The sequence below is a fragment of the Mesorhizobium sp. M0571 genome (assembly GCF_040320985.1).
GTDB lineage: Bacteria > Pseudomonadota > Alphaproteobacteria > Rhizobiales > Rhizobiaceae > Mesorhizobium.
The window spans coordinates 227567-283700 of record NZ_JAMYQT010000005.1 but is presented as its reverse complement, the minus strand read 5'-3'; the positions used below and the strand labels follow the sequence as shown (position 1 = coordinate 283700).

At 63.8% G+C, this 56134-nt stretch carries 56 protein-coding genes, 1 tRNA gene and 1 riboswitch; of the genes, 25 read left to right on the top strand and 32 right to left on the bottom strand.

Translation table 11 applies throughout. From position 1 onward, the window contains the following. Positions 1-167 precede the first annotated feature (167 nt). The gene (lipB, locus tag NKI85_RS09370; RefSeq protein ID WP_352524473.1) at positions 168-911 is read left to right on the top strand and encodes a lipoyl(octanoyl) transferase LipB; all 744 of its coding nucleotides are present in this window, start codon (positions 168-170) and stop codon (positions 909-911) included. 387 nt (positions 912-1298) lie between these two features. Here the strand turns inward: lipB and NKI85_RS09365 are convergent, their stop codons facing one another. The 22 genes from NKI85_RS09365 to NKI85_RS09260 form a co-directional block, all read right to left on the bottom strand. After that, positions 1299-1982: an ABC transporter ATP-binding protein gene (locus tag NKI85_RS09365; protein WP_254818120.1), complete on the bottom strand. Its 684-nt coding sequence runs from the start codon at positions 1980-1982 to the stop codon at positions 1299-1301. Then, entirely contained in the window at positions 1979-3265 is a 1287-nt protein-coding gene (locus NKI85_RS09360; RefSeq protein ID WP_352776653.1) for a lipoprotein-releasing ABC transporter permease subunit, read from the bottom strand. Before NKI85_RS09360 ends, NKI85_RS09365 begins: the two co-directional genes overlap by 4 nt. Beyond that, positions 3262-4590 carry a proline--tRNA ligase gene (gene proS / locus NKI85_RS09355; RefSeq protein ID WP_352776652.1) on the bottom strand — a complete coding sequence of 443 codons (1329 nt, stop codon included), beginning with the start codon at positions 4588-4590 and terminating at the stop codon, positions 3262-3264. The genes NKI85_RS09360 and proS overlap by 4 nt, the downstream gene beginning before the upstream one ends. 561 nt (positions 4591-5151) lie before the next feature. Further along, positions 5152-5436: a DUF1467 family protein gene (locus NKI85_RS09350; protein ID WP_292663027.1), complete on the bottom strand. Its 285-nt coding sequence runs from the start codon at positions 5434-5436 to the stop codon at positions 5152-5154. After that, positions 5433-5837 carry a methylmalonyl-CoA epimerase gene (mce, locus tag NKI85_RS09345; protein WP_352524469.1) on the bottom strand — a complete coding sequence of 135 codons (405 nt, stop codon included), beginning with the start codon at positions 5835-5837 and terminating at the stop codon, positions 5433-5435. Before mce ends, NKI85_RS09350 begins: the two co-directional genes overlap by 4 nt. A gap of 108 nt (positions 5838-5945) precedes the next feature. Next, entirely contained in the window at positions 5946-7616 is a 1671-nt protein-coding gene (locus NKI85_RS09340; RefSeq protein WP_352776651.1) for a ribonuclease J, read from the bottom strand. 66 nt (positions 7617-7682) lie between these two features. Then, entirely contained in the window at positions 7683-8504 is an 822-nt protein-coding gene (locus tag NKI85_RS09335) for a biotin--[acetyl-CoA-carboxylase] ligase (RefSeq protein WP_352524466.1), read from the bottom strand. A 4-nt stretch (positions 8505-8508) separates the two neighbouring features. Beyond that, positions 8509-9945 carry an NADH-quinone oxidoreductase subunit NuoN gene (gene nuoN / locus NKI85_RS09330; protein WP_352524465.1) on the bottom strand — a complete coding sequence of 479 codons (1437 nt, stop codon included), beginning with the start codon at positions 9943-9945 and terminating at the stop codon, positions 8509-8511. Positions 9946-9963: 18 nt separating this feature from the next. After that, entirely contained in the window at positions 9964-11469 is a 1506-nt protein-coding gene (locus NKI85_RS09325) for an NADH-quinone oxidoreductase subunit M (protein WP_352776650.1), read from the bottom strand. After that, the gene (gene nuoL / locus NKI85_RS09320; protein WP_352524463.1) at positions 11469-13442 is read right to left on the bottom strand and encodes an NADH-quinone oxidoreductase subunit L; all 1974 of its coding nucleotides are present in this window, start codon (positions 13440-13442) and stop codon (positions 11469-11471) included. Before nuoL ends, NKI85_RS09325 begins: the two co-directional genes overlap by 1 nt. A 10-nt stretch (positions 13443-13452) precedes the next feature. After that, a complete protein-coding gene (gene nuoK, locus NKI85_RS09315) occupies positions 13453-13761 on the bottom strand; it encodes an NADH-quinone oxidoreductase subunit NuoK (protein ID WP_023676620.1) in 309 nt (102 codons plus the stop codon). A gap of 1 nt (position 13762) precedes the next feature. Beyond that, a complete protein-coding gene (locus NKI85_RS09310) occupies positions 13763-14383 on the bottom strand; it encodes an NADH-quinone oxidoreductase subunit J (protein ID WP_352776649.1) in 621 nt (206 codons plus the stop codon). A gap of 118 nt (positions 14384-14501) precedes the next feature. Next, positions 14502-14993: an NADH-quinone oxidoreductase subunit NuoI gene (gene nuoI, locus NKI85_RS09305; RefSeq protein WP_023676622.1), complete on the bottom strand. Its 492-nt coding sequence runs from the start codon at positions 14991-14993 to the stop codon at positions 14502-14504. Continuing rightward, on the bottom strand, positions 14993-16036 hold the full coding sequence (gene nuoH / locus NKI85_RS09300) for an NADH-quinone oxidoreductase subunit NuoH (protein ID WP_352524461.1): 1044 nt from the start codon (positions 16034-16036) through the stop codon (positions 14993-14995). Before nuoH ends, nuoI begins: the two co-directional genes overlap by 1 nt. Positions 16037-16038: 2 nt before the next feature. Beyond that, complete coding sequence (gene nuoG, locus NKI85_RS09295) at positions 16039-18120, bottom strand: NADH-quinone oxidoreductase subunit NuoG (protein ID WP_352776648.1); 2082 nt, start codon at positions 18118-18120, stop codon at positions 16039-16041. A 74-nt stretch (positions 18121-18194) separates the two neighbouring features. Beyond that, entirely contained in the window at positions 18195-18890 is a 696-nt protein-coding gene (locus NKI85_RS09290) for a helix-hairpin-helix domain-containing protein (protein ID WP_352524459.1), read from the bottom strand. A 77-nt stretch (positions 18891-18967) separates the two neighbouring features. After that, the gene (gene nuoF, locus NKI85_RS09285) at positions 18968-20272 is read right to left on the bottom strand and encodes an NADH-quinone oxidoreductase subunit NuoF (protein WP_352524458.1); all 1305 of its coding nucleotides are present in this window, start codon (positions 20270-20272) and stop codon (positions 18968-18970) included. A 10-nt stretch (positions 20273-20282) separates the two neighbouring features. Continuing rightward, positions 20283-21350, bottom strand: a complete 1068-nt coding sequence (nuoE, locus tag NKI85_RS09280) for an NADH-quinone oxidoreductase subunit NuoE (protein WP_352776647.1) — start codon at positions 21348-21350, stop codon at positions 20283-20285. Positions 21351-21785: 435 nt separating this feature from the next. Then, complete coding sequence (locus tag NKI85_RS09275) at positions 21786-22976, bottom strand: NADH-quinone oxidoreductase subunit D (protein WP_352776646.1); 1191 nt, start codon at positions 22974-22976, stop codon at positions 21786-21788. 9 nt (positions 22977-22985) lie between these two features. Further along, positions 22986-23591, bottom strand: coding sequence for an NADH-quinone oxidoreductase subunit C (locus NKI85_RS09270; RefSeq protein WP_352776645.1), 606 nt, complete (start codon positions 23589-23591; stop codon positions 22986-22988). A gap of 5 nt (positions 23592-23596) precedes the next feature. Then, on the bottom strand, positions 23597-24178 hold the full coding sequence (locus NKI85_RS09265) for a NuoB/complex I 20 kDa subunit family protein (protein WP_023670824.1): 582 nt from the start codon (positions 24176-24178) through the stop codon (positions 23597-23599). Further along, positions 24169-24534 carry an NADH-quinone oxidoreductase subunit A gene (locus NKI85_RS09260; protein WP_023798850.1) on the bottom strand — a complete coding sequence of 122 codons (366 nt, stop codon included), beginning with the start codon at positions 24532-24534 and terminating at the stop codon, positions 24169-24171. Before NKI85_RS09260 ends, NKI85_RS09265 begins: the two co-directional genes overlap by 10 nt. Before the next feature lie 335 nt (positions 24535-24869). Between NKI85_RS09260 and NKI85_RS09255 the strand changes: the two genes are divergently transcribed. The 8 genes from NKI85_RS09255 (at position 24870) to NKI85_RS09220 (ending at position 35012) form a co-directional block, all read left to right on the top strand. Next, on the top strand, positions 24870-26078 hold the full coding sequence (locus NKI85_RS09255; RefSeq protein ID WP_352776663.1) for a winged helix-turn-helix domain-containing protein: 1209 nt from the start codon (positions 24870-24872) through the stop codon (positions 26076-26078). 18 nt (positions 26079-26096) lie between these two features. Further along, positions 26097-26302: riboswitch (cobalamin riboswitch) on the top strand. Positions 26303-26340: 38 nt separating this feature from the next. Further along, a complete protein-coding gene (locus NKI85_RS09250) occupies positions 26341-26775 on the top strand; it encodes a DUF1636 family protein (protein WP_352776644.1) in 435 nt (144 codons plus the stop codon). Next, positions 26772-27809 carry a cobalamin biosynthesis protein CobW gene (gene cobW / locus NKI85_RS09245; RefSeq protein ID WP_352776643.1) on the top strand — a complete coding sequence of 346 codons (1038 nt, stop codon included), beginning with the start codon at positions 26772-26774 and terminating at the stop codon, positions 27807-27809. Before NKI85_RS09250 ends, cobW begins: the two co-directional genes overlap by 4 nt. A gap of 16 nt (positions 27810-27825) precedes the next feature. Continuing rightward, positions 27826-31347 (top strand): cobaltochelatase subunit CobN, encoded by a 3522-nt coding sequence (gene cobN / locus NKI85_RS09240; protein WP_352776642.1) that lies wholly within the window; start codon positions 27826-27828, stop codon positions 31345-31347. Then, a complete protein-coding gene (cobG, locus tag NKI85_RS09235) occupies positions 31344-32843 on the top strand; it encodes a precorrin-3B synthase (RefSeq protein ID WP_352776641.1) in 1500 nt (499 codons plus the stop codon). The genes cobN and cobG overlap by 4 nt, the downstream gene beginning before the upstream one ends. Further along, the gene (locus NKI85_RS09230) at positions 32840-33493 is read left to right on the top strand and encodes a precorrin-8X methylmutase (protein WP_352524447.1); all 654 of its coding nucleotides are present in this window, start codon (positions 32840-32842) and stop codon (positions 33491-33493) included. The genes cobG and NKI85_RS09230 overlap by 4 nt, the downstream gene beginning before the upstream one ends. Beyond that, complete coding sequence (locus NKI85_RS09225) at positions 33490-34251, top strand: precorrin-2 C(20)-methyltransferase (RefSeq protein WP_352776640.1); 762 nt, start codon at positions 33490-33492, stop codon at positions 34249-34251. The genes NKI85_RS09230 and NKI85_RS09225 overlap by 4 nt, the downstream gene beginning before the upstream one ends. Further along, positions 34248-35012: a precorrin-3B C(17)-methyltransferase gene (locus NKI85_RS09220; protein ID WP_352776639.1), complete on the top strand. Its 765-nt coding sequence runs from the start codon at positions 34248-34250 to the stop codon at positions 35010-35012. Before NKI85_RS09225 ends, NKI85_RS09220 begins: the two co-directional genes overlap by 4 nt. Here NKI85_RS09220 and NKI85_RS09215 read toward each other — a convergent pair. Beyond that, positions 34976-35743, bottom strand: coding sequence for a cobalt-precorrin-6A reductase (locus NKI85_RS09215; protein WP_352524482.1), 768 nt, complete (start codon positions 35741-35743; stop codon positions 34976-34978). The genes NKI85_RS09220 and NKI85_RS09215 overlap by 37 nt on opposite strands. A 1-nt stretch (position 35744) precedes the next feature. Between NKI85_RS09215 and cbiE the strand changes: the two genes are divergently transcribed. From cbiE to NKI85_RS09175, 8 genes are read left to right on the top strand one after another with little or no spacing between them, the layout of a single operon-like run. After that, positions 35745-36989, top strand: coding sequence for a precorrin-6y C5,15-methyltransferase (decarboxylating) subunit CbiE (gene cbiE / locus NKI85_RS09210; RefSeq protein WP_352776638.1), 1245 nt, complete (start codon positions 35745-35747; stop codon positions 36987-36989). Next, positions 36986-37372, top strand: a complete 387-nt coding sequence (locus NKI85_RS09205; RefSeq protein ID WP_352524442.1) for a cobalamin biosynthesis protein — start codon at positions 36986-36988, stop codon at positions 37370-37372. The genes cbiE and NKI85_RS09205 overlap by 4 nt, the downstream gene beginning before the upstream one ends. Then, positions 37369-38133: a precorrin-4 C(11)-methyltransferase gene (cobM, locus tag NKI85_RS09200; protein WP_352776637.1), complete on the top strand. Its 765-nt coding sequence runs from the start codon at positions 37369-37371 to the stop codon at positions 38131-38133. The genes NKI85_RS09205 and cobM overlap by 4 nt, the downstream gene beginning before the upstream one ends. Next, a complete protein-coding gene (gene cobA / locus NKI85_RS09195) occupies positions 38130-38945 on the top strand; it encodes a uroporphyrinogen-III C-methyltransferase (RefSeq protein ID WP_352776636.1) in 816 nt (271 codons plus the stop codon). The genes cobM and cobA overlap by 4 nt, the downstream gene beginning before the upstream one ends. Next, positions 38942-40291, top strand: a complete 1350-nt coding sequence (locus tag NKI85_RS09190; protein WP_352776635.1) for a cobyrinic acid a,c-diamide synthase CobB — start codon at positions 38942-38944, stop codon at positions 40289-40291. The genes cobA and NKI85_RS09190 overlap by 4 nt, the downstream gene beginning before the upstream one ends. Positions 40292-40294: 3 nt before the next feature. Continuing rightward, positions 40295-41065, top strand: a complete 771-nt coding sequence (gene cobS / locus NKI85_RS09185; RefSeq protein ID WP_352776634.1) for an adenosylcobinamide-GDP ribazoletransferase — start codon at positions 40295-40297, stop codon at positions 41063-41065. Positions 41066-41089: 24 nt separating this feature from the next. Next, positions 41090-42100: a nicotinate-nucleotide--dimethylbenzimidazole phosphoribosyltransferase gene (gene cobT, locus NKI85_RS09180; RefSeq protein ID WP_352776633.1), complete on the top strand. Its 1011-nt coding sequence runs from the start codon at positions 41090-41092 to the stop codon at positions 42098-42100. A gap of 26 nt (positions 42101-42126) precedes the next feature. Continuing rightward, complete coding sequence (locus tag NKI85_RS09175) at positions 42127-42867, top strand: hypothetical protein (RefSeq protein WP_352776632.1); 741 nt, start codon at positions 42127-42129, stop codon at positions 42865-42867. A 78-nt stretch (positions 42868-42945) separates the two neighbouring features. Here the strand turns inward: NKI85_RS09175 and NKI85_RS09170 are convergent. Both NKI85_RS09170 and NKI85_RS09165 read right to left on the bottom strand, forming a co-directional pair. After that, positions 42946-43021: transfer RNA gene (locus NKI85_RS09170), tRNA-Lys, on the bottom strand. 345 nt (positions 43022-43366) lie between these two features. Beyond that, a complete protein-coding gene (locus NKI85_RS09165; protein WP_352776631.1) occupies positions 43367-44287 on the bottom strand; it encodes a PhzF family phenazine biosynthesis protein in 921 nt (306 codons plus the stop codon). A 111-nt stretch (positions 44288-44398) separates the two neighbouring features. Here NKI85_RS09165 and NKI85_RS09160 point away from each other — a divergent pair, with 111 nt between their 5' ends. The 4 genes from NKI85_RS09160 to NKI85_RS09145 all read left to right on the top strand — a co-directional run bounded on the left by NKI85_RS09160 (position 44399) and on the right by NKI85_RS09145 (position 47968). Then, positions 44399-45691, top strand: coding sequence for an efflux RND transporter periplasmic adaptor subunit (locus tag NKI85_RS09160; RefSeq protein ID WP_352776630.1), 1293 nt, complete (start codon positions 44399-44401; stop codon positions 45689-45691). Between the two features lie 2 nt (positions 45692-45693). Then, positions 45694-46404, top strand: a complete 711-nt coding sequence (locus NKI85_RS09155) for an ABC transporter ATP-binding protein (protein ID WP_352776629.1) — start codon at positions 45694-45696, stop codon at positions 46402-46404. A gap of 2 nt (positions 46405-46406) precedes the next feature. Continuing rightward, positions 46407-47624 carry an ABC transporter permease gene (locus NKI85_RS09150; RefSeq protein WP_352776628.1) on the top strand — a complete coding sequence of 406 codons (1218 nt, stop codon included), beginning with the start codon at positions 46407-46409 and terminating at the stop codon, positions 47622-47624. Between the two features lie 101 nt (positions 47625-47725). Continuing rightward, positions 47726-47968, top strand: a complete 243-nt coding sequence (locus tag NKI85_RS09145; RefSeq protein WP_352524430.1) for a hypothetical protein — start codon at positions 47726-47728, stop codon at positions 47966-47968. Between the two features lie 11 nt (positions 47969-47979). Here the strand turns inward: NKI85_RS09145 and NKI85_RS09140 are convergent, their stop codons facing one another. Further along, positions 47980-48696, bottom strand: a complete 717-nt coding sequence (locus NKI85_RS09140) for a hypothetical protein (protein WP_352776627.1) — start codon at positions 48694-48696, stop codon at positions 47980-47982. A 7-nt stretch (positions 48697-48703) separates the two neighbouring features. After that, positions 48704-49816 carry an endonuclease/exonuclease/phosphatase family protein gene (locus tag NKI85_RS09135; protein ID WP_352776626.1) on the bottom strand — a complete coding sequence of 371 codons (1113 nt, stop codon included), beginning with the start codon at positions 49814-49816 and terminating at the stop codon, positions 48704-48706. Here NKI85_RS09135 and NKI85_RS09130 point away from each other — a divergent pair. From NKI85_RS09130 to NKI85_RS09120, 3 genes are all read left to right on the top strand, one after another. Continuing rightward, positions 49815-49952: a hypothetical protein gene (locus NKI85_RS09130; RefSeq protein ID WP_352776625.1), complete on the top strand. Its 138-nt coding sequence runs from the start codon at positions 49815-49817 to the stop codon at positions 49950-49952. The genes NKI85_RS09135 and NKI85_RS09130 overlap by 2 nt on opposite strands. Before the next feature lie 50 nt (positions 49953-50002). Continuing rightward, entirely contained in the window at positions 50003-50587 is a 585-nt protein-coding gene (locus tag NKI85_RS09125; RefSeq protein ID WP_352776624.1) for a BA14K family protein, read from the top strand. A gap of 188 nt (positions 50588-50775) precedes the next feature. Continuing rightward, on the top strand, positions 50776-51060 hold the full coding sequence (locus NKI85_RS09120) for a PilZ domain-containing protein (protein ID WP_352524423.1): 285 nt from the start codon (positions 50776-50778) through the stop codon (positions 51058-51060). Positions 51061-51071: 11 nt separating this feature from the next. Here NKI85_RS09120 and NKI85_RS09115 read toward each other — a convergent pair whose 3' ends face one another. The 5 genes from NKI85_RS09115 to NKI85_RS09095 form a co-directional block, all read right to left on the bottom strand. Further along, positions 51072-51695 carry a hypothetical protein gene (locus NKI85_RS09115; RefSeq protein WP_352776623.1) on the bottom strand — a complete coding sequence of 208 codons (624 nt, stop codon included), beginning with the start codon at positions 51693-51695 and terminating at the stop codon, positions 51072-51074. Next, positions 51688-52209, bottom strand: coding sequence for a hypothetical protein (locus NKI85_RS09110; protein WP_352776622.1), 522 nt, complete (start codon positions 52207-52209; stop codon positions 51688-51690). Before NKI85_RS09110 ends, NKI85_RS09115 begins: the two co-directional genes overlap by 8 nt. 503 nt (positions 52210-52712) lie before the next feature. Next, on the bottom strand, positions 52713-53687 hold the full coding sequence (locus NKI85_RS09105; RefSeq protein WP_352776621.1) for a DUF3592 domain-containing protein: 975 nt from the start codon (positions 53685-53687) through the stop codon (positions 52713-52715). A 155-nt stretch (positions 53688-53842) separates the two neighbouring features. Further along, positions 53843-54862: a ketol-acid reductoisomerase gene (gene ilvC, locus NKI85_RS09100; protein ID WP_352776620.1), complete on the bottom strand. Its 1020-nt coding sequence runs from the start codon at positions 54860-54862 to the stop codon at positions 53843-53845. 22 nt (positions 54863-54884) lie between these two features. After that, positions 54885-55538: a TetR/AcrR family transcriptional regulator gene (locus NKI85_RS09095; RefSeq protein ID WP_352524417.1), complete on the bottom strand. Its 654-nt coding sequence runs from the start codon at positions 55536-55538 to the stop codon at positions 54885-54887. 157 nt (positions 55539-55695) lie between these two features. Here NKI85_RS09095 and NKI85_RS09090 point away from each other — a divergent pair, with 157 nt between their 5' ends. Beyond that, positions 55696-56124 carry an anthrone oxygenase family protein gene (locus NKI85_RS09090; protein WP_352776619.1) on the top strand — a complete coding sequence of 143 codons (429 nt, stop codon included), beginning with the start codon at positions 55696-55698 and terminating at the stop codon, positions 56122-56124. The last annotated feature ends 10 nt before the right edge of the window (positions 56125-56134 follow it).

Genomic DNA, 56134 nt, shown 5'->3' with positions numbered 1-56134 from the left:
AGCCGGAACGAACCGGCCCGCGGCGTGTAGCAAATCGTTTCCGGTGAAACAAGTGCGCGGCCAGCAATAATCGGCCGGACATCGGCATAAGTCTTCAAAGGGCCGAACGCGCCCGGAACTGGACGTTTGTACCGATTGCCGCCATATGAGTGGCGAGACGAGATATCATGACAGAACGCAGCCAGATCGCCACGTCGTTCCTGCCCTCGCCCGGCTCGGCGCCGGTCGAATGGTGCATCGAGCCCGGGCTCACCGCCTATCCCGATGCGCTCGCAGTGATGGAGGCGCGCGCCGAGGCAATCCGCAGCGGCGCCGCCGGCGAGATGGTCTGGCTGGTCGAGCATCCGCCGCTCTACACCGCCGGCACCAGCGCCAGCATCGCGGACCTGATCGAGCCGGACCGCTTCCCGGTCTTTGCCGCCGGGCGCGGCGGCGAATACACCTATCACGGGCCGGGCCAGCGCGTCGCCTATGTGATGCTCGACCTGAAGCGGCGGCGCGAGGATGTCCGCGCCTTCGTCGCGGCACTCGAACAATGGATCATCGGCACGCTCGCCGTCTTCAACGTGCGCGGCGAACGCCGCGAGGACCGCGTCGGCGTCTGGGTGGTGCGGCCGGATCGCCCCACACTGCCCGACGGCTCAGCGGCCGAGGACAAGATCGCCGCCATCGGCATCAGGCTGAGGCGCTGGGTGAGCTTCCACGGCATCGCCATCAATGTCGAGCCGGACCTTAGCCATTTCAGCGGCATCGTGCCGTGCGGCGTCCAGGATCACGGCGTCACCAGCCTTGTCGATCTCGGCCTTCCGGTGACCATGGCCGACCTCGACTTGGCGCTGAAATCCGCTTTCGAGGACGTGTTCGGCCCCGCCGTGGTGTCGCCCGTCGAAGCCGCCCGCAGGGCCGGCTGAAACACTCGTCCAACAGCTGCGCCAAGGTTCGAAGGTGTCCCTCGATCATCAGCGTCGAGCCACATCTTTCAGCGATCCTCACATCGCGCCGATCCAGATCGCCATGGAAATGAGGAACGTGCTCATGCACACCAGCGAGACAACATCCTGAACAAGATCGGTCATAACTCTCTCCTGTTGTTAGTATGTTCGTATTTTGTTCTAATTTTGTTCAATGTCAACGGCCGGAATCCGCGGATGACCGGAATTGCGCGCGGTCAATTCGGCAGGGTTAAGAAAGGGTTGAGAGGGAGATTGCCGATCCGTTCGCGCCGAGAGAGCGCACGGAAAACGGCGGGACAGCTTGCGCCAGTTCACAAGCTGGCATCACCTGAATATCGATATACCCTAAAGCGGCACGACCTTGCCGTCGGCCAGCGTCACGCGGCGGTCCATGCGCGAGGCAAGCTCGTGATTGTGGGTGGCGATCAGCGCCGCCAGGCCCGATTGCCGGACCAGCGCTGCCAGCGCCTCGAACACATAGGAAGCAGTCACCGGGTCGAGATTGCCGGTCGGCTCGTCGGCCAAAAGCACCAGCGGCGCATTGGCGACCGCACGGGCTATGGCGACGCGCTGCTGCTCGCCACCGGAGAGCTCGGAAGGGCGATGCTGCGCCCGCTTGCCGATCTGCATATAGTCGAGCAATTGCGCCGCCCGCTCGGCCGCCTCCTTGCGCGGCAACCCTTTTATCAGCTGCGGCATCATGATGTTTTCCAGCGCCGAGAATTCAGGCAGCAGATGATGGAACTGATAGACGAAGCCGACGTCGTTGCGGCGGATCGCCGTACGCTCGTCGTCGGAAAGCCGGCCGCAGGCACGGCCCGCCAGGATCACGTCGCCGGCGTCCGGCCGTTCCAGTAGCCCGGCGGTGTGCAGCAGCGTCGACTTGCCGGTGCCTGACGGCGCCACCAGTGCCACCATCTCGCCGCGCTTCAGCGAAAAATCGGCGCCGTTCAGAATGGTCAGCTTGCGTGGCCCCTGGACATAGTGCCGCTCGACGCTCTTCAGCTCGATAATGGCCTCGGCCATCATTCATACCTCAGTGCTTCGACCGGATCGAGCCTGGCCGCGCGCCACGCCGGAAACAGCGTCGCCAGGAACGACAGCGCCAGCGCCATGAGAACGACGGAGATCGTTTCGCTGGCATCCATGCGGGCCGGCAGCTGGCTAAGGAAATAAAGCTCGGGATTGAACAACCGCTCGTTGGCCAGCCAGGAGAAGAACTGGCGGATGCGCTCGACATTGAGGCAGATCAAGATGCCGAGCAGCACGCCGGCGATGGTGCCCACAACGCCGATCGCAGCCCCTGTCATCAGGAAGATGCGCAGGATCGCGCTACGCGTGGCGCCCATGGTACGCAGGATGGCGATGTCGTGGCCCTTGTCCTTCACCAGCATGATCAGGCCCGAGATGATGTTGAGCGCCGCCACCAGCACGATCAGCGTCAGGATCATGAACATGACGTTGCGCTCGACCTGCAGCGCGTCGAAGAACGTCTTGTTGCGTTGCCGCCAATCGACAAGGCTGATCGGCCGCTGCGCCGCCTCTTCGACCTTCGGCTTCAGCGCGTCGATATCGTCGGGATTGTCGGCGTAGATCTCGATCGTCTGCGCCCGGCCGTCCATGTTGAAATAAAGCTGCGCTTCCGAAAACGGCATGTAGACGATGGAGCTGTCATATTCCGACATGCCGACCTCGAAGATCGCCGTAACCGGATAGCCTTTCATGCGCGGTGTCGTGCCAAGCGGCGTGATGTCGCCCTCGGGCGAGATCAGCGTGATCGTATCGCCGAGCACAAGGCCGAGATTCTCGGCCATGCGGCTGCCGATGGCGACGCCCTCGCCGGTATCGAAGCCGACAATCGAGCCTTCCTTGATGTTGTTGGCGACGATCGTGATCTTGCCGAGATCCTCGCCGCGTATGCCGCGCACCAGCGCGCCTGACCCGCCGCCGACATTGCCTTGCGCCAGCACCTGTCCATCGATCAGCGGAATGGCGTATTTGACGCCGGGCAGGCCGTTGATGCGGCCGGCGACCTGGGCGTAGTCCTCCAGCGGCATGTCGAGCGGCTGCACGATCAGATGGCCGTTGACGCCGAGAATGCGCGTCAGCAGCTCGGCGCGAAAGCCGTTCATGACGGCCATGACGACGATCAGCGTGGCGACGCCCAGCATGATGCCGAGGAAGGAGATCGAGGCGATGACCGAGATCACCGTCTCCTTGCGGCGCGAGCGCAGATAGCGCCACGCCACCATGCGCTCGAAGCCGGAAAAAGGTCCCGCGGCCGAAGGTTTGGCTGCTGCCGCTTCGCTCATACGGTGGCACCGAAACGCTTTTTCACATCGCCGATCGGCAGCGTCTCGCGCTCGCCGGTCCTGCGGTTCTTAATCTCGATCTCGCCGGCTGCCACACCCCGCGGCCCGACGATCACCTGCCAGGGAAGACCGATCAGGTCGGCGGTGGCGAACTTGCCGCCCGGCCGCTGGTCGGTGTCGTCGTAGAGCACCTCCTTGCCGGCGGCGGCAAAGGCGGCATGCAGCTCGCCGCAGACGCGGTCGCATTCGGCATCGCCCGCCTTCATGTTGATCAGGCCGATATCGAACGGCGCAACCGCTTGCGGCCAGATGATGCCGTTATCGTCATGGCTGGCTTCGATGATCGCCGCGACCAGCCGCGACGGGCCGATGCCGTAGGAACCTCCAGAGACAAAATGATCCTTGCCGTCCGGACCGGTCACCTTGGCGCCCATCGGCTTGGAATATTTGTCGCCGAAATGGAAGATATGGCCGACCTCGATGCCGCGCGCCGAGACCCGGTCGCTCGCGGGCACCTTCTCCCACGCCGCCTCGTCATGCATCTCGTCGGTGGCGGCATAGGGCGTCGTCCACTGCTCGACGATGCCGCCGATCTCGGCGTCGTTCGAAAAATCGGTGTTCGCGCCGGGCACTGCCAGCGAAAGATAATCGCGGTGGCAAAACACCTCGCTCTCGCCGGTGTCGGCCAGGATGATGAACTCATGGCTGAGGTCGCCGCCGATCGGCCCAGTGTCGGCGCGCATCGGGATCGCCTGCAGCCCCATGCGCGTAAACGTCCTGAGATAGGACACGAACATGCGGTTATAGGCGGCCTTGGCGCCTTCATAATCGAGGTCGAAGGAATAGGCGTCCTTCATCAGGAACTCGCGCGAACGCATGACGCCGAAGCGCGGGCGCACCTCGTCGCGAAACTTCCACTGGATGTGATAGAGGTTGAGCGGCAGATCCTTGTAGGACTTGACGTAGGAACGGAAGATCTCGGTGACCATCTCCTCGTTGGTCGGCCCATAGAGCATATCGCGGTCTTGCCGGTCCTTGATGCGTAGCATCTCCTTGCCATAATCTTCATAGCGGCCGCTTTCGCGCCACAGCTCGGCCGATTGGATGGTCGGCATCAGGATTTCGAGCGCGCCGGCGCGGTTCTGCTCTTCGCGAATGATCCGGCAGACCTTGTCCAGCACCCGCTTGCCGAGCGGCAGCCAAGAAAAGCTGCCCTGCCCCTGCTGGCGGATCATGCCGGCGCGCAGCATCAGCCGATGCGAGACAATCTCGGCCTCGCGCGGATTTTCTTTGAGGATGGGCAGGAAATAGCGCGACAAACGCATGGACTGATCCGTGAGAGAGGATGGCGGCGCCGGAATCGGCGCGGCGCAGGCTTGCTTGCCCCGGCTTCATAGCCATTTCATGGCGGAATGGAAACCCGGCCCAGGCGCTGCACAGGCGCCGCAATTGCCGCACACGGCTTGCTGGACGTTTCGCAAGCAACGCCTGCCGTACTATTGTGCAGTGCAGCACGAGATTGCCTGTTTCCGGGCAAAATTCTTCGTGACATTTTCACCCGCCTTAGGCTAGTGTGCCCCGATAACCGAGAGGGCGGAGAAAAATCTGCCCTCCTACGCGGTCAAAGTCTTGGGAGGATGCGATCTAGGCGCGGTAACTCGCTGCCGCCGGACACCGGAAACAGATCGGACGCGTTTAAATTGCAAGGCCTCGCGCCTTGCATTTTTTTTGTGCAATCATTTGGTTAGCGCGACAGATTGCCAAACTACATGACGTTGCGTCAGCCCAAACCCGGCCTCCGGCCTTTACTTGGGTTGACCTTGATGGCTCAGCTTGATTTCAGGGCGTCGGCGTAGGCCTTGGACAGCCGGACATCGGGTAGCCGGCTAATGTGCGGGGCTCTGGTTGAAATCCGGCACGATGTGCGGGATGTCGTCGATGCCGAGACCGAGCCCTCTCGTGATGCCGTAGAAGATGCCCATGAGGACCAGCGTGGCGATCGTCGTGCGCAGCGCGGCGCGCAGCATATGCGGTCCGCGCGGTGCACTCGGAACCGTGCCAAGCGTCACGTCCTGGTCCTCGTCCTGCGTCCTCATGCTGAACGGCAGGACTGCGAACAGCACCACCCACCATGTGGCGAAGAACAGGGCGACAAACGAAACCCAGCTCATGCTTGCTCCAGTTCGACCAGCGTGCCGAAGAAATCCTTGGGGTGCAAAAACAGCACCGGCTTGCCATGCGCTCCGGTCTTCGGATTGCCGTCGCCTAGCACCCGCGCGCCGCTGGCTTTGAGACGGTCGCGCGCCGCAAGAATATCATCCACCTCATAGCAGACATGGTGCATGCCGCCGGACGGATTCTTCTCAAGGAATGCCGCGATCGGCGAACCTTCGCCGAGCGGCTCGAGCAACTCGATCTTGGTGTTGCCGACATCGACGAACACCACCGTCACGCCATGGTCCGGCAGCGCCTGCGGCGCGGTCACCCGGGCGCCAAGCGTATCGCGATAGGCCGCCGTCGCCGCGGTCAGATCCGGCACGGCAAGCGCGACATGATTGAGGCGTCCGAGCATAAGGGCTCCAGGTCTGGGGTAGTGAGTAGTGAATGGTGAATGGAATATTGCGCATTGCAAAACCGCTAACCCACAACAGCCTGCTCACTACTTGCTATTCACTATTCACTACCTCGTCACAAACACCGTCACCAGCGGCTTCTTGCCCCAGGCCTCGTTGGCCGCGCCGCGCACTGCGCGCCGCACCGCCTCCTGGACCAGGTCGAGGTCTTTTCGGCGCTGGCGGGGTATGGAGTCCACAGCGCCGATTGCCGCATCGATCATCAGGTCTTCCAGGCTCTCGCCGCCGGCATCGGCCTCGGCCACGCCGATGGCGACGAGATCGGGATCGCCGGCGAGTTCGTATTTGTCGTCGAGCACGACATTGACGGCGACATGGCCGGCAAAGGACAGCTTGCGACGGTCGCGAATGCCCATCGCCTGGTCGGTGCCGATCAGCCGGCCGTCCTTGTAGATGCGGCCGAACGGCACCTGGTCGATAATCGCGGCAGCACCTGGATAGAGCCTGAGCATGTCGCCGTCGCGCACCTGCGCCACCTGGCCGATGCCGGATGTCGACATCAGCGAGCCCTGCGCCACCAGATGCGCCGCCTCGCCATGCACGGGAACGCCGATCTGCGGGCGCACCCATTCATACATCTTGCGCAATTCGCTGCGGCGCGGATGGCCGGAGACATGCACCAGCGCATCGCCGTCCTCGATGATCTTGACGCCGAGATCGATCAGGCGGTTCTTGATCTCGAGGATCGCCTTCTCGTTGCCGGGAATGGTGCGCGAGGAAAACACCACCGTGTCGCCGGCCGTCAGCGCCACCGACTTCATCTCGTCGCGCGACAGCTTGGCAAGTGCGGCAAGCGGCTCGCCCTGGCTGCCGGTGCAGATGATGACGAGGTTTTCGCGCGGAATGAAGCCGTAATCCTCCTCGGCGATGAATTCCGGCAACCCGTCCATATAACCGAGTTCATCAGCCACATCGATGACGCGCTTCATGGAGCGGCCAAGTACCAGGCACTGGCGGCCGGCATCCCGCGCTGCCTTGGCGATGGAGACGATGCGCCCGACATTGGAGGAGAAGCTGGTGATGGCGACACGGCCCTTGGCATTCTGGATGACACCCTTGAGGCCCTCGCCCACCGCCACTTCCGACGGTGAGTCCCCCTCCCGCAGCGCGTTGGTGGAATCGCAGATCAGCGCCAGCACGCCCTTGTCGCCATAGGCGCGGAAGCGTGCCTCGTCGGTCATCGGCCCCACCGTCGGCGCCGGATCGATCTTCCAGTCGCCGGTATGGATGACGACGCCGACCGGCGTGGTGACCGCCAGCGACATCGGTTCGGGAATGGAGTGCGCGACGGGGATGGCTTCGATCTCGAACGGGCCGACGGTGAATTTCTCGCCGGCCCGGTAGATCGTCACCGGGATCTTCGGTGCCCCTTGCTCGCCCTGCCGCTTGGCTTCCAGCAGGCCGGCGCTGAACGGCGTCATCCAGACCGGCGCCTTGAGCTTCGGCCAGATGTCGTGCAGCGCGCCGTAATGGTCCTCATGCGCATGGGTAATGACGATGCCGCGCAGATTGGCGAGGTTCTCCTCGATGAAACGCGTGTCGGGCAGCACCAGGTCGACGCCGGGCAGGGTGGCATCGGGAAAGGTAACGCCGACATCGACGACGATCCATTCGCGCTCATTGGCCGGCCCATAGCCGTAGAGGGCGAAGTTCATGCCGATCTCGCCGACGCCGCCGAGCGGCACGAAGACAAGTTCGGCGTTTTCCGCTTTCGCCATGATCTTTCCTTCCTTGCCGGTCAAAATCTTGGGCCGTCAAATTCAAGCTGGTCAAATATTGGCCAGTCAAACGCCGGCCGATGCAACCGCGCCGAAATGCACGTCGCCGGCGGCAATCGTCAGAACCGAACCTTGATCGTCGCGGATCACGAAACGGCAGTCCTCGTCAATGGTCTCGAAGGTGCCGCGCACCACATTACCGTCAATTCTGACAGCAACCTGCCCGCCAAGCCCCGCCGCACGCGCCAGCCAGCGCCGCCTGACGGCGGCAAGCCCACGTCCTTCGTTCCACAGCCGGGCATTCTCGCTCCATGCATCCGACAGCGCCAGAAACAGCGTCTCGGCATCGCAAGCAGACCCCAGCGCGTTGAGCGACGTCGCTGGATAGGGCAAATCCTTGGGATAAGCCACCACATTGACGCCGATACCGACGGCCACCGCGGACTTGCTGCCATCGAGCATCGCCGATTCCAGCAGGATGCCGGCAAGCTTGGCGCCGGAAGCGAGCACGTCGTTCGGCCATTTTAGCTCGAAGCGGTTCTTGCCTTGGCTCGCGCCGTCGAGGCCGATTGCGATCCTGTCCTTAGGCACGACGGCGTCGAGCGCGTCGGCCAGCGCCAGTCCGGCAACGAAGCCGAGCGTAGCGGCGAGACGAAGCTCGGCATCGGTGATCACCAGCAGTGTCGCCGCCAGATTGCCCTCGGGCGTCGCCCAGGCGCGCCCACGGCGTCCACGCCCGCTTTCCTGTTTTTTCGATACGACCCAGAGTTTCCCCGGGTCACCGGCCCGCGCGTGCTCCAGCGCCAGCGCATTGGTGGAGCCGACCGTGTCGTGCGCCTCGAGCCGGAACCCTTCCGACGCCGCGGTTGGAGCCAGCCTGAACGTCATTCCGTCAGAAGAAGGTCTTGGCTGCGGCAGCGGCATACGTGCCGATCGGGCCGCCGATCAGCACGTAGAACAGCACGAAGGCGCCACAGAGGCCGAGCACGACCCGCAACTCGGTTGCCATCGGCACGAAGCCGCCGACCGGTTCGTCGAACCACATGATCTTGATGATGCGCAGATAATAATAGGCGCCCACCACCGAGGCCAGCACGCCGATAATCGCCAACGCGTAGAGATTGGCATTGATGGCGGCAAGGAATACGTACCACTTCCCCCAGAAGCCGGCGAGCGGCGGGATGCCGGCCAGCGAGAACATCAGGATGGTGAGGATGGTCGCCATGATCGGATTGGTCGCCGACAGGCCGGCGAGATCGCTGATCTGCTCGACATTGCCTTCCTTGCGCCGCATGGCGAGGATGAAGGCGAAGGTACCGAGCGTCATCACCAGGTAGATCAACATGTAGATGGCGACGCCGCGCACGCCGTCCTGGCTGTTGGCGGCAAGACCGACCAGCGCATAACCCATATGGCCGATGGAGGAATAGGCCATCAGCCGCTTGATGTTGGTCTGGCCGATCGCCGCGAAGGCGCCGAGGGCCATCGAGGCGATCGAGATGAAGACGATGATCTGCTGCCAGTCGGAGGCGATCGGCTTGAACGCCCCCATAGTGACGCGCACCATCAGCGCCATCGCCGCCATTTTGGGTGCCGCCGCCAGAAAAGCCGTCACCGGCGTCGGCGCGCCCTCATAGACGTCGGGCGTCCACATATGGAACGGCACCGCCGAGATCTTGAAGGCAAGGCCGGCCAGCACAAAGACCAGGCCGAAGACGAGGCCAAGCTGGCGCTCGCCGCCGCCCAGCGCCGTGGCGATCTCATGGAAGCCGGTGTTGCCGGTGTAGCCGTAGACCAGCGAGATGCCATAAAGCAGCATGCCCGACGACAGCGCGCCAAGCACAAAATACTTCAGGCCGGCCTCGGTCGAGCGCAGATTGTCGCGGTTGATCGCCGCCAGCACGTAGATCGCCAGCGATTGCAACTCGAGGCCGAGATAGAGCCCGATCATGCCGTTGGCCGAGATCATCAGCATCATGCCGAGCGTGCAAAGCAGGACCAGCACCGGATATTCGAACTTGTCGAAATGCTCCGCCTGGGCGAAGCGGACGGACATGACCAGCGTCACCGCCGAGCCGATCAGCGCCAGCATCTTCATGAAGCGGGAGAACGGATCCTGGACGAAGGCCTCGCCATAGGCATTGCCTTGCCCCGGGGAAAAGATCAGCCAGGCGCCGGCGATCACCAGCACGGCTACGGCAAGGCCGCTCACCGTGACGGTGGTGTTGGCGCGCGAATAGGCGCCGAGCATCAACAGCGCCAGCGCGCCGGCAGCGAGGATCAGCTCCGGCGTCGAGAGCGAAAGGCTGGAGAAAAGGTCCGCCGTCATGGTTCGCTAAATCCTCAGTCAGTTCGCCGCCGCGGTCTGCGCGGAGTCGATGGATGCGGTGACATTGGTGACGAGCGCCTTGACCGATTCGGCCGTCGCGTCAAACACCGGCGCCGGGTAGACGCCGAAGAAGATGACCAGCGCGACGAGTGGGTAGATGATCACCTTCTCGCGCGTCGAAAGATCGAGCAGACCCTTCAGGCTTTCCTTGGTCAGCGCGCCGAAGATCACCCGGCGATAGAGCCACAGCGCATAGGCTGCCGATAGGATGACGCCGGTCGCCGCGAAGAACGCCACCCAGGTATTGACCCGGAACACGCCGAGCATGGTCAAAAACTCGCCGACGAAGCCGCTGGTGCCGGGCAGGCCGACATTGGCCATGGTGAAGATCATCAGCACGGTGGCGTATTTCGGCATGTTGTTGACCAGCCCGCCATAGGCATCGATGTCGCGCGTATGCATGCGGTCGTAGATGACGCCGACGCAGAGGAACAGCGCGCCGGAGACGAGGCCGTGCGACAGCATCTGGAAGATCGCCCCCTGCACGCCTTCCTGGTTCATCGCGAAGATGCCCATGGTGACGAAGCCCATATGCGCGACCGACGAATAGGCGATCAGCTTCTTCATGTCCTCCTGCATCAGCGCCACCAGCGAGGTGTAGATGATGGCGACGACCGACAGCGAGAAGATCAGCGGCGCAAACATCTCCGAGGCGATCGGGAACATCGGCAGCGAAAAGCGCAGGAAGCCGTATCCGCCCATTTTCAGCAGGATGGCGGCCAGGATCACCGAGCCGGCCGTCGGCGCCTCGACATGGGCATCAGGCAACCAGGTATGCACCGGCCACATCGGCATCTTCACGGCGAAGGAAGCGAAGAAGGCAAGCCACAGCCAGGTCTGCATGCTGATTGGGAAATTGTGCGTCAAGAGCGTCGGGATGTCGGTGGTGCCGGACTGGAAGAACATCGCCATGATGGCGAGCAGCATCAGCACCGAGCCGGCCAGCGTATAGAGGAAGAACTTGAACGAGGCATAGACGCGTCGCTTGCCGCCCCACACGCCGATAATGATGAACATCGGGATCAGGCCAGCCTCGAAGAAGACGTAGAACAAGACGATGTCAAGCGCGCAGAAGACGCCGATCATCAGCGTCTCGAGCAGCAGGAAGGCGATCATATAGGCCTTGACACGCTTCTCGATCGATTCCCACGAGGCGAGAATGCAGAGCGGCATCAGGAAGGTGGTCAGGATGACGAACAGCATGGAAATGCCGTCGACGCCCATATGGTAGGAGATGCCGGAATCCAGCCAGGCGAACTTCTCGACGAATTGGAAGCCGGGCTGCGAATTGTCGAAGCCGGTCCAGATGAACAGCGAAACCACGAAGGTGAAAATCGTCGTGAACAGCGCGATGGCGCGGATGTTGCGGCGCGCGTTCTCGCTGTCGTCACGCACGAAAAGGATGAGCAGCACACCAACCAGCGGCAGGAAGGTGACCAGCGATAGGATCGGCCAGGCGGTCATCAGAGCATCATCCAGGTGACGAGTGCGGCAACGCCGATCAGCATGGCGAAGGCATAGTGGTAGAGATAGCCGGTCTGTAGCTTGACAACCCGGTTGGTGACGTCGACGACGCGCGCCGAAATGCCGTCCGGCCCAAGCCCGTCGATGACGGTGCCGTCGCCGGTCTTCCACAGGAAGCTGCCGAGGCGCTTAGCCGGCCGCACGAACAGCAAATCGTAGAGCTCGTCGAAATACCATTTGTTGAGCAGGAAGGCGTAGAGGCCGCGATGATGGGCAGCGAGGTTCCTCGGCATTTCCGGCGCGCGGATATAGAACTGCCAGGCAATCGCAAAGCCGATCAGCATGGCGATGAACGGCGACAACTCGACCCACAACGGCACTTCGTGGATTTCGTGCAGGATGTGATTTACCGGCAGCGTGAACAGCGACGCCTTCCAGAATTCGGCATAGCCCTCGCCGATGAAGGCGCCATGGAAGATCACGCCGGCGAACAGTGCGCCCGCCGCCAGGATGAACAGCGGCACCAGCATGACCGGCGGCGATTCATGGACATGGTGCATGACCTCGTGGCTGGCCCGCGGCTCGCCATGGAAGGTCATGAAGATCAGCCGCCAAGAGTAGAAGGAGGTGAAGCAGGCGGCAACGACCAGCAATATGAAGGCAAGCCCGGCGACCGCATTGTGGCCGGCAAACGCAGCTTCGATAATGGCGTCCTTGGAGAAGAAGCCGGCCGTGCCGATGATCGTCACCGGGATGCCGACGCCGGTCAGCGCCAGCGTGCCGATCACCATCATCCAGTAGGTCGTCGGAATGAGCGTCCTGAGGCCGCCCATTTTGCGCATGTCCTGCTCGTCGGAGACGGCGTGGATGACCGAGCCGGAGCCGAGGAACAGCAGCGCCTTGAAGAAGGCGTGGGTGAACAAATGGAAGATCGCCGCGCCATAGGCGCCGACGCCGAGCGCCACGAACATGTAGCCGAGCTGCGAGCAGGTCGAATAGGCAATGACGCGCTTGATGTCGTTCTGGACGAGGCCGACTGTCGCCGCGAAAAACGCGGTGAAGGCGCCGATGAAAGTGACCACGGTCAATGCCGAATGCGACAGCTCGAACAGCGGCGACAGCCGCGCCAGCATGAACACGCCGGCCGTCACCATGGTCGCGGCATGGATCAGCGCCGAGACCGGCGTCGGGCCTTCCATGGCGTCCGGCAGCCAGGTGTGCAGCGGCACCTGCGCCGACTTGCCCATGGCGCCCATGAACAGGAGCAGGCAAACGACAGTCATCGCCGCCTGCTTGTCTAACGCATAGCCGAGGAACGTCAGTACGGCCGGACCCTGCTGCGCGCCTTCGGCCGGAATGAACGTCGCCGCATTAGCGAAGATGGTGCCGAGGTTGACCGAGCCGAACAGCACGAACACGCCGAAGATGCCGAGCGCGAAGCCGAAATCGCCGACGCGGTTGACGACGAAGGCCTTGATCGCCGCGGCATTGGCCGACGGCTTCTTGTACCAGAAGCCGATCAGCAGATAGGAGGCAAGGCCGACGCCTTCCCAGCCGAAGAACATCTGCACGAGGTTGTCGGCCGTCACCAGCATCAGCATGGCGAAGGTGAACAGCGACAGATAGGCGAAGAAGCGTGGCCGGTCCGGATCGTGGTGCATGTAGCCGATCGAGTAGATATGGACCAGCGACGACACCGTGTTGACGACGACCAGCATCACCACCGTCAGCGTGTCGATCCTGAGCGCCCATGCCGCCTCGATGCCGCCCGACTGGATCCAGCGCATCACCGGCACGGTGAACACCTCGCCGCCGCCGAAGCCGACCGAGAAGAAGGCGACCCACGACAGCACAGCCGCGATCACCAGGAAGCCGGAGGTGATGTATTCGGAGGCCTTGGCGCCGAGCGAGGTGCCGAACAGGCCGACGATCAGAAAGCCGAGCAGCGGAAGGAAGACGATGGCCTGATACATTTTGGTTCCGTCAACCCTTCATCATGTTCACGTCTTCGACCGCGATCGAGCCGCGGTTGCGGAAGAAGACGACGAGAATGGCAAGGCCGATAGCTGCTTCGGCCGCCGCGACCGTCAGCACGAACAATGCGAACACCTGGCCGACCAGATCGCCGAGCGCCGCCGAGAAGGCGACGAAATTGATGTTGACCGCAAGCAGGATCAGCTCGATCGACATCAGGATGACGATGACGTTCCTGCGGTTCAAAAAGATGCCGAACACGCCGAGCGTGAACAGGATCGCCGAAACGGTCAGATAGTGCGCGATGCCGACGACCATCTCAGACTCCTTCGCCCGTCTTGACCTTGCGGATTTCCATTCCGGTTGCCGGCGTGCGGCCGACCTGGGCGGCGATCGACTGCCGCTTGACGCCCGGCTTGTGGCGCAGTGTCAGCACGATGGCGCCGATCATGGCGACCAGCAGCACCAAGCCCGCAATCTGGAAGTAGTAGAGGTAATCCGTATAGAGGATGTCGCCGAGCGCTGCCGTGTTGGAGCGCGTGGCCAGGTCCGGGATGGGCTTCGCGACCGTCGCCGCCAGTTTCGGCGCGAATGTGTAGCCGCCGAGCACGACGATCAGCTCCGCCGCCAGAATCAGCCCGACCAGCGCCCCGATCGGCGCATATTGCAGGGCGCCTTCCTTCATCTCGGCGAAGTCGACGTCGAGCATCATGACGACGAACAGGAACAGCACCAGGACGGCGCCGACATAGACGACGAGCAGGATCATCGCCAGGAACTCGGCGCCGGTCAGCATGAACAGGCCGGCGGCGTTGAAGAAGGTCAGGATCAGGAACAGCACCGAATGCACGGGATTGCGCGACGAAATGACCATGAACGCCGATGCCACCGCGACAAAGGCGAAGAGGTAGAAAAAGGCCGCCGCTAGTCCACTCAGCATGGGTTCCCCCGGGTTTCCTGTCAGAACAGGACGTTCGTCCTGTTTTTTGCCACCGCCTCCGGTCGGCAAGTTGCGTGTTCCTTAAACGAGGCCCTTTGCCCCGTCCATGCGTCAAATATCAGCGGTAAGGCGCATCCAGCGAGATGTTGCGCGCCAGTTCGCGCTCCCAGCGGTCGCCATTGGCCAAAAGCCTGTCCTTGTCGTAATAGAGTTCCTCGCGCGTCTCCGTCGCGAACTCGAAATTCGGCCCCTCGACGATGGCGTCGACCGGGCAGGCTTCCTGGCAGAAGCCGCAATAGATGCATTTCACCATATCGATATCGTAGCGCACGGTGCGCCGCGTGCCGTCATTGCGGCGCGGGCCGGCTTCGATGGTGATGGCCTGCGCCGGGCAGATCGCCTCGCACAATTTGCAGGCGATGCAGCGCTCCTCGCCGTTCGGATAGCGGCGTAGCGCATGCTCGCCACGGAAGCGCGGGCTGACCGGCCCCTTCTCATGCGGATAATTGATCGTCTCCTTCGGCGCGAAGAACTGACGCATCGACAGGAAGAAAGCGCTGACGAAATCCTGCAAAAGCAGTGACTTGGCGGCCTGGGACAATGCTGACATCACGCAAACCCCGTGATCTTGAGGAAGGCGGCGGTGGCGACCACCATGAACAGCGAGATCGGCAGGAAGACCTTCCAGCCGAGCCGCATCAGCTGGTCGTAGCGATAGCGCGGCACGAACGCCTTCACCATGGAGAACATGAAGAACACCAGGCAGACCTTGAGCACAAACCAGATCAGCCCCGGCACCCAGGTGAACGGCGCGAAGTTGAAGGGCGGCAGCCAGCCGCCAAGGAACAGGATGGTCGCCAGCGCGCACATCAGGACGACGGCGACATATTCGCCGAGGAAGAACAACAGGAACGGCGTCGAGGAATATTCGACCATATGGCCGGCGACGAGTTCCGATTCGGCTTCCACGAGGTCGAAGGGCGGCCGGTTGGTCTCGGCCAGCGCCGAGATAAAGAAGACGATGAACATCGGGAACAGCGACAACCAGTGCCAGTCGAGGAAGGTATTCGGCAGGCCGATCCGCGTGCCCAACCCGTCCTGCTGCGACAAAACGATGTCGGACAGGTTGAGCGAGCCGACGCAAAGCAGCACGGTGACGATGACGAAGCCGATCGAGACTTCGTAGGATACCATCTGCGCCGCCGAGCGCAGCGCGCCGAGGAACGGGTATTTCGAATTGGACGCCCAGCCGCCCATGATCACGCCATAGACCTCGAGCGAGGAGATGGCGAAGACATAGAGGATGCCGACATTGACGTTGGCGATCGCCCAGCCCTCATTGACCGGGATGACCGCCCAGGCCGAGATCGCCAGCACCGCCGACACCAAGGGCGCCAGCAGGAAAACGCCCTTGTTGGCGCCGGACGGAATCACCGGTTCCTTGAAGACGAATTTCAGCAGGTCGGCGAAAGCCTGCAGCGTGCCCCATGGGCCGACGACGTTCGGTCCGCGGCGCAATTGCACCGCCGCCCAGATCTTGCGGTCGGCATAAAGCACATAGGCGACGAAGATCAACAGAACGACGATCAGCACGACCGACTTCAGCAGGATCAGCAGCGCCGGCAGCACGTAGAAGGAGAAGAAGGTGTCCATGTCTACTCCGCCGCCTGCCTGAAGCCGTTTTTCGCCAGCGCCGAACATTCCGCCATCACCGCGGAGGCCCGCGCAATCGGGTTGGTCAGGTAGAAATCCTTGACCGGCGAGGTGAAGGTGCCCTTGTTCAGCCGCCCGCCGAGCTTCGCCACCCTGGCGATATCGTCGGCGTTGCCTGCCTCGACCTTGTCGATGCGGGCAAGATGCGGATACTCACCGTAGAGTTTTGCGCGCAGCTGCGGCAGCGAATCGAACGGCAGTTTCTTGCCGAGCACATCCGACAGTGCCCTGAGAATAGCCCAGTCCTCGCGCGCTTCGCCTGGCGCGAAGCCGGCACGATTAGTCTGCTGCACGCGGCCTTCGGTGTTGACGAAGGTGCCCGACTTTTCGGTATAGGCGGCTCCCGGCAGGATGACGTTGGCGCGGTGCGCGCCCTTGTCGCCGTGCGTGCCGATATAGACGACGAAAGCGCCGCCGGTTTTGGCCATGTCGATTTCGTCGGCGCCGAGCAGGAACAGCACGTCCATCTCGCCCAGCATACCGGCGACGTTCTTGCCGCCCTCGCCCGGCACGAAGCCGACATCGAGGCCGCCGACCCGTGCCGCCGCAGTGTGCAGCACGGCAAAGCCGTTCCAGTCGGCCCTTGCGGCGTTGACGGCGACGGCGAGCTTCGCCGCCTGGCCGAGCACGGCCGCACCGTCCGGACGCGCCAGCGCGCCCTGGCCGACGATGATCAGCGGATGCGTCGCCTTCTTCAGCAGCTGGAAGAATTTGCCGTTGCCCTCTGGGAGATCCTTCAGCGATTCCGGTCCGGCGCCGAGCTGCTCGTAATCGTAGCGCGTATCGCCGACATCGCCGATGACGGCGACCGGCAGATTGCCGGCCCGCCAGCGCTTGCGGATGCGGGCATTGAGCAAGGACGCCTCGAAGCGCGGATTGGCGCCGATGATCAGCACCGCATCGGCCTGTTCGATGCCTTCGATGGTCGGGTTGAACACATAGCTCGCCCGGCCGAGCGACGGATCGAGTGCGGCACCGTCCTGGCGGCAGTCGGTGTTCTTCGAGCCGAGCGAAGCCATCAGCAGCTTCAGCGCGTAGATTTCCTCGACGGCCGCGAGATCGCCGGCAATGGCGCCGATCTTATCGGAAGCGGCGTTCGAAACGGCCTCCCTGATGGCGGAAAAGGCCTCGGCCCAGCTTGCCGGCACCAGCCGGCCATCCTTGCGCACATAGGCACGGTCGAGGCGCTGCGTGCGCAAGCCGTCCCAGATGAAGCGGGTCTTGTCGGAAATCCACTCCTCGTTCACCGCCTCGTTGGTACGCGGCAGGATGCGCATCACCTCGCGGCCCCGGCTATCGACGCGGATCGCCGAGCCGACGGCGTCCATGACGTCGATGGATTCGGTCTTGGTCAGTTCCCACGGCCGTGCCTGGAAGGCGTAGGGTTTGGAGGTCAGCGCACCGACCGGGCAAAGGTCTATGACATTGCCTTGCAGTTCCGAAGTCATGGCGCTTTCGAGATAGGTGGTGATCTCGGCATCCTCGCCGCGGCCGATCAGCCCAAGCTCCGATATGCCGGCAATCTCGGTGGTGAAGCGGACGCAGCGCGTGCAATGGATGCAGCGGTTCATGATCGTCTTGACCAGCGGCCCGATATACTTGTCTTCGACCGCCCGCTTGTTCTCATGGTAGCGCGAGGAATCGACGCCGAACGCCATCGCCTGGTCCTGCAGGTCGCACTCGCCGCCCTGGTCGCAGATCGGGCAATCCAGCGGATGGTTGATCAGCAGGAATTCCATCACGCCTTCGCGCGCCTTCTTGACCATCGGCGTGTTTGTGAAGATTTCCGGCGGCTCGCCATTCGGGCCGGGGCGCAGGTCGCGCACGCCCATGGCGCAGGACGCCTGCGGCTTGGGCGGCCCGCCCTTCACCTCGATCAGGCACATGCGGCAATTGCCGGCGATTGACAGCCGCTCATGGAAGCAGAAGCGCGGCACTTCCGCGCCGGCGTCCTCAGCCGCCTGCAGCAGCGTGTAATGGTCGGGTACAGTGATCTCTTTCCCGTCGACCTTGAGCTTTGCCATTTCGCCTCAAACCCCTGCGGACGTTCCGCAATCTTTCCTTCCGGGCGCAGCCGAGGCCGCGCACGATATTGAATTCACTTTTTGGCCCCGGCCAACGCGGCCGCCTGACCGATCCAGCCGTCACGGCCGATACGGCCCTTCAACGACAGGTAATCTTCGACCCAGGCGATCTCTTGCGGCGTCCACGCGGCAATCTGGGCGTATGTCCAGATGCCAAGGCCGTTCAGCACCTTTTCCAGTTTCGGTCCGATGCCCGATATTGCCTTGAGGTCGACGGGCACGGCTGGCCGGTCCATCGGCTTGGGCTGCTTGAAATCTTCCGGCATCAGCCCGGCCGATGCGTCCGCTGCAACGGTGCTCGCATTCGCCACGCTCCGCGCCGCAGTGCTTGTCGCAATGTCGGTCACGTCATTGGCGAAGGACTGCGCCTCGGCAATCAGGGTTTTGGTGGCTGCGCGCGCCTTTGTCGACGAGCTTTTGCCGGTCGCAGACACGCGTTCGGTCCGGGCCTCGAAATCCTCGGTGACCGGCTGCCAAAGGCGCTGCGAGGTCTCGGCCGCGCCTGAAAGCACGCCCATCCAGATGCCAAAGGCGTGGTTGGCAAGGCCGATGCCGAGTGCCGTCATCGCCGCCGCGCCGGCGACAGGATGCGCCAGGAGATTGACGGCGCTGGCCATCTCCTTCGGCATCATCCTGGTCAGGTCCTGGTTCATCTTCAAGAACGGGTCCATATCGGGCGTCAAATCGTCGGGTATCGAAAACAGCGACATAGGTGGTCTCCTGGTCGTTTCCGTCTGCCCCGCGCTCGTTTCCTCGTTTCGGACATTCGCCCGCATTTCGAATTCTTCTATTCCGCCGCCGCCAACACCGGTTCGGCGCGGTGCGCGTTGCGCGAAAACTCGTCGATGCGCCGCTCCACCTCGCCGCGGAAATGCCGCATCAGGCCCTGGATCGGCCACGCCGCCGCATCGCCCAGCGCGCAGATCGTGTGTCCCTCGACCTGCTTGGTCACGTCGAGCAGCATGTCGATCTCGCGCTTCTGCGCCTCGCCGCGCACCAGCCGTTCCATCACCCGCCACATCCAGCCGGTGCCTTCACGGCAGGGCGTGCACTGGCCGCAACTCTCATGCTTGTAGAAGTAGGAAAGCCGGGCGATCGCTTTCACGACATCGGTGGATTTGTCCATGACGATGACAGCCGCGGTGCCTAGGCCCGATTTCAGGTCGCGCAGCGCATCGAAATCCATCGGCGCGTCGATGATCTGCTCGGCCGGCACCAACGGCACCGAGGCGCCGCCCGGAATAACCGCCAGCAGATTGTCCCAGCCGCCGCGGATGCCGCCGCAATGCGTCTCGATCAGTTCGCGGAACGGGATCGACATCGCCTCTTCGACGGTGCACGGATTGTTGACGTGGCCGGAGATGCAGAACAGCTTGGTGCCGACATTGTTGGGCCGGCCGAAGGACGAGAACCAGGCCGCACCGCGGCGCAGAATGGTTGGCGCCACGGCGATGGACTCGACATTGTTGACCGTCGTCGGGCAGCCATAGAGGCCGACATTGGCCGGAAACGGCGGCTTCAGCCGCGGCTGGCCCTTCTTGCCTTCGAGGCTTTCCAGCAGCGCCGTTTCCTCGCCGCAGATATAGGCGCCGGCGCCATGGTGCATGTAGATGTCGAAATCGTAGCCGGAGGTATTGTTCTTGCCGATCAGCTTGGCCGCATAGGCCTCGTCGATGGCGCGTTGCAGCGCCTCGCGCTCGCGGATGAACTCGCCACGCACATAGATGTAGGCGGCGACCGCGCCCATGGCGAAGCCGGCAAGCAGGCAGCCTTCGACCAGCGTGTGCGGATCGTGGCGCAATATGTCGCGGTCCTTGCAGGTGCCGGGCTCGGATTCGTCGGCATTGACGACGAGATAGCTCGGCCGGCCGTCGCTTTGCTTGGGCATGAACGACCATTTCAGCCCGGTCGGGAAACCGGCGCCGCCGCGGCCGCGCAGGCCGCTGGCCTTCATCTCGTTGACGATCCAGTCACGCCCCTTGGCGATGATGCCGGGCGTGTTGTCCCAGGCGCCGCGCGCCATCGCGCCGGCCAGGGACTTGTCGAAGCGGCCGTAGATATTGTTGAAGATGCGGTCTCTGTCCTGAAGCATTGCTCGTTCCTCAGACCGGCTTCTTGCCGGTCGGCCGGCTCTTGTTTGCGGGCGACGGCTTGGCCGGCTTGGCGGCAGCCTTCGCCGATGCGCCCTTGACCTCCGGCGCTTTGAAAGCAGACGCCGGCTCGGCCTTGTTCTTGGGGCCTTTGCGCTGTTTCGAGACGTCTTCGACCTGCGGCTCGGCCTTGTTGGCGTTGGCGGCCGAATGCAGCGGGGCTGCAACGCTCGCCGCCTTCTCCGTCGCTGGCGCAACTTTTGTCGCCGACGGCGATTTCACTGCCGGGCTGGTCTCGACCGCATCGGTCTTCGGCTTGCTGGCATTCGACGGCGCAACCGGCGCCGGTGCAGGCGCGGCAGGAGCAGCAGGTGGAACCGGTGCTGCGGCAGCGGCCGCCGGCGCCGCTTCCTTGGCGGCTTTGGTTGCCGCTTTGGCTTCCCGGTCGCGGGTCGCCTTGAGGATCGCCTTTTCGCTCTTAAGGGTCGTCAGGCCGCTGGCCGGCTCGGAAGTGACGCGGCCGTTTTGCGGTCCCGGTTTCACCGAAGCACCCTTGCCGGCGTCATAAAGGTCGATGATCTCGGCAAACCGCTCCGGCGTCAAATCCTCGTACGTGTCCTTGAATATCATCACCATCGGTGCGTTGACGCAGGCGCCGAGGCATTCGACCTCCTCCCATGACAGCGTGCCCTTGTCGTTGGTGTGGAACTGGTCGTGATGGATCTTCGAGCGGCACACATCCATCAGCGCTTCCGAGCCGCGCAGCATGCAGGGCGTGGTGCCGCAGACCTGGATGTGGGCGCGGGTGCCGACCGGATTGAGCTGGTATTGCGTGTAGAAGGTGGCGACTTCCAGCCCGCGAATATAGGGCATGTCGAGCATGTCGGAGATCGTCTCGATCGCCGCCTTGGTCACCCAGCCTTCCTGTTCCTGCGCCAGCATCAGCAATGGAATGATGGCGGACTGTTCGCGCCCCTTCGGGTATTTCTTGATCCACTGCTTCGCCGCTGCCGCATTCGCCCGGTTGAAGGCGAAGGAGGCTGGCTGGACGCTGGCTTCTGCGAGACGGCGGACGGACATTACGATTTCGCTTCTTATGTTTCTACTGGTTAGAGCTGTAGGCGCGATAGCAATCCTCGGATCGCCCCAAAACGCATACGAACTCTTCATTTCCACGCTTCACGCGGATGTATCCGTCATAGCGGCTATACACCCAAGCTATTGGCTTGCAACGATATTCTTCGGGCATCAATGACGCTACGAGGTTGTCATGAACCGCGCAGTTGGACGGTGTCGACGGCCGGCCATGGACAAGAATGCCCTCATCCATTGCTGGGATCTGGGTGCTCAAGCCACGGATTGTAAGCAGATCGCCTTCTGCAACAAGCTTGAACCTCTCCTTGAGAAGATCGGTTGACGAGAGACCCTCACCGGACCCAGCAAGCGACACTTCAGCGGAAGCCGCAAGGCATGCCGCGGCCAGAAACGCCTTTGACGGTCGAGCCATTCCCATCATCACCGATCGACCTCACCAAACACGATGTCGAGTGAACCCAACACGGCGGTGACGTCGGCCAGCATGTGGCCGCGGCACAAAAAGTCCATGGCCTGGAGATGCGCAAAGCCGGGCGCGCGCAGCTTGCAGCGGTAGGGCTTGTTGGTGCCGTCGGAGACGAGATAGACGCCGAACTCGCCCTTCGGAGCCTCGACCGCGGCATAGACCTCGCCGGCCGGAACGCGGTAGCCTTCGGTGTAGAGCTTGAAGTGATGGATCAGCGCTTCCATCGAGCGCTTCATCGCCGCGCGCTTCGGCGGCACCACCTTGCCGTCGAGGTTCGACACCGGCCCCGCGCCTTCCTTGCCGAGCAAAAGGTCGACGCACTGGCGCATGATTTTGGCCGATTGCCGCATCTCTTCCATGCGCACCAGATAGCGGTCGAAACAGTCGCCGTTCTTGCCGATCGGAATGTCGAAATCCATCTCGGCATAGCATTCGTAGGGCTGCGATTTGCGCAGATCCCAGGGAGCACCCGAGCCGCGCACCATGACGCCCGAAAAACCCCAGGCCCAGGCATCGGCCAGGGAGACGGTAGCGATGTCGACATTGCGCTGCTTGAAGATGCGGTTGCCGGTCAAAAGCGCATCGAGATCGTCGAGCGATTTCAGGAACGGGTCGATCCAGTTGCCGATGTCCTCGATCAGCTTCTGCGGCAGGTCCTGGTGGACGCCGCCGGGGCGGAAATAGGCGGCATGCATGCGCGACCCCGAGGCGCGCTCGTAGAACACCATCAGCTTTTCGCGCTCGACGAAGCCCCACAGAGGCGGCGTCAGCGCACCGACATCCATCGCCTGCGTCGTCACGTTGAGAATATGCGACATGATGCGGCCGATTTCCGAATAGAGCACTCGGATCAACTGCCCGCGCTTTGGCACCTCGATGCCGAGCAGCCGCTCGACGGCGAGCGCAAAGGCATGCTCCTGGTTCATCGGCGCGCAATAATCGAGCCGGTCGAGATAGGGCACGGCCTGCAGATAAGTCTTGGCCTCGATCAGCTTTTCCGTGCCGCGATGCAACAGCCCGATATGCGGATCGACGCGATCGACGACTTCGCCGTCGAGTTCTAGTACCAACCGCAAAACACCATGGGCAGCAGGGTGCTGAGGCCCAAAGTTGATATTGAAGTTGCGAACGGAAGTCTCAGCCATTTTGGCGTCTCAATTCGTCTTGGCTTTTTCGTCGCCTGGAAGGACGTAATCCGTCCCCTCCCAAGGGCTGAGAAAATCGAAATTGCGGAATTCCTGCTTGAGCTCGACCGGCTCGTAGATGACGCGCTTGGCTTCGTCGTCGTAACGCACCTCGACGAAGCCGGTCAGCGGAAAATCCTTGCGCAGCGGATGACCCTCGAAGCCGTAGTCGGTCAAGATCCGCCGCAGATCGGGATGACCTGAGAACAGCACGCCGTAGAGATCATAGGTCTCGCGCTCGAACCAGTCGGCGCCGGGATATATCCCGGTGATCGACGGCACCAGCGTCTCTTCGTCGGCCTGGACCTTGATGCGGATGCGGATATTCTGTCTCGGCGACAGCAAGTGATAGACGACGTCGAAGCGCTTCGCCCGCGACGGATAATCGGCGCCGCAGACGTCAATGATCGAAATGAACTGGCATTTCGGGTCGTCGCGCAGGAAGGTCGTCACCTCGATCAGGTCGCGCGGTTCGACAGAAATGGTGAGCTCGCCATAAGCGAACACCGCCTCGCCGATCCGGCCGATCAGCTTCTCGCCGAGATAGGTCGAGAGGTCATTCAACGCCTGGGTCATGCCGCTCACCGCTCGATCGTGCCGGTGCGGCGGATCTTCTTCTGAAGGAGAAGGATGCCGTAGAGCAGCGCTTCGGCGCTCGGCGGGCAGCCGGGCACGTAGATGTCGACCGGCACGATGCGGTCGCAGCCGCGCACCACCGAATAGGAATAATGATAATAGCCGCCGCCATTGGCGCAGGAGCCCATCGAGATGACGTAGCGCGGCTCCGGCATCTGATCGTAGACCTTGCGCAGCGCCGGCGCCATCTTGTTGGTCAGCGTGCCGGCAACGATCATGATGTCGGACTGGCGCGGAGACGCGCGAGGCGCAACACCGAACCTCTCCGAGTCATAGCGCGGCATCGAGGTATGGATCATCTCGACGGCGCAGCAGGCGAGGCCAAACGTCATGAACATCAGCGAACCGCTGCGCGCCCAGGTGATCAGCGCCTCGGTCGAGGTGACGAGAAAACCCTTGTCGGCGAGCTCGTTGTTGATCTCCAGGAAAAACGGGTCGTCAGACCCGACCGGCCTGCCGGTGTTGGGGTCGATGAGGCCTTTGGGCTTCGGCGCGACGAGCGTGCCGGAACTGTCGTTCAATCCCATTCCAGCGCTCCTTTTTTCCATTCATAGGCAAAGCCGATGGTCAGCACCGCCAAAAACACCATCATCGACCAGAAACCGAGCATGCCGATCTGGCTGAACGACACCGCCCACGGAAACAGGAAGGCCACCTCCAGATCGAAGATGATGAACAGGATCGACACCAGGTAGAAGCGGATGTCGAACTTCATGCGGGCGTCGTCGAACGAGTTGAAGCCGCACTCATAGGCCGAAAGCTTTTCCGGATCGGGGTTGCGATAGGCGACCAGGAAGGGTGCGGCAAGCAGCGCCAGGCCGACAACCAGCGCCACGCCGATGAACAGGACGATGGGCAGGTACGAACTCAACAATGCGTTCATGCTGCAGCTTTCCGTTGGCGGCCAATCCACTCTGATTACAGCACGGGACCCACTTGCGGAAGCGTGACAGTTTAACCACTGAACCGTTTTAGGGGGCTCTATGCTGCAACGCGGCGAGGGTTAGCGCAGCGCTTTCGGCGAAGCAAGTCAAACCTTGTTCAAATCGCGGCGCTGGACGGCATATCCGGGAAAACTGGTCCGATCCGCTCCTGTTTGATTTCCTTCACTTTTCACTCCACTTTTCTCTCCTGACATGGATCCCGCCAAAACCCTGCTAGCATGGCACGGAATCGCAGGTCCTCTGCTCTGTCTGACATCATCAGGATGCCGCCTTGATAAAGGAAAAAATCTCGCTCGCCATGGCCCGCCGCATCGCGCTGGCGGCACAGGGATTCAATGACCCGCGCCCTACCGGCACGCCCGACCGCCGGCATTTGGCCCGGGTGCTTGCCCGTACCGGCCTGCTGCAGATCGATTCCGTCAGTGCTGTCGTGCGCGCCCATTATATGCCGCTCTATTCGCGGCTTGGCCGCTACAAGCTGGCGCTGCTCGACGACGCCGCCGTGACGCGCAAGCGCCTGGTTTTCGAATATTGGGCGCACGAAGCCTCGTTCCTGCCGGTCGAGACCTATCCGCTCATGCGCTGGCGCATGCAGCGGGCCGAGCGCGGCGACGAGATGTATCTGGGGCTGGCGAAATGGGGGCGTGAACGCGTTGCCTACATTGAAGACATCTATCGCGCGGTGGTTGATCGCGGCCCAATCGCCGCATCCGCTCTCGAAGGCCAGAAAGGCTCCGGCGGCTGGTGGGGCTGGAGCGACGCCAAGCACGCTTTCGAATGGCTGTTCTGGGCCGGCCGCATCACAACGGCGTCGCGTCGCGGCTTCGAGCGGCTTTACGATCTGCCCGAACGCGTGCTGCCGCCGGCGATCCTAGCCCTGCCGGTGCCCTCCGCGGAGGACGCGCATCGCGAATTGCTGCGTATCTCCGCCCGCGCCCACGGCGTTGCGACAGCAGGCGACCTGCGCGACTATTTCCGCCTCTCTCCCGCCGACATCAAGGGCCGGATCGAGGAACTGGTCGAGGCGGGCGAGCTATTGCCGGTACGCGTCGAAGGCTGGGATAAAACAGCCTATCTCCACAAGGACGCCCGTTTTCCGCGCAAGATCGAGGCACGCGCCCTGCTTGCCCCGTTCGATCCGGTCGTCTTCGAGCGGTCGCGCACCGAAAGACTGTTCGACTTCCGCTACCGTATCGAGATCTACACGCCGGCCGAAAAGCGCCAATACGGCTACTATGTGCTGCCTTTCCTGCTCGGCGACAGGATCGTGGCGCGCGTTGACCTCAAGGCCGACCGCCCGGCCGGCGTGCTGCGTGTCCATGCCGCCTACGCCGAACCCGGCGCGCCGGCTGAAACCGCGGCCCAACTCTTCGAGGAACTGAAGCTGATGCAGGGCTGGCTCGGGCTTGAGCGCATCGAGGTGACGGCTGCCGGGGACCTAGGCCAGCCGCTCGCCGATGTTGCCGCCGTAGACGTGCGTTGACACAACTGCCTCCACAAGCCTAAATCCGCTTCAGACGGTCTCCTCTCGGCAAAGGGAGGAGCCAAGAGGGAATGCGGTGCGAGATCGCAAGATTTCAAATCCGCGGCTGTCCCCGCAACTGTAAGCGACGAGCCTCGGCCGAAAACCACTGGGACGTTCCCGGGAAGGCGGCATCAAGGCGATGACCCGCGAGCCAGGAGACCTGCCGTCTAGGACATAAGAATCCGATCGCCTGGCGGGTTTTCCGGGCAAGGAGCCTGATTTGGAACGCGACAGCAGTTTTTTGGCTGAGACAGCGGATTTATTGTCCGGCCATGGCGATTCCCTGGCCGGCGTTACCGTGATCGTCTGCTCTTCCTGCCGTGACGAGACCGGTTCGGACGCTCATCCCCGCGCCGGCGAGCTGCTTGCCGAGGACACACGCCGCGCCGCTTCCGGCGAAAACATCAATATCCGCACCGTCGAATGCCTCGGCAACTGCAAGCGCCGGCTCAGCGCCGCCATCCTGCGCGACGGCTGCTGGAGCTACGTCTTCGGCGACCTGACCAAGACCAGCGGTGCCGATCTCGTCGCTGGCGCAAAGCTCTTCGCCACCTCGACGGACGGTCTCATTCCATGGCGCGGCCGCCCCGATTGCCTGAAGCGCGGCCTTGTGGCTCGAATCCCTCCCCTCGACCTTTTGAAGGATCAGATATGACCGCTTCCGTCTCCCGCGTGCCCTGCACCGTCGTCACCGGCTTTCTCGGCGCCGGCAAGACGACGCTGATCCGCCATCTGCTCGAAAATGCCAAAGGCAAGCGGCTGGCCATCATCGTCAACGAGTTCGGCGACATCGGCATCGACGGCGAGATTCTCAAGGGCTGCGGCATTGAAACTTGCCCCGAGGAAAACATCGTCGAACTGGCCAATGGCTGCATCTGCTGCACCGTCGCCGACGATTTCGTCCCCGCGCTGGACCAGATCCTGTCGCTGACGCCGAGGGTCGACCATATCCTGATCGAAACCTCCGGCCTCGCTCTGCCCAAGCCGCTGGTCCAGGCCTTCCAATGGCCGTCGGTGAAGAGCCGGGTGACAGTCGACGGCGTCATTGCCGTGGTCGACGGACCGGCCCTGGCCGATGGCCGCGTCGCCAATGACATGGACGCCCTGCGGGCGCAGCGCGCGCAGGACGAGACGCTTGACCATGACGATCCGGTCGAGGAGGTGTTCGAAGACCAGCTCGCTTGCGCCGACCTGATCATATTGTCGAAGAGCGACCTGATGGACGCCGCCGGCTCGGCCCGCGCCAATGCCGTCATCGGCAAGCACGTGGCGCGCGCGGTGAAGATCGTGCCGACCTCACAAGGCAAGGTCGATCCGTCTGTGCTGCTCGGCCTCGGCCTCGCCGTCGAGGACGACATCGAGAACCGCAAGACCCATCACGACGACGAACTCGACCACGAGCATGACGATTTCGATTCGTTCGTCATCGACATCGCGTCGGTGTCCAACCCGGACGAGCTGGCACAGCGCGTCGCCACGGCTGCGGAGGAAGAAAACGTGCTGCGCGTCAAGGGTTTCGTCGAGGTCGGTGGCAAGCCGATGCGGCTCTTGCTGCAGGCGGTCGGTCCGCGCGTCAACCATTATTACGACCGCGCCTGGACCGCAGAAGACGATCGCCGCTCGCGCCTCGTCGTCATCGGACTGAAAGGGCTGAACCGCCCGGCCATCGAGCGTATCCTCGCCGGCTGACAAAGCACGAACCGCGATGCACATCCTCACCACCACATCCGCCTCGCTCGACGATCTCGCCGAGCCTGTTGATCTCAGGCAAACGCCTGCGGATGTCGTGGCGCTGTCCTTCACCGACAGCGACCTGGCAGGGTTGGCGGCGGCGTGGAAGGCAGATGCGGATCGCTTGCCGTCGATGCGGCTCGCGGCCTTGCGCGATCTGCGCCATCCGATGTCCGTAGACCTGTGGATCGACAGCGTTGCCCGGCACGCCAAGGTTATCCTGGTCCGCATCCTCGGCGGCTATGAGTGGTGGCGCTATGGCTGCGACCAGCTTGCCTCGACCGCCCGGGCGCGCGGCATAAAACTGGCGCTGCTGCCCGGCGAATGCCGCGACGAGGATTTGCGGCTGATCGAATGCTCGACGTTGCCGCGCGAAGAGCTCGATGGATTGCTCGACTATTTCCGCGAAGGCGGCCCGGCAAATATGACGGCGCTGGTGCAGAGGCTGGCGCGACTGGCGGGGCAAGACGCGGCTGTCGCCGAACCGGTCAGCGTGCCGAAAGTCGGCCACTATCAACCAGGACTAGGCGTCGTACAGCGCGACGTTCCCCTCCCCCTCGAGGGGAGGGTCCGGCCGCAGGCCGGGGGTAGGGTCCTCTCTGAAGCGTGCCAACACTTTGAAGCGCGCCAACAGAAAGCGTCGAGCACTTCCGCAACGACCCCACCCGGCCCTGCGGGCCACCCTCCCCTCGAGGGGGAGGGAGAGGTCGCCCCCGTCATCCCAATCCTCTTCTACCGTTCGATGCTGCTCGCCGCCGATGTCGCGCCCATCGACGCGCTTTTTGAAGCGCTGACAGCGCGCGGCATGGTTCCCGTGCCGATCTTCGTCTCCAGCCTCAAGGACCCCGCGTCGCTCGCCTTCGTCGAGACCGTGCTTGCATCGTTGAAGCCTGCCGCAATCATCACCGCGACCGCCTTCGCCTCGGGCGCCGAGCCCGGCGTCGAAACCCTATTCGACCGCGCCGGCGTGCCAGTGTTCCAGGTGATCGTCGCGACGACACGCCGCGACACTTGGCAAAACAATCAGCGAGGCCTTGCGCCCGCCGACCTCGCCATGCATGTCGTCCTGCCGGAACTCGACGGCCGCATCCTCGCCGGCGCTATTTCGTTCAAGAGCGAAAGCGAGACCGATCCCGCATTGGCCTTCCGCGCCCTCGCCAACCGGCCGGAGCCGGACCGCGTGGCGCAGGTGGCGAACCGTGTCGAAGCCTTCGTGCGCCTGCAGCGCACGCCGCGCGCGGAGCGCAGGCTCGCCATCCTGATCCCCGATTATCCGAGCGCCCCCGGCCGCACCGGCTACGCCGTCGGCATCGACGTGCCGTCCAGCGTGCTGGCCATGCTGCACGACCTGAGCGAACAGGGCTACGCCGTTGAAGAAATTCCGCAAACGCCGCGTGAGTTGCTGGAGGAGCTGGAGTCGGCTGACCAAGGGCTGGCTTTGCAGGACTATCTGACCTTCTCGAAGAAATTGCCGTCGGCGGCCATCGCTGCGGTGGAGGCCGCATGGGGGAACGCGGCAGATGAGACAGGTTTGTGCGAGGGGGGTGTTCAGGCGCCTACCGCCGCAAAATTCCCCTTCCGCGCAGCCACCTTCGGCAACGTCACCGTGGCGCTGGCTCCCGATCGCGGGCGTTCGGCCGACCGCCGTGCCGACTATCACGACCCGACGCTGCCGCCGCGCCATGCGCTGATCGCTTTTGGTCTCTGGCTGCGCAAGTCCCTCGGCGTCCATGCCCTCGTCCATGTCGGTGCGCATGGCACGCTGGAATGGCTGCCCGGCAAAACCGTCGCGCTTAGCGAAGCCTGTTTTCCCGAGATCGTCACCGGCGCCCTGCCCGTCATTTATCCCTTCATCGTCTCCAACCCAGGCGAGGCAGCACAAGCCAAGCGGCGCATTGCCGCCGTCACGCTTGGCCATCTGCCGCCCCCGCTGACCGGCGCCGGGCTGGACGAAAACCAGCACAGGCTTGAACGACTGGTCGACGAATATGCCCAGGCCGACGGGCTCGACCGCCGCCGCCGCGACCGGCTGGCGAAGCTGATCGTCGAAACCGCCCAAACGACCGGGCTCGCGTCCGAGGCGGGTGTCGCCGGAACCGACGCCCCCGACGAAGCGCTGCGTCGCATCGACGCCTGGCTCTGCGATCTCAAGGATTTCGCCATCAAGGACGGCCTGCACATCTACGGCCGCTCGCCCAATGGCGAGGCCGATCCACTGCGGCGGCAAAGCGCGGCAGCCGAGCAAGCCGCACTGCTTGCCGCCCTCGACGGCCGCCACGTCCCCGCCGGTCCCGCTGGCGCGCCGGCGCGTGGCCGGCGCGATGTGCTGCCCACCGGCCGCAATTTGTTTACCGCCGACCCGCGCACCATGCCGACGCCGACATCCTTCGATCTCGGCAGGGCGGCGGCCGACGAGGTCTTGCGCGGCTACATGCAATCGCATGGCGACTGGCCGCGCTCGCTGGTTATCGACCTCTGGGGCTCGGCCTCGCTGCGCACCGGTGGCGAAGAGATCGCGCAAGGCCTGGCGCTGATGGGCTGCCGGCCGCAATGGGATTCCGTCACCGGCCGCGTCACCGGCATCGAGGTGCTGCCGCCGGCAGCGCTCGGCCGCCCGCGTGTCGACGTCACCTGGCGCATTTCAGGCCTGTTCCGCGACATGTTCCCGACCCAGATCGCGCTGATCGACGCTGCAGCCAACGCCGTCGCCGCCCGCGACGAGGACGCGTCGGAAAACCCGCTTGCCGCCAAGACTCGCGCCGACGGCAAGATCAGCCCACGCATTTTCGGCACCTCGCCCGGCACCTACGGCGCCGGCGTCGAGGACTTATTGTCGAGCGGCGACTGGGCGGGGCGCGAAGAGATCGGCCGCGCCTATCTCGACGCCACCTCGCATGCCTATGGCGGCGCAGAGGGCGAAGGGCTTTCGGTACCCGGCGCGTTCGAGGGCCGCATCGCCGAGGCCGACCTTCTCGTCCACACCGGCGACGATCCCGGCCGCGACATCCTCGAAGGCTCGGCCGATGTCGCCTTCATCGGCGGCTTTTCGGCAGCCCTTGCAACACTCGGCAAGAACGCCGACGTCATCGTCCTCGACACCACCGACCCGCAAAAGCCAAAGCCACGCTCGGTGAGCGAGGCCGTGTCGCGCGTCGTGCGGGCGCGTGCCGTCAATCCACGCTTCATCGCCGGCCAGATGCGGCACGGGCCGCGCGGCGCCTCGGAATTCGCCGAGACCGTCGACCGGCTGGTCGGTTTTGCCGAAACCACAAATGCCATATCAGGCACGCTGATCGAAGCCGTGCACGACGCCTATCTCGGCGACCCCGTGGTCCGCGCCTTCATACTGCGCGAGAACCCGGTGGCGGCGAAAGTCATCGCCGAGCGCTTATTGTCGGCACGGCGGCGCGGTCTCTGGCATCCGCTGCGCAATTCAATCGATAACGATCTCGCGGCACTGATTGCCGAAGCGCAAGCGCTGGGGGTGGCGGCATGAACGCCTTCTCCCGCCGCGGCGCCTGCCCCGCTTTGTCGGCGCCGATGGAAACCGGCGACGGGCTGCTGGTGCGGCTCAACCCCATTGCTGGAGGCCCGATTGCTGGAGGCCCGATTGCTGGAGGATTGTCGCCGAAGTCGTTGATCAGACTCGGTGAATCGGCTCTGCGGCAGGGCAACGGCATCATGGAAGTGACCGCCCGCGGCAGCCTGCAAATACGCGGCCTGACGCCCGAAAGCGCCCGGCTGCTGGCGACGGAGGTCGATGCGCTAGGCATCGCGGTGCGCATCGGCGTGCCGGTCGAGACCGGCCCACTTGCGGGGCTCGACCCCGAAGAGATCGCCGACCCGCGCCCGCTGGCGGAGCGGATTCGCAAAACCATCGAGGCGGCCGGGCTGACGCAACGCCTCGGGCCGAAGGTTTCGGTCGTTGTCGATGGTGGCGGTCAGCTTGGCATAGGTACGGCGATCGCCGATGTCAGGTTGGTCGCCACGCGGAAGCACGAGGGAACTCGATGGCGGGTGTCCGTCGCCGGAGATGCACAGGGTGCGACGCCGCTCGCCGTGGGCGAGGAAGATGCGGCCTGTGACATCGCCCTCGCCATTCTAAGGATGATTGCCGAAAAAGGCCGCGATGCCCATGCGCGGGATTTGACGGAGAGACAGCTGAGATCTCTGGCAAATTGGCGTTCCGTCGCGCCCCCCTCTGTCCTGCCGGACATCTCCCCCACAGGGGGGGAGATTGCGCCCTCGTCTCAGCTTTCGCCAATCGCAAAGGATGCTAAGGGTGAGCCGCCGGCGAAGCTGCCGATCTCCCCCCAAGTGAGGGAGATGTCCGGCAGGACAGAGGGGGGCGCGACGGATCGCCGGCCCATCGGAGTTTTCGACTTGGCTGCAGCCGGAACCGCCCTCGGCATCGGCCTGCCCTTCGGCAGCATGCCTGCGGACCAAATCATCGCTCTCGTGCAGAGTGCCCTCACCCTCGGCGCAACCGAAGTCCGCTCGGCGCCGCAGCGCGCGCTGCTTTTCCTTGGCCTTGCGCCAGCCGCCTGCCTGCTGCTTCAGCAAGCCGCCGCAACCCTCGGCTTCGTCATCGACGCTGCCGATCCGCGCACCAGGATCGCCGCCTGCCCCGGCGCACCGGCTTGTGCCTCCGGCCGCATCGCGACGCGCGAAATCGCCGAGACCATCGCCGTGGAAAACCGCGACATCCTCGATTCTTCCTTGACGCTGCACATCTCCGGCTGCGCCAAGGGCTGCGCCCATCCCGGTCCGGCGGCACTGACATTGGTCGGCGGCGAAAACGGAGCCGGACTTGTCGTGGACGGGACGGCAAAGGCACTGCCCGCCGGATACAGGCCGGGCTACGACGTCGCGCACGGCATCGGCCGCGTTGCAACGGCAATCCGCAGCGCACGATATCCCGGCGAAACCACTGCTGCCTGCCTGGCAAGGCTTGGCACGGCCGGCATCACCGAAATCTACCGACAGGAATGAGCATGCCCGCCCAGAACTCCATCGCCTACGACTACATCCATGATGGTACGGCGATCTATGAGCGCTCTTTCGCCATCATCCGCGCCGAGGCCGACCTGTCGCGCTTTTCCGAGGCCGAGGCCGACGTCGCTATCCGCATGATCCATGCATGCGGCCAGGTCGAGGCTTGCAGGCACTTCGTTTTCTCGAGCGATTTCGTAGCCGCCGCGCGCACGGCGCTGGGGGCCGGCGCGCCGATCTTCTGCGACGCTCAGATGGTCTCGCATGGCGTCACCCGTGCCCGGCTGCCCGCCGGCAACGAGGTGATCTGCACGCTGCGCGATCCCCGGACCGCCGATATCGCGAAAAGGATCGGCAACACCCGCTCGGCCGCGGCCATCGACCTGTGGGGTGAGCGCATGGGTGGTTCGGTCGTCGCCATCGGCAATGCGCCGACCGCCCTGTTTTATCTGCTGGAAAGGCTGCGCGACGGCGCGCCCAAGCCAGCGGCAATCATCGGCATGCCGGTCGGTTTCGTCGGTGCCGCCGAATCGAAGGCTGCGCTGGCCGAAAATTCCTATGGCGTGCCCTACGCCATCGTGCGCGGCAGGCTCGGCGGCAGCGCCATGACCGCCGCAGCCCTCAACGCTTTGGCGAGGCCGGGCCTATGAACGCGATCGCAAAAGGTCGACTGGTCGGCGTCGGCACCGGTCCCGGCGACCCCGAACTTTTGACGCTGAAGGCGGTGCGCGCGCTGGCCGAGGCCGATGTCGTTGCGCATTTCGCCAAGCGCGGCAACAACAGCAATGCGCGCGCCATCGTCGGCGTCCATTTTCGCCCTGATTTGATAGAGTTGCCGCTGCTTTATCCAGTGACCACCGAAATTAACAAGGATCACAGCGATTACCGCTCGCAGATCACCGATTTCTACGAGGAATCGGCCGAAAAGGTCGCCGCGCACCTCAGCGCCGGCAGGATGGTCGCGGTGCTTTCGGAAGGCGACCCGCTTTTCTACGGCTCCTACATGCATCTCCACGTCAGGCTGGCGCACCGCTTCCCGACCGAAGTCATTCCCGGCATCACCGCCATGTCCGGCTGCTGGTCGGCAACCGGTCTGCCGATCGTCCAGGGCGACGACGTGCTGACCGTGCTGCCCGGCACAATGAGCGAATTCGAGCTGACCCGCCGCCTCGCCGATACCGATGCCGCCGTGATCATGAAGGTCGGCCGCAACCTGCCCAAGATCCGGCGCGCACTGGAAGCCACCGACAAGCTGGCTCGGGCAATCTACGTGGAACGCGGCACCATGCCCGGCGGCGTCTCGATGCGGCTTGCCGACAAGCAGGACGACCAGGCGCCCTATTTCGCCATCGTGCTGGTGGCCGGCTGGTCCGGCCGTCCCGAAGCATTGATGGAGGCGGGGGTATGAGCGGCCGCCTGACCGTCATCGGCCTCGGGCCCGGCAATGCCGACCAGATGACGCCGGAAGCAAGCCGCGCCGTTGCCGAGGCAAAATTCTTCTACGGCTACAAGCCCTATCTCGACCGGCTCGAGCTGCGCCCGGACCAGATTCGTGTCGCCTCCGACAATCGCGAGGAACTCGCCCGTTCCAGGGACGCGCTGCTGAAGGCCGCGGAAGGCCACGAGGTTGCGGTCGTATCGGGCGGCGACCCCGGCGTGTTCGCCATGGCGGCGGCCGTCTGTGAGGCGATCGAGGCAGGGCCGGCCGAATGGTGCGCGGTCGACATCGCCATCGTGCCCGGCATCACCGCCATGCTCGCCGTCGCCGCCCGCATCGGCGCGCCGCTCGGCCATGATTTCTGCGCCATCTCGCTGTCCGACAATCTGAAGCCGTGGGAACTGATCGAACTGCGCCTGTTGGCTGCGGCCGGCGCCGGCTTCGTCATCGCGCTGTATAATCCGATCAGCAAGGCGCGCCCCTGGCAGCTAGGCCGCGCCTTCGAATGCCTTGCCGCGATCCTGCCCGGCACCACGCCGGTCATCTTCGGCCGCGCCGCCGGCCGCCCCGACGAGCGCATCGAGGTTTTCCTGCTGGCGGACGTCGACGCGCAAAGAGCCGACATGGCGACCTGCATCATCATCGGCTCGCCGGAAACCCGAATCATCAAGCGCGGCGAGCGGCAGGCCCTGGTCTATACGCCGCGTTCGGCAGCGGGCTCGAGGACATGATCGACCATCGCGGCAAGGACTTCGACGGTGTCAGCCGACGCAACGTCCGGCAGCGCCGGCCTGCGGATCATGACCACCTCAAGACCCAGCGCCCGCGCTGCCGCGATCTTGCCGTAGGTCGCCTCGCCGCCGCTGTTCTTGGAAACGACGACATCTATGTGATGTTCCTGAAGCAGAGCCTGTTCGTCCGCCTCCGGGAATGGCCCGCGCGCCTGCAGGTACGCCGCATTCGGCACCGCGAGTTCCGGTTCAACAGGATCGACGCTGCGGATGACATAATGATGCTGAGGTGCGGCCTCGAAGGCGGCGACTTCTTGCCGGCCGAGCGCCAGCAACACGCGGCGCGGCATCGGTCCCAGCGCTTTGACTGCATCGACAACAGTATCGACCAGGACCCAGCGGTCGCCTTCGACCCTCTCCCAGCCTGGGCGTCTAAGCGCCATGATCGGCACGCCGGATCGGCGCGCCGCCTCCGCCGCATTGGCGGAGATTTGCGCCGCATAGGGATGCGTGGCGTCAATCAGCAGGTCAATGCGTGTTTCGCTGAGATACGCCGCCAGCCCGTCGACGCCGCCAAAGCCGCCGACCCGCACCGGCACCCCTTGCGCGACAGGGTTTTCGGTGCGGCCCGCCAGCGACAGCGTGATCGAGATATCCGTGCGCGCGGCCAGCTTTCCGGCCAGTTGCCGGGCTTCGGTGGTTCCGCCGAGGATCAGAATGCGGTGGGTCATCATGCCTGCTGAAGCTCAATCGCGCGCCGCCGTGCTCACTCCAAAATGGCTCACGATCGTCGGCATCGGCGAGGACGGTGTAGCGGGTCTCGGCGACGAGGCCAAGCGGCTGATTGCAGAGGCGGAATTCGTCTTCGGCGGCAAACGCCACCTTGCCCTTGTCGCCTCGCTCGTCAAAGGTGAAGCGCGCGCCTGGCCGGCCCCTTTCGATGTCGGGATGCGCGACGTGCTGGCGCTCGCCGGCAGACGCGTCTGTGTGCTGGCCTCCGGCGATCCCTTCTACCACGGTGTAGGCGTCACCCTGGCCCGTCAGGTTGCAGCGGCGAATATGCGGGTGATCCCCGCGCCCTCGGCCTTCTCGCTGGCCGCCTCACGCCTGGGCTGGGCGCTGCAGGACGTCGAGACCGTCTCGCTGCATGGCTGCCCGCTCGACCTGATCCGGCCTTTGCTGCATCCCGCCATTCGCATTCTCGCGCTGACCTCGGACGGCGATGCGCCGGGAGCGATTGCCCGTCTCATGACCGAGCTCGGCTTCGGCGCGTCGCGGCTGACCGTGCTGGAGGCGCAGGGCGGGCCGAATGAAGGGCTGCGCACAGCTCGGGCCGACGCCTTCGATCTTGAAAAGATCAATCCGCTCAACGTGCTCGCGATCGAAGTTGATTCGACTCCGCAAGCACGCATCCTGCCGCTGACGGCGGGCCTTGCCGATCATTTGTTCGAGCATGACGGCCAGATCACCAAGCGCGAGATCCGCGCCATCACCCTGTCCGCCCTCGCCCCCAGGCGCGGCGAATTGCTGTGGGATATCGGGGCTGGCTCAGGCTCGATCGGCATCGAGTGGATGCTGGCCCATCCCTCCATGCGCGCCATAGCCGTTGAGGCCGATCCGGCCCGCGCCGCCCGCATCCGGCGCAACGCTGCTGCCTGCGGGGTTCCCGGTCTCGCCGTCGTCAAAGGTGCGGCACCGCAGGCTCTTGCCGGACTGGAAACGCCGGCTGCGATCTTCATCGGCGGTGGCGGCAGCGATGCCGGCGTGCTGGACGGCGCGATCGATGCCTTGTCCGCCGGCGGCCGCCTCGTCGCAAACGCCGTTACGCTGGAGATGGAGGCGCCGCTGCTTTCCCGTCATGCCGCGCTCGGCGGCGAGCTCACCCGCATCGCCATGTCCCGTGCTTCGCCAGTTGGTTCGATGCAGGCCTGGCGGCCGGCTATGCCGGTCACCCAATGGAGCTGGATCAAGCCATGATGGTCGCGGGCATCGGCAGCCGCAAGGGCGTCAGCGCAAGAGACGTGCTAGCCGCGATAGAAACCGCGCTGGAAGCGCACGGATTGGCGCTGACGGCGCTTTCGGCACTCGCCACCGCTTCTCTCAAGCGTGACGAAAACGCAATCTCCGCCGCCGGACGACAACTCCGCCTTCCGGTGATCGTTATCGAAGAGGACGAGCTCGAAGCCGTATCGTCCCAGACAACCAGCAATTCCGACCTGTCGCAGGCGCATGCCGGCACGCCGTCGGTTTCCGAAGCCTCCGCGCTTGCTGCTGCCGGCAAAGGCGCGAAACTGCTCGGGCCGCGCACCGTGCTCGGTCCTGTCACCTGCGCCATCGCCATCAGCGGAGACGCGGCATGACCGTCCATTTCATCGGCGCCGGTCCAGGTGCTGCCGACCTGATCACCTTGCGCGGCAGCAGGCTGCTGGCGAGCTGTCCGGTCTGCCTCTATGCCGGGTCGATCGTCGCGCCGGAGCTGTTGCAGCACTGCGCGCCCGGCACCAAATTGATCGACACCGCGCCGATGTCGCTCGACGAGATCGAGGCCGAATATCTGGCAGCCCACGAGGCCGACCATGACGTCGCCCGCCTGCATTCCGGCGATCTGTCGGTCTGGAGCGCCGTTGCCGAGCAGATCCGCCGGCTGGAGAAGCATGGTATCCCTTATACGCTGACGCCGGGCGTGCCGTCCTTCGCCGCCGCGGCGGCAGCGCTGCGCCGCGAGCTGACCATTCCAGAAGTCGCGCAAAGCCTGGTGCTGACCCGCATCTCCGGCCGCGCCTCGAAAATGCCGCCCGGCGAAACCCTGGCCGGCTTCGGCCGCACCGGCGCCACGCTGGCCATCCACCTTGCCATCCACGCCATCGACCGCGTCGTCGCCGAGCTGACGCCGCATTACGGCGCCGATTGCCCAGTCGCCGTCGTCTTCCGCGCCTCCTGGCCGGACGAACGCGTGCTGACCGGCGCACTAGCGACAATTGAAGCGCAATTGGCTGCCGACCCGATGGAGCGCACGGCGATCATCTTCGTCGGCCGCTCGCTGGCGGCGGAAGGTTTTGGCGAAAGTTCACTTTACGACGCCCACTACCAGCGGCGTTTTCGCGGGCGGGACGGATTGTGAGCGGCGGCGGCAACAAAAACGAAACCAATACGGTCGAGCAGGCGCTCGCCCGGCTGAACTTCAAGCCGCGCCAACTGGAGCCCGGTCATGTCTGGCTGGCCGGCGCTGGCCCCGGCGATCCCGGCTGCCTGACGCTGGAAGTGCTGGCCGCCCTTGGGCAGTGCGACGCGCTCGTCTATGACGCGCTGGTCTCGCCGAAAGTGGTTGCCGTCGCCGAGGGCGCGGAACTGTTCTATGCCGGCAAGCGCGGTGGCAAGCCATCGATGAAGCAGGACGACATCACCGCTCTGCTGGTCCGGCTGGCGCGCGAGGGCCGGCGCGTCGTCCGATTGAAGGGCGGCGATCCCTATATTTTCGGGCGTGGCGGCGAAGAGGCGCTGGCGCTGGCCGGGGAAACCATCCCGTTCCGCATCCTGCCTGGCCTGACGTCCGGCCTCAGCGCGCTGGCCGCCACCGGCATTCCCGGCACGATGCGCGGCATCAACAAGGCGCTTATTCTGGCGACCGGCCATGCCGCCGGCACCGATGACGATCTCGACTGGGCGGCGATCGCCCGTACCGGCCAGCCGGTGGTCATCTATATGGGCATGGCCAATCTGCCGCTGATCACCGCCTCGCTGCTCGAGGGCGGACTGGCGCCTTCGACGCCCGCCGCGGTGATCGTCGCTGCGACGACACCGCAGGAACGGATCGTCGTCGCCACGCTTGCGACCATTGCCGAGGAAGCGGCGGCAGCCGGCTTGACCTCGCCGGCGCTGATTGTCATTGGCGGCATCGTCGCGATGCGCGCTGCACTGGCGGGTGAGCCATGACCCGCGCCATCATCATCGGCGCGCCGCGCTCGGGCTCGGGCAAGACCAGCGTCACTATCGGCATTCTGCGCGCCCTCGCCCGGCGCGGCCTGAAAGTGCGCGGCGCCAAATCCGGCCCCGACTATATCGATCCCGGCTTCCACACCGCCGCCACGGGCTTGTCCGGCGTCAATCTGGACAGCTGGGCGATGCCGCCCGCACTGCTCAACGCGCTGGCCGGCGAAGCGACCGAGGACGCCGACTTCATCTTCCTCGAAAGCGCCATGGGCCTGTTCGACGGGATCCCTGCTGCTCCAGGCCGTTCTGGCTCGGCGGCCGACCTCGCCCGGCTCTACGCCCTGCCGGTGCTGCTGGTGCTCGACGTCTCCGGTCAGTCGACCACGGCGGCGGCCGTCGCCAAGGGTTTTGCCACCTACGATCCGGATGTGCGCGTGGCCGGCGTCGTGCTCAACCGGCTGGGCAGCGAGCGCCATCGCCGGCTTTGCGGCGATGCCATCGAAGCGCTCGGCCTGCCCGTCGTCGGCGCCATCCTGCGCGATCCCTCGCTCAACCTGCCCGAGCGCCATCTCGGCCTCGTCCAGGCCGGCGAATATGAGAATCTGATGGCGCATCTCGACCGCCTGGCCGACATGGTCGAGCGCTCGCTCGACCTCGACGCGATCATGGCGCTGGCGGCCCCTTTCACGCCAGCGCCCGGCAACTTCGGCGACGCGCTGCCGCCGCCAGGCCAACGCATTGCGTTGGCCGAGGACGCCGCCTTTACCTTCCTCTATCCGCATGTCGCCGCGCATTGGCGCAAGGCCGGCGCCGAGATCGTCCCATTCTCGCCGCTCGCCGATGAAGCGCCCGGCGACAATTGCGATGTCTGCTGGCTGCCCGGCGGCTATCCCGAGCTCCACGCCGGCCGCCTCGCCGCCGCCGCGAATTTCAGGGCGGGCATGGCGAGGTTCGCCGCCACGCGGCCGGTGCATGGCGAGTGCGGCGGCTTCATGGTGCTCGGAAAGGCGCTCGAGGAAGCAACCGGCGAGACGCATCAGATGCTCGGCCTGCTCGGTCATTCGACCAGCTTCGCCAAGCGCAAGATGAACCTCGGTTACCGCGAGGCACGGCTGCGTTCCGAGTGTCCGCTCGGCAGCCAAGGTACGCTGATCCGCGGCCACGAATTCCATTATGCGCAGATGATTGCGACCGGCGATGACGAGCCGCTGGCCGACCTCGCCGACGGGCAAGGCAATCCGCTCGGCCCCTCCGGCTACCGGCGCGGCAATGTCAGCGGCACGTTCTTTCATGCCATTGCGAGGGGCGAGAGCATGATCCCGAAAAGTGGTAGCCGGTTTTCGGAATAGATCATGCTCAAACTCCAGATCCCCTCGCAACGGCAGATCCTCGAAGACGTCGCGCTTTGCCTCGTCTTCTTCACCCGGCTGCCGCTGCCCGGAACCGACTTCCGCGGCCGCAGCCTTGCCGCCGCGATCTGGGCGGCGCCCGTGGCCGGCCTCGCCGTCGCTCTCGTCGGTTCGTTGGTCTACGCCGTCGGCACAAGGCTCGGCCTGGCCGGAGGGTCCGCCGCATTGACCCTTGCGGCGATCTTGCTCGCCACCGGCTGCCTGCATGAGGACGGGCTTTCGGATGTCGCCGACGGTTTTGGCGGCGGCAAGACACGCGACAGAAAGCTGGAGATCATGCGCGACAGCCGCATCGGTGCCTACGGCGCTTGTGCGCTTGCTGTCTCGCTGCTGATCCGCTGGAGCGTGCTCTCGGAACTCGCCGGCCCGGCTCATGTCTTCTGGGCCCTCATTGCCGCGCATGCCGCTTCTCGCGGCCTGCTCGGCGCCTTCATGCACCTGCTGCCGCCGTCCCGCAGCGACGGCCTTTCGGCCGAAGCGGGCACTGTTTCCGCTGAAACCGCTGGTATCGGTGCCATGCTTAGCGCGGTCGCGCTGCTGGCGCTTGGGCTCGGCGGCGCCTTCACAGCACTCATCCTGCTCGGTCTGTTATTCGCCGCCTTCCGCGCGCTTTGCCTCAACCAGATCGGCGGCCAAACCGGCGACACCGTCGGCGCCCTTCAGCAGCTCGGCGAGATCGCAATCCTGCTCGTCGCTTCCGTTTCCCTATCCTGACTCTGTTTCGGAGATTTTGCCCCCATGCCTTTCAAATCACTCGATGAACTGCGTGCCGCCTGCCTCGACCTGCCTGCAGGCAGCGACGCCGCGGCCAACGCCGTCGCCCGCCGCCAGGACACGCTGACCAAGCCGCAAGGCAGCCTCGGCCGGCTGGAGACAATTGCCGCCTGGCTGGCGTGCTGGCAGGGCCGCGACATGCCAAAACTCGACCGCGTCAAGGTCTTCGTCTTCGCCGGCAATCACGGCGTCACCGCGCAAGGCGTGTCGGCTTTCCCCTCGGAAGTCACCGTGCAGATGGTGGCGAATTTCGCCGGCGGCGGCGCCGCCATCAACCAGCTTGCCCGCATTGCCGGTGCCGAACTCGACGTCATCCCGCTCGACCTCGACCGTCCGACCGGCGATTTCACCCAAGGACCCGCAATGAACGACGAGGCCTTCCTCGCCGCTGTCTCCGCGGGCTACGACGCGGTCAGCAGGGAACTCGACCTCGTCTGCTTCGGTGAAATGGGCATCGGCAACACCACCCCGGCGGCGGCCATCTCAACCGCGCTGTTCGGCGGCGGCGCGGAAAGATGGACCGGGCGCGGCACCGGCGTCGATGATGCCGGCCTTGTGCGCAAGATCGTCGCCATCGAGGCCGGCCTCAAGCGCCACGCCGAGGCTCTCACTGATCCCCTGCAGATCGCAGCCACGCTTGGCGGGCGCGAACTCGCCGCCATCTTCGGCGCAACGCTCGCCGCTCGCCGTCTTGGTGTGCCGGTGCTGCTCGACGGCTTCGTCTGCACCGCCGCCGCCGCACCCCTGGCGAAACTGCACCCGGCAGGCCTCGCCCACACACTCGCTGCCCACGTCTCCGCCGAATCCGGCCATCGCCGCCTGCTCGAAGCGCTCGGCCTGCCGCCGCTGCTTGATCTCGGCATGCGGCTCGGCGAAGGCTCCGGCGCCTGCCTCGCCGTCAACATTGTTCGTTCAGCGCTCGAATGCCACGCCCGCATGGCAAGCTTTGCTGAGGCTGGTGTTTCGGAGACGTAAACGCTCGCAAAGTTTGGGCTGCGTCGATGAACGAACCCTCGCAACATTTCGGAAACCCCAAACAGGGGCTTCGCGATATTCTTGCTCGGATTATCGAAGATTTCGACAGCAAGAGCGGAGCTTTTGCTGGGTTGAAATACAATTCGCCGTGGATACTGGCCACGGCGGATTGGGCAGAGCGATCCGGCCATACGGTCGAAGAACTGTGCGAGATGATTTCTCGATGGCGAATTTCAATTTTTTCCGGCGAGCAGACAAATCCGAAAATCGTTCAGATTTTCGAAGATCTTCGCAGCGCTGCGGAGGAGTGGAGAACCGAGACGGACTATGTCGATCCGCCTACTCCCTATAACCCTGAAGAGGCAAAATTCCCTAATCGCAAGGAGCTGAAAGCCCATACCCTTAAGGCTTGGAGTTCTTTGGGGCTATCGACGCAATGGCATCAATACGATGCCCGAGACCTTAGTTTTAGCGGAATCTTCGAAGACAAATTTGGTCATGATATTAGATTCTCGATGACTTTCAAGCTAGCATACGGTGGCCCCGTAAGATTGTTCTTCCAATTTCCTTACTATTCGGAAGGCGATCCGAGACATCTAGACCTCTTTATGCTTTCAGGCTGGTTTGTCTGTCAGGACCTCCGTTTGCCCGAAGCACCCGACCTTAAATGGACCGTCGGTAAAAGCAGGACAAACTTCGATGCCGTCGACGGCGTCTTGGCCATAGTGCGGGCGATCCTCAGCCGTCTGCGGCCAACTATCCAATAGCGGTTGCATAAATGCGGCCACCCGACAGCGGCGAAACATCCCGCTTTCTAGGTCTTTCCACCAATTTTCTGAAAAATTTGGTGGGTGCGCACAGGATTGAACTGTGGACCCGCTGATTAAGAGTCAGCTGCTCTACCAACTGAGCTACGCACCCACTCGGCCGGCAAAACCGGCGTTGGCGGGCATATAGCCGCCGACATCCGCCATGTCCAGCCCTGCCGGATTCATTTCCCGACAAATCGCACCGGGGGTCTCGTCATCCCTGGGCGGAGCGAACGCGAAGCGGAGCGCAGACCCTGGGACCCGTGCCGTGACAGTCGTCGAAGAACGCAGCGACGCGGATTAGCATCCGTCCGCAAATGAGCAGAAAGACGGCGGCTAGTTGAAGTCCAGCTTGCACCGTCGGCGCGTTGCCGTCCGGTCACGGCATGGATCCCAAAGTCTTCGCGAGTCGCTTCGCTCCTGCTCCGCCCTAGGATGACGAAGCGTAAGGGTAGGATCAGACAAACAGCTTGCCTTCCGCCACCTTGACCGCATGGCCGCCGATGCGGGCGGCTGCCAGTTTGCCGCCTTCGACATTCAGTTCGAGGCGAATGCGCGACGGCCGGCCCATCTCCAGCCCTTGCTCGATCCACAGCTGCGACGCACCATCCGTCGGCCGGTCGAAATGCATGATCGCGCCGGCGAACGCGGCCGCCGCTGAGCCGGTCGCCGGGTCTTCGTAGGACGGATTGCCGGGCACCATCATGCGGACATGGAAGGCGCTGTCGTGGTGCACCGTCTCGCGGCAATACACATAGGGGCTGGCGAAGGCCCATTCGCTCTTGCGCGGCGCCAGTTCCGTCCACGCCTGGTTGTCCAGCCTGATCCGGGCAGCCGCCTCTAGATTGGCGACGGGGATGGTCACGTAAGGCACTCCAGCCGACCAAAATGAAACGCGGTGGTTCTCGAAGCCGATCTCGTGCGGCCCAAGGCCAAGGGCCGCACCGATCGCCTCGGGATCGGCCGACAATTCCAGCTGCGCCGGCAGTTTCGCCAAGTCGAACTCGGCAAAGGTCGAACTATCGTGCTTGCTGACAGCGCAGCGCACCGGGCCGATATTTTCCTCGAGCACAAAGATGCCAGCGCCATTCTCGGCCCTTTCGGCCCCTGCCAATTCGGCCAGCGCTATCGCCGAGCCGACGGTTGGATGGCCGGCAAACGGCATTTCATAGTCGGGCGTGAAGATACGGATACGAGCCCGGTGTTTGGGATTATCGGGCGGCAGCACGAAGACGGTTTCGGACAGGTTGAACTCGCGCGCCATGGCCTGCATCGCCGCAAGGTCCAGCCCGTCACAGTCCAGCACGACGGCCAGCGGATTGCCGGCCAGCCGGGTAGTGGTGAATACGTCGTAAAGCAAGTAATTCCGCGGCTGCATTTCAGTAAGTCCTCTGCCTCATTCCCAACATGAGCGAAATTTAATTTGAATTTTGAACCATAAAGCCTGATTTGTGCACTGATGGGATATCACTGAACATAGGGGTCCGGCGTGGACCAGATTGTCAATCTGCCAAAGACGGAATCCGCTTCCGCCATCGAGACGGCGCTCGGGCTTGACCACCAGGGCCTGAAGACAAAACGCCGTCGCGGTTGGCTTTACGCGCTGCTTGCGCTGCTCGCCGTCGCCGCGGCGGTTGTCGGCTACCAGTGGTATTCCGGCTCGCCCGCCAAGATCGAATATACCACGACACTGGCCGCCATGGCCGATCTTACCGTCGCGGTTTCGGCTACCGGCACGCTGCAGCCCCTCACCCAGGTCGATATTTCCAGCGAACTCTCCGGCGTCGTCCGCTCGGTCTCGGTCAACGAGAACCAGCTGGTGAAGAAAGGCGATGTGCTGGCCGCTCTCGACACTGCCAAGCTGGAGGTACAGATCGAGCGCGCCCAGGCTTCCGCAAAGGCAGCAGCGGCGAGCGTCGAGGACGCCACCGTAACCCTCGCCGAAAACGAAATGGGTCTGGTGCGCGCGGTACAACTGACCAAGCGCGGCATGGCGACGGACCAGTCGCTTGAAGCGGCGACCGCCACGCGCGACCGCTCGAAGGCGGCGCTCGACATCGCCAGAGCCAACCTCGCCATGGCCAATGCCGATCTCAAGGCGCAGCAGACGGATCTTGCCAAGAGCACCATCTACGCTCCGATCGACGGCATCATATTGACGCGCTCGGTCGATCCCGGCCAGACGGTCGCCTCCTCGCTGCAGGCGCCGGTGCTGTTCGTCATCGCCGCGGATTTGAAGAACATGGAACTGAAAGCCGCAGTCGACGAGGCCGATATCGGCGCCGTCAGGCCCGGCCAGCATGCGCGCTTCACCGTCGATGCCTTCCCTGAACGGCCGTTCGACGCCGAAATCCGCGACATCTCCTATGCCTCGGTCACCACCGACGGCGTCGTCACTTACGATGCAAGGCTGGATGTCGACAACAGCGAGCTTCTGTTGCGGCCCGGCATGACAGCCACCGTCTCGGTCGTCACCAAGCAGGCCAGGAACGTGCTCACCGTGCCGTCGATCGCCTTCCGCTACCGGCCGGCCCAGACGGCGGAGCGCGGCTGGAGCCTCACCGACCTGTTCACCGGCCGCATGGGACGCCCCGGCGGCAACCGCCAGCACCAGGCGGCGACGAAGCCCACCGACGGCTCGCGCACACTCTACGTGCTGGAAAATGGGCGGCCGCATCCGGTCAACGTCAGGGTCGGCTCGACAGACGGAGAACTGACCGAGATCGTCTCCGGCCTGGAGGAAGGCGCACAAGTCATTACCGCCTCGCAGCAGCGGAGCTGATCGTGGCATCGGGCGCGATCACCCTCATAGGCTTCGAGAAGGTCTGGAAAAGCTATGGGCACGGCGAAGCCCGGGTGCACGCGCTGGCCGGCGTCGACCTCGCCATCAGGCGCGGCGAATTCGTCGCCATCATGGGGCCGTCTGGCTCAGGCAAATCGACGGCGATGAACATCATAGGCTGCCTCGACACGCCGACGGCCGGGACTTACAGCTTCGAAGGCATCGACGCCGGCCGTCTCGACCGCAACCGCCGCGCCGTGCTGCGCAACCTCTATGTCGGCTTCGTCTTCCAGGGCTACAACCTCTTGCCGCGCACCACGGCCGCCGAGAATGTCGAACTGCCGCTGATCTACCGCGGCGTTCGCGCCCGCGAGCGTCGCAGCCTTGCTATGCAGGCACTTGCCGAGGTCGGCCTTGTTGGCCGCGAGCATCATACGCCAGCCGAGCTGTCCGGCGGCCAGCAGCAGCGCGTGGCGATCGCCCGCGCCATCGTCACCAGGCCGACGCTGCTCGTTGCCGACGAGCCGACCGGCAATCTCGACACCGCACGCACGCACGAGATCATGGAGCTCCTGACGCAGCTGAACAGCGAGCTTGGCCTGACCATCGCCATGGTCACGCACGAAGCCGATGTTGCCGGCTATGCCCAGCGCACGATCCGTTTCCTCGATGGCCATGTCGCCTCGGATACAGCCAATCTCGAGATGGCCTAGCCATGATCTGGGAAACCGTCCGCCTCTCGCTCCGCTCCATCCGCCGCAACGTGCTGCGCTCGTTCTTGACGCTGCTCGGCATCGTCATCGGCGTTGCCGCCGTCATCGCCATGCTGACCATCGGCTCGGGCACCACCGAGAAGGTCAAGTCCGACATCTCCAAGCTCGGCAGCAACCTGCTCGTCATCCGTTCCGGCCGCCCGGCCGGGCCCGGCGGACCGGGAGGGCTCGACCAGGTAGTCCGGCCGCTGGGCGACAAGGATCTTGCAGCACTTGTCGCGCATCTGGACGGCGCGCGCGCGGTCTCGCCGGCCTCGCAAAAACAGGTGCGCGTCATTTTCGGCACCGAAAGCCTGACCTCGGGCGTCACCGGCACCGACAGCGCCTATCTCGATGCGCGCGACTGGAAGCTGGTTTCGGGCCGTCCGTTCAGCGATTCGGAAACCCGCTCGGGTACCGGCGCCTGCCTCATCGGCGAGACGGTGCGCCAGCAGTTCTTCGGCGCGGGCGACCCAGAAGGCGAGATCATCCGCGTCAACCGCACCTCCTGCAAGATTATCGGCCTGCTCGAACCAAAGGGCTATACCGGCTTCGGTCAAGACCAGGACAATGTCGTGCTGATGCCGCTTGCGGCCTATCAGCGTCGCATTGCCGGCAATCGCGACATCGAATCGATCTATGTCGCCGCCGACGACCGTACGCCAACCACGGTGCTGCAGCAGCGCGTCGAGGACATATTGCGCGACACGCGCCGCATCACGCCAGACCGTGACGATGATTTCTCGATCCGCGACATGACCCAGATTGCCGACGCCATGGCCAGCGCCACCACCACGATGACCGGCATGCTCGGCGCCGTCGCCGGCGTCAGCCTGCTCGTCGGCGGCATCGGCATCATGAATATCATGCTGGTCTCGGTCACCGAGCGCACGCGCGAGATCGGCATCAGGCTCGCCATCGGCGCCCACGAAAAGCACATCCTCATCCAGTTCCTGGTCGAGGCGACGGTGCTGTCGCTGCTTGGCGGCATCATCGGCATCCTGATCGGCCTGGCGCTGGCCGGCCTCGCCTCGGTGACGCTGACGATCCCGTTTGCGCCGAGCCCGGCGGTCATCCTGCTTGCCGTCGGCTTTTCCGCACTGATCGGGATGGTGTTCGGCTTCTTCCCGGCACTGCGCGGCGCCCGGCTCGACCCGATCGATGCGCTGAGGCACGAGTAGAGAGCGCCTCCAGACGCTGCCAATTTTTTATGCAGCCTGCCCTTGTCGGGGCACAATCTGCAATGATAGCAATGCTGTTGGGGATAAGGGGGGAATAATGGATGAGCAAGAAAGGGCGACTGGCTCTGGCGATGGTGATCGTCGAAGCCGCCTTGGCAGGGCTTTGGTGGAATTTGATCCGTTATGGGATGGACAATCCCGATCGCGTCACCCCTGACTTCCAGCAGGTTATTGGACAGACGATGGGAACGGCGATGGGCGCGCTCCTGGGTCTCGGCGCGCTCTTGTATTTTGTCGCCGCCCGCAACGACCGCAAGGCCATTGAAGGCAGGTCGCGACGTTAGAGTCGGATGTTCTAATCCCTGCTCGCAAAATGCCACTCTATCAGCGGCCCCATATGCGGCATCAGCCCGTCCGGCAGGTCGGCGGCATTGCGGATGATGACGGGTCCTTCGATTTCCGGCTCTGGCTCGGTGGCGACAAAGTCGCTGATGCGCTGCGCGATCTCGTCGGCGGAGGCCGTCTCGCGGTAGCGGCGAAAGATCACCGTGCCGCTTGCCGTCGACAGGGCGTAGTGGCGCCTGCCGCGTGTCGCGCCTGATAGATCGAGCCCGGTTTCCTCCCGTACCTCGCGGATCATGTTGAAGTCGACGTCGACAAGGCCGTCGCGGAAATCGGTGGGCTCGAACGAACCGGCGGCGAAGTAGATGCGCCCGGCATTGACCGTATGCGGCGCCATGCGGATCGCCACCAGCTCATTGTCGCCAGCGACCAGCATGGCGTGCGCGTAGGCATGTTCGGCGCCAGGCACCTGTCTATTGCTGCGCCAAAGCATGAAGGTCGAATACCGCACCGCATGGCAGCGGCCGACGAGGCGATTGTCGCGGTAGCTGAGTGCGGAAAGCAGCACCACGGTGCCGTCGAAAAGCGCCGGCCTGGCTGCGGTCTCACGCCGCCAGTTCGCCGCGATCGCCTCGGCATTATCGCGCTCGAACGGATGCGGGCCGGGATCGAGCCTGACGTCGATGGCATCGACCGGCAGGATGACGTTGCGCGGCAGATCGAAACTCACGCCTGTCTCACGCCATGTCGAGGGCAATTGCTACCGGGCAATGGTCGGATGCCTTCGGCCGGTCCCACCCGGCGCGTGGGAAGCGCTCGACCTCCTGGCCCGCCGGAAATATGGTGCGCCAAGGCTGCCCGTTACGGATGATATCGGGAACGGCGGTGGCGTTCTGCCTGGCTAGCGCCCTCGACAAAAGGATGTAGTCGAGCTGGCAGAGATGCCGCTCTTCCGGTCCGCGCGTGTGATAGAAAGTCCAGCGGTCCATTTCCGGCCGCCGCTCGACCGCGTTTTCGCAAAAACCGCCGGCAGTGAGCACGTCGATGCAGGACCGGGTCTCGTCGATGACCTCGAAGCGATGGCCGTCGAAAACATCGCCAGTGATCTTCACGCGCTGCCGGTAGTCGTTCATGTCGCCGCAGATTGCCCAGCGCTTGTCGGCGGCATGGTCCTTGCCGAAGCGCTCCTCGATGATCCGGCGCACCGCCTGCGCCTCGGCGATGCGCAGCGGCATTGTCGCCTCGCGGCCGTCGAGGCCGTTACGGGGCGAGCCCATCGACTTGAAATGCACGAGATACAGCGTCAACGGCGCGCCAGCCACCGTCAGATCGACTTCCAGGCAGTCGCGCCGGAAGATGCGTTCATTGGCCTGGTGACCAAGCGCCGCCAATTCCGCCGTGTGCAGCCCGAATTGCTCGAACGTGACATAGGCGTAGCTGGTCATGCGCACGAATTCGATCGGCTGGCCCTGCGCGGTCTCGTTGCGCATCATCACGGCGACGTCGATGCCGCGCGAATCATTGCCGGCGGTGGTGTATTTCTGCCGGTAGCCTTGCCCCACCATCTTGAACAGATAGCCATATTCGAAGGCCTTCAGCGCCTCGATATTGTCGACCTCCTGCATGCAGATGATGTCGGCGCGGGTGGCCGCGATCGCCAGCGCCGTCAACTGCCGCGTGTCGTCGGACTGCGCGATGGCCCGCGCCTGCTCGAGCATCTTGTATTCGGCCTCGCTCTGGATGTCGAAAAGCGCCAGCGTGCGATCTTCGTTGAGCTGATTGCGGTATCCGGAATAATCAAACCTGTTCATCAGGTTTTCGACGTTGAACGTGGCAAGGCGCAGCGACATGGCTTTGACCTTTGCCCGCAAGCGCGCCCGAAAACAAGGGCGCAGAAATCAGGCGGCTCTGATTGATCGCGCGCTCGCTAAGGTTGACGGAACCTTTTTGTTCATCTTCCGTTCAGATGGAAAGTTCCATCAATAGGCCCTTCCCCGGGTATTCTGGGCGTGGGGCCTGAATCTTCGGAGAGTGCGATGAAACCGCTCTATTTATCTTCTGTCAGATCCGGGCTGATGGCCCTCGGTCTGATCGCCGGCCTCTCGGCCCCCTCGCTTGCCGGGCCAATGCCCAAACCTCTGCTGCCGGTGGCGGGCAATGCCGCCGACATCGTGCAAATTCGTGAAGATTGGGCAGGCGGCAACGACAGGCAGATCTGGCGTTGGCGCAATCGCGGCTTTCGGCAATGGCACGGCGACGATGGTTGGAGATGGCGGTCCAACAATTTCCGCGGCCGTCATTTCTCAAGACACTGGGACAATGGCGACTGGAATGACAGCTGGCGTTGGCGCCATCACCGCCGCCATTACCGCGGCGGTTACTACGATGATGGTGCCGGCGCCGCGATTCTTGGGCTGGGCCTAGGGCTTGGCCTCGGCAGCCTATACAACAACTACAACTACTACGATGCCCCCGCACCGCGGCGCTACTACCGGACACAGCGGCTTTCCAGCGCGCATGTCCAATGGTGCTACAATCGCTACCGGTCGTACCGCGCCTGGGACAACACTTTCCAGCCCTACAATGGGCCGCGCCAGCAATGCTACTCGCCCTATAGCTGAGCAGGCCGACAACAGATCATCCGGCGCCGTGCTTCGCGGCGCCGTTTTATTTGGGCTGCCATCCGCTTCCGGCAAAAGTCGCGATAATTCTCGCAGCTCTGCCGATGATAACGCTATGTTTATCAGGCAGGCCTAATGATTGGCGATCAGACCACCCGCGATGCGACGATCGCCAGGGATTGCGTGCGATGGCCGAGGACGAACAGAGGGACAAACACCGGCAGCGCGTCTTCAAGGGCGCGACGATCCTGACCGGCATGACCAATTCCGAGGTCACATGCACGCTGCGCAACATGCATGCCGGCGGCGCCGAATTGAAAGTCGCGATCGACGCGCGCGTGCCCGACGAGTTCCTGCTCTATGTGCCGACCGACGGCATCGCCTACAAGACGGTGGTCCGCTGGCGCCGTGATGACCGCATCGGCGTGATGTTCACCGGCACCCAACCAAAGCCCAGCTGGCATTACGGCTGAGATTCCCGGCTTTATCCAGGTGGCAGGATTTGCAGCGTCTGCTCGTCAAACAGCGGCTCTTCCTGGCCGACGCGAACGAATAGAAGCTTTCGCAGTTCGGGTGATTGCACCTCGAAATACTGGATGCCGTCCGGGGCTTCGCCCCATTCGCCGCACGGTGGTTCGCCGACCTCGTCAGGGTCGGCAACGGCTTTCAATTCCTCGCGATAGGCGGCATCGGGACTGAAGACGTATCGCATGGTTCCCGCGGGCGCGGCCCCTTCGGTGTAAGGCATGAGCACGCAACGTGTGCTGATAGCCTTCTCCGTCTTCTGCGAGAATATACGTCCCAACGCAGCGTCAGCGGCTTCGCCGGGCAGCATATCGAAGACTTCGACGACGGGATCGGCCGGGCCGCCGTCGCTGTATTTGATGGCAAGAGCATTGCCGCCAAGCTCGAAATGGATTTGGCGAAAACCGAAATCACAGCGCTGCACCCAGGCCGCAAGCCCGACATCCCTGTCCGCCAGCCGTTCCCAGGTGCATTTGTCGACAGGCGGACGCGACGGCTTGCTTTGGTCGGCACGAGCCCCGGTGGCCATGGCCATAAGGACCGGCAGGGCGCAGATGCAAGCCGGCAGTCTCTTGCTATTCATCGCTGCAACCCGTCAAGGTAAAGGCATCCCAGGCTGAACCATCGGGATTGGCTTTGGCGAAATCGGGCCATTCGGTAAAAATCGCGCCGAAGTCAGGCAACAGCAACCCTGTCGGTGCCGGCGAGGCCTCGCGGGAGCTCAACTGCTCGGCACCGCCTGCGTTGAACGCATAGACCTGCCCGTCCCACACTCTGCACAGTCCGGTGCCGTCCTCGAGACCCGCCTCGCGATCATCGTCGGTGCAGGTGTGCCGGATCGTGCCCACAGGAAACGATTGCTTGCCATTGGTCCAGGTGATGTCCGACGGCAGACGAATGTCGGTATTCGGCACGATCAGCGAAAAGACCTCCGTCGTGAGCGCAGCCGGCTCGTTGTCGGTTGGCCGGAATTGTATCGTCGCCCCTGATCGCGGCTCGCGATAGGTCGCGTGGCTGAGTGAACATTCTGTTGCGTTCGCCGCTTGCAACAGGCTCAGCATGCTCAGAAAAATAGCTGCTGCTTTGCGGATGATCATTTAAGTTCCTTGGAGCAGCATCATTGTGAAGTTTGAGCATCGATGCTTTAGCATGGCCCAAGGTCATGGTCGAAAGAAAGAAATCGGTGATGCGAAATTCCATGATGATCATTTCGATCTGCGCATTTTTGTGCGGCCGCGCCTTCGCCGCGGAACCCTATGTGGGCACATGGTCCGGGGACAGATCGAACTGTACTGCCGTCGCGGATGTTCAACGCCAGACTGTCTACGCATTGTACCCCGAGGCACTGTCGGTCCCTGCTCTCGGCTGCGAACACGCAACGTTTCGCAAGACACCCACAGGCTGGGTGGCGCGGGCCAGCCAATGCTACGGTTCTGACCCGTCGGCCGAAGAGCCGTTCTCACGTGTCATCCATGTTGTGGTCGACGGGGCGACGGTGAGATTGACATGGCCTGGCTTCGACAGCGGAGTTCTTGTCAGATGCTGACGACAGGTGTCCTCTTCCTCTGGATCTACAGCGTCTAGGACAGCAGCTTCAGCACTAGATCACCCCGATGAGCAGCGCGGCTCCACCGAGGAAGCCAACGGCGCAGACCCACAGGAGCCAAAGCCCGCTCACCCTGCATTCGAGAACCGCTGCAGCCGGATTGGCGGGATCGTAGTGGACCTCGATCTTATCGCCCTCGAGGTAGCGCTGCGATTGACCGCTGACGAGGCTTGGCAGCGAGGCCGTCACGTTTGCGCCGAAAGCGATGCGATCGGCGGCGTAGCGCTGGCCGGCGACGTTATAGCTGTAGACGATGCGGGATTTGAAAACTGTGCGCCAGGGCCGATAGCCGCTGCCTCCGGCGCGGGCTTCAAATTTCTGCAGGCCCGAAGCGTCGATACGTCCCGTGGTTATAGGCCATTTGGCCGCCTGTTCGGCGAGCGACTTCTGGGCAAAGCCCATGCGCAGGATAAACAGCCCCATGACAAGCAGCAGCGCCGCGGCGCCGAGGTTCTGCGGCTTGGGCAAATGCGGCCCGATCGCCTCCAGGACGCCGCCGACGGAGAAGACCAGGACGAGCGCGCCAACCACCAGCCCGGCCGAAAGCTGGACCATGAACTTGAACGAGCCGTCGGGCATAGTGCGCTCGATCACGGCCTTGGCTGGATCGGCCGGATTGTAGAAGACGGTTACGCCAGCCCCGTTTGGAAATCGCGCAAGGATTTCCGCTACGGCGAAATTTCCAAGGTTCTCCCGCACGCTGTAGTGCGAACTGCGAAATTTCTTGCCGTTCACCTTGTATTCGAAGGTGATCGCCGGAAAGTTGCGCATCTCGGTCGACCCTCTGCTGTCCGAACCGGATCCCGAACTGGTCACCTCGCGAGCCTCGACTCGCGACGAGACGATCTTTCCCGGCGTCGGAGACCAGCGGCTGACCGCCCTCACCTCCCTCCACTTCAGGAAGGTGACGAGGGAGAGCATGCCGGCAACCGCGCAGGCAAACCCGATCAACAGAAATTTGAGTTCCAACGCTCACCCCCAGGCAATTTGTGCCGTACCCCGCGCAGGCATACCACGACGGTGAGAATAACGCGCCTGGTCAAAATCCTGTAACCAGCACATCTTCACGTAAAAGCCGGCGGATCGCTCCGCCGGCCGCTTTACGCAATTACTAAATTGCGATTTTAATTCTTGGCCCTGTCGACCAGCTTGTTCTTGGAAATCCACGGCATCATCGCGCGCAGCTTGGCGCCGACTTCCTCGATCTGGTGACTGTCGTTGTTGCGGCGGATGCCCTTGAAGCGCGACATACCGGCGCGGTATTCCTGCATCCATTCCGAGGTGAACTTGCCGGTCTGGATGTCCTTCAGCACGCGCTTCATCTCGGCCTTGGTCTCGGCGGTGATGATGCGCGGGCCCGAGACGTATTCGCCCCATTCCGCGGTGTTCGAGATAGAGTAGTTCATGTTGGCTATACCGCCCTCATAGATCAGGTCGACGATCAGCTTGACCTCGTGCAGGCATTCGAAATAGGCCATTTCCGGCGCGTAGCCGGCCTCTACCAGCGTTTCGAAACCGGCGCGGATCAATTCGACCAGACCGCCGCACAGCACAACCTGCTCGCCGAACAGGTCGGTCTCGCACTCCTCGCGGAAGTTGGTCTCGATAATGCCTGAACGACCGCCGCCGACGCCGCACGCGTAGGAGAGTGCCAAATCGAGCGCATTGCCCGAAGCGTCCTGGTTGACCGCGACCAGGCACGGCACGCCGCCGCCTTTCTGGTATTCGCCGCGCACCGTATGGCCTGGCCCCTTCGGGGCGATCATGACGACGTCGACCGAAGCTTTCGGCTCGATCAGGCCAAAATGCACGTTGAGGCCATGGGCGAAGGCGATTGCCGCGCCATCGCGGATGTTCGGCGCGATCTCGGATTTGTAGATGTCGGCCTGCAGCTCATCCGGCGTAGCCATCATCATCAGGTCGGCCCACTTGGCGGCATCGGCCACGCTCATCACCTTGAGCCCGTCGGCCTCGACCTTCTTGGCGGTCGCCGAGCCGGCCTTGAGCCCAATGGCGATATCCTTGACGCCGGAATCCTTGAGGTTGAGCGCATGCGCCCTGCCCTGGCTGCCATAGCCGATGATGGCGACCTTCTTGCCCTTGATCAAGTTGAGATCGGCGTCGCGATCGTAATAGACACGCATTTTTCTTCCTTCCCTTTTGGATTTAGCGGCCTTGCGGCCCGGTTTTTGCTCCATGAAGAGCGAGAAACTGCTGCGTCGCCCGGGCGGCATCGCCGCCGATCGCCACATCAGTCAATTCCAGCCGGTCGCCGAGCAGCAGGCGAATCTGCACGTCGCGGGCGACCAGTCCGAAAAAGGTGCGGAATGCCGCCTCCGCGTCCGAAAATTCGAGAAGCCCGGCCTGCCTGCCGGCTTCCAGCACCGGCTTCAGCCGCCTGGCCAGCGCGAACCGGCCGTTCTCCAGCACGATGGCGCCGAGATCGTCCTTCCCCGAACCGGCATGGCCGACCGCCACCCGGTTCAGCGCGATCGAGGTGTCGCTCGAAATTACCTTGAGCCAGTCCGAAGCGAAGCGCTCGAGGCTTGCCGTCAGCGAGGCGAGGTCGAGCCCCTTGCGGTCGACCGGCACTACCCGCACCTTGGACGCCTGCCATTGTACCGTTGCCGTCAATAGCCCGTCGCGATCGCCGAACCATTTGTAGAGCGTTTCCTTGGAACAGCTCGCCCGCCGCGCCACGGCGGTCATGGTCAACTGATCGCCCTCTTCGACCAGCAGGCGAAGGGCGGCGTCGAGCACAGCTTTCTGCCGCTCCGTCAGCGTCTCGCTGGTGTCGATGTCGTTCACAGCGTGCAACACAGTCTTTCCTCAGGAGGCAAACTCATCCGCAGTTCAGACACGAACTCGAAGGCGTACCGTACGTTACGGTTCTGCGTTATGGCGTATTGCCCGACCCGGCGCAAGCCCTTATTTCTGTAACGCGCTCCATACGGGGGCATCACGGGAGACACGAACGATGCTCGCCGGATTGCTTGCTCTGACCGTTGCCGCGGCGTTCGCGGGTGCCGCAATCTATGTCAGCGTCGCCGAACAGCCGGCGCGGCTTCGCCTCGAGGACAAAGCATTGCTGCAGGAATGGCAGCCTTCCTACAAGCGCGGCGCCGCCATGCAGGCCTCGATCGCCGTCATCGCGTGTATTCTGGGCCTCGTCGCGTGGTGGCAGACCGGAAATCTCGCTTATCTGGCCGGCGCAGTGCTGATCATCCTGCCTTGGCCATGGACGCTGCTGGTGATGATGCCCGCAAATCGGTTGCTGGAGGCGATGGACGCGAACACCCTCAATCCTGAAGCTCGGACATTGATCGTCAAATGGGGCAATCTGCATCTGGTCCGCGTCGGGCTTGGCGTTCTGGCGACGCTGGCGTTTCTCTGGGGCAGTGCCTGACCTCGCAGAT

Coding starts and splice junctions, on each gene's coding strand:
- cbiE (WP_352776638.1), top strand. CDS start 35,745: ATGCCTGCTGAAGCTCAATCGCGCGCCGCCGTGCTCACTCCAAAATGG.
- NKI85_RS09205 (WP_352524442.1), top strand. CDS start 36,986: ATGATGGTCGCGGGCATCGGCAGCCGCAAGGGCGTCAGCGCAAGAGAC.
- NKI85_RS09165 (WP_352776631.1), bottom strand. CDS start 44,287: ATGCAGCCGCGGAATTACTTGCTTTACGACGTATTCACCACTACCCGG.
- proS (WP_352776652.1), bottom strand. CDS start 4,590: ATGCGTTTGTCGCGCTATTTCCTGCCCATCCTCAAAGAAAATCCGCGC.
- nuoH (WP_352524461.1), bottom strand. CDS start 16,036: ATGGACACCTTCTTCTCCTTCTACGTGCTGCCGGCGCTGCTGATCCTG.
- NKI85_RS09275 (WP_352776646.1), bottom strand. CDS start 22,976: ATGGCTGAGACTTCCGTTCGCAACTTCAATATCAACTTTGGGCCTCAG.
- NKI85_RS09145 (WP_352524430.1), top strand. CDS start 47,726: ATGAGCAAGAAAGGGCGACTGGCTCTGGCGATGGTGATCGTCGAAGCC.
- mce (WP_352524469.1), bottom strand. CDS start 5,837: ATGCTCGGACGCCTCAATCATGTCGCGCTTGCCGTGCCGGATCTGACC.
- NKI85_RS09350 (WP_292663027.1), bottom strand. CDS start 5,436: ATGAGCTGGGTTTCGTTTGTCGCCCTGTTCTTCGCCACATGGTGGGTG.
- cobM (WP_352776637.1), top strand. CDS start 37,369: ATGACCGTCCATTTCATCGGCGCCGGTCCAGGTGCTGCCGACCTGATC.
- NKI85_RS09270 (WP_352776645.1), bottom strand. CDS start 23,591: ATGACCCAGGCGTTGAATGACCTCTCGACCTATCTCGGCGAGAAGCTG.
- lipB (WP_352524473.1), top strand. CDS start 168: ATGACAGAACGCAGCCAGATCGCCACGTCGTTCCTGCCCTCGCCCGGC.
- nuoK (WP_023676620.1), bottom strand. CDS start 13,761: ATGGTCGTCGGCATCGCGCACTATCTGACCGTTTCGGCGATCCTGTTC.
- NKI85_RS09335 (WP_352524466.1), bottom strand. CDS start 8,504: ATGACGTTCAGGCTGGCTCCAACCGCGGCGTCGGAAGGGTTCCGGCTC.
- NKI85_RS09220 (WP_352776639.1), top strand. CDS start 34,248: ATGAGCGGCCGCCTGACCGTCATCGGCCTCGGGCCCGGCAATGCCGAC.
- nuoI (WP_023676622.1), bottom strand. CDS start 14,993: ATGTCAGCATTGTCCCAGGCCGCCAAGTCACTGCTTTTGCAGGATTTC.
- cobW (WP_352776643.1), top strand. CDS start 26,772: ATGACCGCTTCCGTCTCCCGCGTGCCCTGCACCGTCGTCACCGGCTTT.
- NKI85_RS09130 (WP_352776625.1), top strand. CDS start 49,815: ATGGCTTTGACCTTTGCCCGCAAGCGCGCCCGAAAACAAGGGCGCAGA.
- NKI85_RS09265 (WP_023670824.1), bottom strand. CDS start 24,178: ATGGGATTGAACGACAGTTCCGGCACGCTCGTCGCGCCGAAGCCCAAA.
- cobN (WP_352776642.1), top strand. CDS start 27,826: ATGCACATCCTCACCACCACATCCGCCTCGCTCGACGATCTCGCCGAG.
- ilvC (WP_352776620.1), bottom strand. CDS start 54,862: ATGCGTGTCTATTACGATCGCGACGCCGATCTCAACTTGATCAAGGGC.
- NKI85_RS09175 (WP_352776632.1), top strand. CDS start 42,127: ATGAACGAACCCTCGCAACATTTCGGAAACCCCAAACAGGGGCTTCGC.
- NKI85_RS09115 (WP_352776623.1), bottom strand. CDS start 51,695: ATGAATAGCAAGAGACTGCCGGCTTGCATCTGCGCCCTGCCGGTCCTT.
- NKI85_RS09290 (WP_352524459.1), bottom strand. CDS start 18,890: ATGTCGCTGTTTTCGATACCCGACGATTTGACGCCCGATATGGACCCG.
- nuoF (WP_352524458.1), bottom strand. CDS start 20,272: ATGCTTCAGGACAGAGACCGCATCTTCAACAATATCTACGGCCGCTTC.
- NKI85_RS09260 (WP_023798850.1), bottom strand. CDS start 24,534: ATGAACGCATTGTTGAGTTCGTACCTGCCCATCGTCCTGTTCATCGGC.
- NKI85_RS09120 (WP_352524423.1), top strand. CDS start 50,776: ATGGCCGAGGACGAACAGAGGGACAAACACCGGCAGCGCGTCTTCAAG.
- NKI85_RS09125 (WP_352776624.1), top strand. CDS start 50,003: ATGAAACCGCTCTATTTATCTTCTGTCAGATCCGGGCTGATGGCCCTC.
- NKI85_RS09090 (WP_352776619.1), top strand. CDS start 55,696: ATGCTCGCCGGATTGCTTGCTCTGACCGTTGCCGCGGCGTTCGCGGGT.
- NKI85_RS09110 (WP_352776622.1), bottom strand. CDS start 52,209: ATGATCATCCGCAAAGCAGCAGCTATTTTTCTGAGCATGCTGAGCCTG.
- NKI85_RS09325 (WP_352776650.1), bottom strand. CDS start 11,469: ATGACCGCCTGGCCGATCCTATCGCTGGTCACCTTCCTGCCGCTGGTT.
- NKI85_RS09230 (WP_352524447.1), top strand. CDS start 32,840: ATGAGCATGCCCGCCCAGAACTCCATCGCCTACGACTACATCCATGAT.
- NKI85_RS09340 (WP_352776651.1), bottom strand. CDS start 7,616: ATGGCGAAAGCGGAAAACGCCGAACTTGTCTTCGTGCCGCTCGGCGGC.
- NKI85_RS09150 (WP_352776628.1), top strand. CDS start 46,407: ATGATCTGGGAAACCGTCCGCCTCTCGCTCCGCTCCATCCGCCGCAAC.
- NKI85_RS09360 (WP_352776653.1), bottom strand. CDS start 3,265: ATGAGCGAAGCGGCAGCAGCCAAACCTTCGGCCGCGGGACCTTTTTCC.
- nuoG (WP_352776648.1), bottom strand. CDS start 18,120: ATGGCAAAGCTCAAGGTCGACGGGAAAGAGATCACTGTACCCGACCAT.
- NKI85_RS09135 (WP_352776626.1), bottom strand. CDS start 49,816: ATGTCGCTGCGCCTTGCCACGTTCAACGTCGAAAACCTGATGAACAGG.
- NKI85_RS09310 (WP_352776649.1), bottom strand. CDS start 14,383: ATGCTGAGTGGACTAGCGGCGGCCTTTTTCTACCTCTTCGCCTTTGTC.
- cobT (WP_352776633.1), top strand. CDS start 41,090: ATGCCTTTCAAATCACTCGATGAACTGCGTGCCGCCTGCCTCGACCTG.
- NKI85_RS09365 (WP_254818120.1), bottom strand. CDS start 1,982: ATGATGGCCGAGGCCATTATCGAGCTGAAGAGCGTCGAGCGGCACTAT.
- NKI85_RS09190 (WP_352776635.1), top strand. CDS start 38,942: ATGACCCGCGCCATCATCATCGGCGCGCCGCGCTCGGGCTCGGGCAAG.
- nuoL (WP_352524463.1), bottom strand. CDS start 13,442: ATGTATCAGGCCATCGTCTTCCTTCCGCTGCTCGGCTTTCTGATCGTC.
- cobS (WP_352776634.1), top strand. CDS start 40,295: ATGCTCAAACTCCAGATCCCCTCGCAACGGCAGATCCTCGAAGACGTC.
- cobG (WP_352776641.1), top strand. CDS start 31,344: ATGAACGCCTTCTCCCGCCGCGGCGCCTGCCCCGCTTTGTCGGCGCCG.
- nuoE (WP_352776647.1), bottom strand. CDS start 21,350: ATGTCCGTCCGCCGTCTCGCAGAAGCCAGCGTCCAGCCAGCCTCCTTC.
- NKI85_RS09215 (WP_352524482.1), bottom strand. CDS start 35,743: ATGACCCACCGCATTCTGATCCTCGGCGGAACCACCGAAGCCCGGCAA.
- nuoN (WP_352524465.1), bottom strand. CDS start 9,945: ATGACGGCGGACCTTTTCTCCAGCCTTTCGCTCTCGACGCCGGAGCTG.
- NKI85_RS09225 (WP_352776640.1), top strand. CDS start 33,490: ATGAACGCGATCGCAAAAGGTCGACTGGTCGGCGTCGGCACCGGTCCC.